59 protein-coding genes, 2 pseudogenes and 1 other annotated feature (1 of these 62 running past the window's edge) are annotated in these 57,671 nt (G+C 40.5%); of the genes and pseudogenes, 9 read left to right on the forward strand and 52 right to left on the reverse strand.

Translation table 11 applies throughout. The features are described 5' to 3' along the window. Positions 1–221 precede the first annotated feature (221 nt). The 24 genes from DS742_RS25660 to DS742_RS25775 form a co-directional block, all read right to left on the reverse strand. Entirely contained in the window at positions 222–620 is a 399-nt protein-coding gene (locus DS742_RS25660; RefSeq protein ID WP_117419777.1) for a ribosomal maturation YjgA family protein, read from the reverse strand. Beyond that, the gene (locus DS742_RS25665; RefSeq protein ID WP_117419778.1) at positions 580–930 is read right to left on the reverse strand and encodes an MmcQ/YjbR family DNA-binding protein; all 351 of its coding nucleotides are present in this window, start codon (positions 928–930) and stop codon (positions 580–582) included. Before DS742_RS25665 ends, DS742_RS25660 begins: the two co-directional genes overlap by 41 nt. 313 nt (positions 931–1,243) lie before the next feature. Next, a complete protein-coding gene (locus tag DS742_RS25670) occupies positions 1,244–1,711 on the reverse strand; it encodes a very short patch repair endonuclease (protein ID WP_117419827.1) in 468 nt (155 codons plus the stop codon). A gap of 14 nt (positions 1,712–1,725) precedes the next feature. Continuing rightward, on the reverse strand, positions 1,726–1,935 hold the full coding sequence (locus tag DS742_RS25675; RefSeq protein WP_117419779.1) for a helix-turn-helix domain-containing protein: 210 nt from the start codon (positions 1,933–1,935) through the stop codon (positions 1,726–1,728). Positions 1,936–1,937: 2 nt separating this feature from the next. Beyond that, positions 1,938–2,693 carry an HNH endonuclease gene (locus DS742_RS25680; RefSeq protein ID WP_117419780.1) on the reverse strand — a complete coding sequence of 252 codons (756 nt, stop codon included), beginning with the start codon at positions 2,691–2,693 and terminating at the stop codon, positions 1,938–1,940. Then, a complete protein-coding gene (gene dcm, locus DS742_RS25685) occupies positions 2,690–3,946 on the reverse strand; it encodes a DNA (cytosine-5-)-methyltransferase (RefSeq protein ID WP_117419781.1) in 1,257 nt (418 codons plus the stop codon). The genes DS742_RS25680 and dcm overlap by 4 nt, the downstream gene beginning before the upstream one ends. Positions 3,947–3,961: 15 nt before the next feature. Next, on the reverse strand, positions 3,962–4,861 hold the full coding sequence (locus DS742_RS25690; protein ID WP_117419782.1) for a PD-(D/E)XK motif protein: 900 nt from the start codon (positions 4,859–4,861) through the stop codon (positions 3,962–3,964). A 3-nt stretch (positions 4,862–4,864) separates the two neighbouring features. Further along, on the reverse strand, positions 4,865–6,196 hold the full coding sequence (locus DS742_RS25695) for a DNA cytosine methyltransferase (RefSeq protein WP_117419783.1): 1,332 nt from the start codon (positions 6,194–6,196) through the stop codon (positions 4,865–4,867). Then, positions 6,196–6,918, reverse strand: a complete 723-nt coding sequence (locus DS742_RS25700) for a DUF6339 family protein (RefSeq protein WP_117419784.1) — start codon at positions 6,916–6,918, stop codon at positions 6,196–6,198. The genes DS742_RS25695 and DS742_RS25700 overlap by 1 nt, the downstream gene beginning before the upstream one ends. Before the next feature lie 5 nt (positions 6,919–6,923). After that, a complete protein-coding gene (locus DS742_RS25705; protein WP_117419785.1) occupies positions 6,924–7,862 on the reverse strand; it encodes a hypothetical protein in 939 nt (312 codons plus the stop codon). Beyond that, positions 7,862–9,949, reverse strand: a complete 2,088-nt coding sequence (locus DS742_RS25710; protein WP_117419786.1) for a hypothetical protein — start codon at positions 9,947–9,949, stop codon at positions 7,862–7,864. The genes DS742_RS25705 and DS742_RS25710 overlap by 1 nt, the downstream gene beginning before the upstream one ends. Then, positions 9,939–12,761 carry a Z1 domain-containing protein gene (locus DS742_RS25715; RefSeq protein WP_117419787.1) on the reverse strand — a complete coding sequence of 941 codons (2,823 nt, stop codon included), beginning with the start codon at positions 12,759–12,761 and terminating at the stop codon, positions 9,939–9,941. The genes DS742_RS25710 and DS742_RS25715 overlap by 11 nt, the downstream gene beginning before the upstream one ends. 448 nt (positions 12,762–13,209) lie before the next feature. Then, positions 13,210–14,379, reverse strand: a complete 1,170-nt coding sequence (locus tag DS742_RS29080; RefSeq protein WP_170313595.1) for an HNH endonuclease domain-containing protein — start codon at positions 14,377–14,379, stop codon at positions 13,210–13,212. 52 nt (positions 14,380–14,431) lie between these two features. Continuing rightward, positions 14,432–14,773, reverse strand: a complete 342-nt coding sequence (locus DS742_RS25725) for a nucleotide pyrophosphohydrolase (RefSeq protein ID WP_117419788.1) — start codon at positions 14,771–14,773, stop codon at positions 14,432–14,434. A gap of 29 nt (positions 14,774–14,802) precedes the next feature. Then, positions 14,803–15,513: an MBL fold metallo-hydrolase gene (locus tag DS742_RS25730; RefSeq protein ID WP_170313596.1), complete on the reverse strand. Its 711-nt coding sequence runs from the start codon at positions 15,511–15,513 to the stop codon at positions 14,803–14,805. A gap of 10 nt (positions 15,514–15,523) precedes the next feature. Beyond that, complete coding sequence (locus tag DS742_RS25735) at positions 15,524–15,796, reverse strand: HPr family phosphocarrier protein (protein WP_117419790.1); 273 nt, start codon at positions 15,794–15,796, stop codon at positions 15,524–15,526. A 559-nt stretch (positions 15,797–16,355) separates the two neighbouring features. Beyond that, positions 16,356–16,769, reverse strand: coding sequence for a P-loop NTPase family protein (locus DS742_RS25745; protein ID WP_117419792.1), 414 nt, complete (start codon positions 16,767–16,769; stop codon positions 16,356–16,358). A 47-nt stretch (positions 16,770–16,816) separates the two neighbouring features. Continuing rightward, positions 16,817–17,752, reverse strand: a complete 936-nt coding sequence (locus DS742_RS25750; protein WP_147325882.1) for a hypothetical protein — start codon at positions 17,750–17,752, stop codon at positions 16,817–16,819. A 193-nt stretch (positions 17,753–17,945) separates the two neighbouring features. After that, entirely contained in the window at positions 17,946–18,122 is a 177-nt protein-coding gene (locus DS742_RS30075) for a DUF6462 family protein (RefSeq protein ID WP_367575511.1), read from the reverse strand. 594 nt (positions 18,123–18,716) lie between these two features. Further along, positions 18,717–19,949 (reverse strand): site-specific integrase, encoded by a 1,233-nt coding sequence (locus DS742_RS25755; RefSeq protein WP_117419794.1) that lies wholly within the window; start codon positions 19,947–19,949, stop codon positions 18,717–18,719. A 39-nt stretch (positions 19,950–19,988) separates the two neighbouring features. Further along, positions 19,989–20,153, reverse strand: a complete 165-nt coding sequence (locus DS742_RS25760) for a CopG family transcriptional regulator (RefSeq protein ID WP_242622791.1) — start codon at positions 20,151–20,153, stop codon at positions 19,989–19,991. A 99-nt stretch (positions 20,154–20,252) separates the two neighbouring features. Then, positions 20,253–20,531, reverse strand: a complete 279-nt coding sequence (locus DS742_RS25765; protein ID WP_242622789.1) for a DUF6462 family protein — start codon at positions 20,529–20,531, stop codon at positions 20,253–20,255. Positions 20,532–21,094: 563 nt separating this feature from the next. Further along, the gene (locus DS742_RS25770) at positions 21,095–21,343 is read right to left on the reverse strand and encodes a hypothetical protein (protein ID WP_092874604.1); all 249 of its coding nucleotides are present in this window, start codon (positions 21,341–21,343) and stop codon (positions 21,095–21,097) included. Further along, complete coding sequence (locus tag DS742_RS25775) at positions 21,324–21,761, reverse strand: sigma-70 family RNA polymerase sigma factor (protein ID WP_117419795.1); 438 nt, start codon at positions 21,759–21,761, stop codon at positions 21,324–21,326. Before DS742_RS25775 ends, DS742_RS25770 begins: the two co-directional genes overlap by 20 nt. A 172-nt stretch (positions 21,762–21,933) precedes the next feature. Between DS742_RS25775 and DS742_RS25780 the strand changes: the two genes are divergently transcribed. From DS742_RS25780 to DS742_RS25795, 5 genes are all read left to right on the forward strand, one after another. Beyond that, positions 21,934–22,551, forward strand: coding sequence for a type IV toxin-antitoxin system AbiEi family antitoxin domain-containing protein (locus tag DS742_RS25780; protein WP_026667068.1), 618 nt, complete (start codon positions 21,934–21,936; stop codon positions 22,549–22,551). A 14-nt stretch (positions 22,552–22,565) separates the two neighbouring features. Then, positions 22,566–22,754: a hypothetical protein gene (locus DS742_RS29660; RefSeq protein WP_242996813.1), complete on the forward strand. Its 189-nt coding sequence runs from the start codon at positions 22,566–22,568 to the stop codon at positions 22,752–22,754. Further along, complete coding sequence (locus DS742_RS25785) at positions 22,726–23,421, forward strand: nucleotidyl transferase AbiEii/AbiGii toxin family protein (RefSeq protein WP_242996816.1); 696 nt, start codon at positions 22,726–22,728, stop codon at positions 23,419–23,421. The genes DS742_RS29660 and DS742_RS25785 overlap by 29 nt, the downstream gene beginning before the upstream one ends. A 437-nt stretch (positions 23,422–23,858) precedes the next feature. Further along, positions 23,859–24,203: a plasmid mobilization protein gene (locus DS742_RS25790; protein WP_117419796.1), complete on the forward strand. Its 345-nt coding sequence runs from the start codon at positions 23,859–23,861 to the stop codon at positions 24,201–24,203. Further along, a complete protein-coding gene (locus DS742_RS25795) occupies positions 24,152–25,603 on the forward strand; it encodes a relaxase/mobilization nuclease domain-containing protein (RefSeq protein ID WP_117419797.1) in 1,452 nt (483 codons plus the stop codon). Before DS742_RS25790 ends, DS742_RS25795 begins: the two co-directional genes overlap by 52 nt. Positions 25,604–25,644: 41 nt before the next feature. On the opposite strand, the gene DS742_RS25800 is transcribed toward DS742_RS25795, so the two are convergent. The 16 genes and pseudogenes from DS742_RS25800 to DS742_RS25875 form a co-directional block, all read right to left on the reverse strand. Beyond that, positions 25,645–26,301, reverse strand: a complete 657-nt coding sequence (locus DS742_RS25800; RefSeq protein WP_117419798.1) for a hypothetical protein — start codon at positions 26,299–26,301, stop codon at positions 25,645–25,647. Between the two features lie 33 nt (positions 26,302–26,334). Continuing rightward, positions 26,335–27,558, reverse strand: a complete 1,224-nt coding sequence (locus DS742_RS29665) for a zinc-ribbon domain-containing protein (protein ID WP_242996818.1) — start codon at positions 27,556–27,558, stop codon at positions 26,335–26,337. Positions 27,559–27,577: 19 nt separating this feature from the next. Then, positions 27,578–27,907, reverse strand: a complete 330-nt coding sequence (locus DS742_RS25810; protein WP_117419799.1) for a helix-turn-helix domain-containing protein — start codon at positions 27,905–27,907, stop codon at positions 27,578–27,580. Between the two features lie 168 nt (positions 27,908–28,075). Continuing rightward, positions 28,076–28,525: a hypothetical protein gene (locus DS742_RS25815; protein ID WP_117419800.1), complete on the reverse strand. Its 450-nt coding sequence runs from the start codon at positions 28,523–28,525 to the stop codon at positions 28,076–28,078. Continuing rightward, positions 28,503–29,621 (reverse strand): protein kinase domain-containing protein, encoded by a 1,119-nt coding sequence (locus tag DS742_RS25820; protein ID WP_117419801.1) that lies wholly within the window; start codon positions 29,619–29,621, stop codon positions 28,503–28,505. Before DS742_RS25820 ends, DS742_RS25815 begins: the two co-directional genes overlap by 23 nt. Before the next feature lie 6 nt (positions 29,622–29,627). Beyond that, positions 29,628–30,236, reverse strand: a complete 609-nt coding sequence (locus tag DS742_RS25825) for a hypothetical protein (RefSeq protein ID WP_117419802.1) — start codon at positions 30,234–30,236, stop codon at positions 29,628–29,630. Positions 30,237–30,271: 35 nt separating this feature from the next. Beyond that, positions 30,272–32,638: a hypothetical protein gene (locus tag DS742_RS25830; RefSeq protein WP_117419803.1), complete on the reverse strand. Its 2,367-nt coding sequence runs from the start codon at positions 32,636–32,638 to the stop codon at positions 30,272–30,274. Between the two features lie 1,157 nt (positions 32,639–33,795). Next, a pseudogene (locus DS742_RS30080) lies at positions 33,796–34,239 on the reverse strand (NAD(P)/FAD-dependent oxidoreductase); the annotation flags it as partial. Between the two features lies 1 nt (position 34,240). Continuing rightward, positions 34,241–34,561, reverse strand: a complete 321-nt coding sequence (locus tag DS742_RS25840; protein ID WP_028086465.1) for a rhodanese-like domain-containing protein — start codon at positions 34,559–34,561, stop codon at positions 34,241–34,243. A gap of 12 nt (positions 34,562–34,573) precedes the next feature. Then, positions 34,574–34,879 (reverse strand): thioredoxin, encoded by a 306-nt coding sequence (gene trxA / locus DS742_RS25845; protein ID WP_028086464.1) that lies wholly within the window; start codon positions 34,877–34,879, stop codon positions 34,574–34,576. A 105-nt stretch (positions 34,880–34,984) separates the two neighbouring features. After that, entirely contained in the window at positions 34,985–35,545 is a 561-nt protein-coding gene (locus DS742_RS25850) for a sigma factor-like helix-turn-helix DNA-binding protein (RefSeq protein ID WP_026650124.1), read from the reverse strand. A gap of 331 nt (positions 35,546–35,876) precedes the next feature. Next, positions 35,877–36,302 (reverse strand): hypothetical protein, encoded by a 426-nt coding sequence (locus tag DS742_RS25855; RefSeq protein WP_147325884.1) that lies wholly within the window; start codon positions 36,300–36,302, stop codon positions 35,877–35,879. A 10-nt stretch (positions 36,303–36,312) separates the two neighbouring features. Beyond that, a complete protein-coding gene (locus DS742_RS25860) occupies positions 36,313–37,368 on the reverse strand; it encodes a DEAD/DEAH box helicase (RefSeq protein WP_242996823.1) in 1,056 nt (351 codons plus the stop codon). A gap of 12 nt (positions 37,369–37,380) precedes the next feature. Beyond that, positions 37,381–39,228 carry a phospholipase D family protein gene (locus DS742_RS25865; RefSeq protein ID WP_073106981.1) on the reverse strand — a complete coding sequence of 616 codons (1,848 nt, stop codon included), beginning with the start codon at positions 39,226–39,228 and terminating at the stop codon, positions 37,381–37,383. Further along, a complete protein-coding gene (locus DS742_RS25870) occupies positions 39,221–40,423 on the reverse strand; it encodes a DUF6361 family protein (RefSeq protein WP_073106984.1) in 1,203 nt (400 codons plus the stop codon). Before DS742_RS25870 ends, DS742_RS25865 begins: the two co-directional genes overlap by 8 nt. Before the next feature lie 12 nt (positions 40,424–40,435). Beyond that, complete coding sequence (locus tag DS742_RS25875) at positions 40,436–41,074, reverse strand: hypothetical protein (protein WP_117419805.1); 639 nt, start codon at positions 41,072–41,074, stop codon at positions 40,436–40,438. 83 nt (positions 41,075–41,157) lie between these two features. Between DS742_RS25875 and DS742_RS25880 the strand changes: the two genes are divergently transcribed. Continuing rightward, positions 41,158–41,676, forward strand: coding sequence for a GNAT family N-acetyltransferase (locus DS742_RS25880; RefSeq protein ID WP_117419806.1), 519 nt, complete (start codon positions 41,158–41,160; stop codon positions 41,674–41,676). Here DS742_RS25880 and DS742_RS25885 read toward each other — a convergent pair. Continuing rightward, positions 41,673–41,891: a hypothetical protein gene (locus DS742_RS25885; protein WP_330590479.1), complete on the reverse strand. Its 219-nt coding sequence runs from the start codon at positions 41,889–41,891 to the stop codon at positions 41,673–41,675. The two genes, DS742_RS25880 and DS742_RS25885, sit on opposite strands and share 4 nt — an antisense overlap. A 402-nt stretch (positions 41,892–42,293) precedes the next feature. Further along, positions 42,294–42,522 (forward strand) — a binding site (T-box leader). A 60-nt stretch (positions 42,523–42,582) separates the two neighbouring features. On the opposite strand from DS742_RS25885, the gene DS742_RS25890 reads away from it, so the two are divergent. The 3 genes from DS742_RS25890 (at position 42,583) to DS742_RS25895 (ending at position 46,199) form a co-directional block, all read left to right on the forward strand. After that, positions 42,583–43,605: a bile acid:sodium symporter family protein gene (locus DS742_RS25890; protein ID WP_117419807.1), complete on the forward strand. Its 1,023-nt coding sequence runs from the start codon at positions 42,583–42,585 to the stop codon at positions 43,603–43,605. 347 nt (positions 43,606–43,952) lie between these two features. Beyond that, complete coding sequence (locus DS742_RS29675; protein WP_242996826.1) at positions 43,953–44,096, forward strand: hypothetical protein; 144 nt, start codon at positions 43,953–43,955, stop codon at positions 44,094–44,096. A 24-nt stretch (positions 44,097–44,120) separates the two neighbouring features. Then, positions 44,121–46,199: a glycoside hydrolase family 3 protein gene (locus DS742_RS25895; protein ID WP_242996828.1), complete on the forward strand. Its 2,079-nt coding sequence runs from the start codon at positions 44,121–44,123 to the stop codon at positions 46,197–46,199. Between the two features lie 56 nt (positions 46,200–46,255). Here the strand turns inward: DS742_RS25895 and DS742_RS30085 are convergent. The 11 genes and pseudogenes from DS742_RS30085 to DS742_RS25950 form a co-directional block, all read right to left on the reverse strand. Then, positions 46,256–47,245, reverse strand: a pseudogene (locus DS742_RS30085) (RelA/SpoT-related domain-containing protein). A 52-nt stretch (positions 47,246–47,297) separates the two neighbouring features. Continuing rightward, complete coding sequence (locus tag DS742_RS25905) at positions 47,298–48,212, reverse strand: DMT family transporter (RefSeq protein ID WP_117419808.1); 915 nt, start codon at positions 48,210–48,212, stop codon at positions 47,298–47,300. A 286-nt stretch (positions 48,213–48,498) separates the two neighbouring features. Then, a complete protein-coding gene (locus DS742_RS25910) occupies positions 48,499–50,181 on the reverse strand; it encodes a GNAT family N-acetyltransferase (protein ID WP_117419809.1) in 1,683 nt (560 codons plus the stop codon). Further along, entirely contained in the window at positions 50,159–51,484 is a 1,326-nt protein-coding gene (locus DS742_RS25915) for a CapA family protein (protein ID WP_117419810.1), read from the reverse strand. The genes DS742_RS25910 and DS742_RS25915 overlap by 23 nt, the downstream gene beginning before the upstream one ends. 80 nt (positions 51,485–51,564) lie before the next feature. Beyond that, positions 51,565–52,302, reverse strand: a complete 738-nt coding sequence (locus DS742_RS25920; RefSeq protein ID WP_117419811.1) for a gamma-glutamyl-gamma-aminobutyrate hydrolase family protein — start codon at positions 52,300–52,302, stop codon at positions 51,565–51,567. A gap of 31 nt (positions 52,303–52,333) precedes the next feature. Beyond that, entirely contained in the window at positions 52,334–53,422 is a 1,089-nt protein-coding gene (locus DS742_RS25925; RefSeq protein ID WP_117419812.1) for a M42 family metallopeptidase, read from the reverse strand. A gap of 37 nt (positions 53,423–53,459) precedes the next feature. After that, on the reverse strand, positions 53,460–54,260 hold the full coding sequence (locus DS742_RS25930) for a M55 family metallopeptidase (RefSeq protein WP_117419813.1): 801 nt from the start codon (positions 54,258–54,260) through the stop codon (positions 53,460–53,462). A gap of 55 nt (positions 54,261–54,315) precedes the next feature. Further along, complete coding sequence (locus DS742_RS25935; protein ID WP_117419814.1) at positions 54,316–55,302, reverse strand: ABC transporter ATP-binding protein; 987 nt, start codon at positions 55,300–55,302, stop codon at positions 54,316–54,318. A 2-nt stretch (positions 55,303–55,304) separates the two neighbouring features. Beyond that, on the reverse strand, positions 55,305–56,321 hold the full coding sequence (locus DS742_RS25940) for an ABC transporter ATP-binding protein (RefSeq protein WP_330590476.1): 1,017 nt from the start codon (positions 56,319–56,321) through the stop codon (positions 55,305–55,307). A gap of 14 nt (positions 56,322–56,335) precedes the next feature. Beyond that, positions 56,336–57,220 (reverse strand): ABC transporter permease subunit, encoded by an 885-nt coding sequence (locus tag DS742_RS25945; protein WP_117419816.1) that lies wholly within the window; start codon positions 57,218–57,220, stop codon positions 56,336–56,338. Between the two features lie 13 nt (positions 57,221–57,233). Beyond that, positions 57,234–57,671, reverse strand: partial view of an ABC transporter permease gene (locus DS742_RS25950; RefSeq protein WP_117419817.1) — the end only. 483 nt of this gene lie beyond the right edge of the window; 438 of the gene's 921 nt are visible here — the last part of the coding sequence; its start codon lies off the right edge, out of view; its stop codon occupies positions 57,234–57,236.

Consider the following 57,671-nt stretch of genomic DNA (forward strand, 5'->3'; position numbering starts at 1 on the left):
CGAATTTAATTATACGTCATCCGAAATGCCCTTGGCGGATCAAAGCTTGCCAAGGCAATTAACTATGCAATACAAAAATCCTGTGGCTTGAATAATTGAAAAGCGGAGGTTTTCATACCTCCGCTTTTTTCTATGATTTGATTTATTATATTATTCTTTCCAGTATAGGTTTCGTATAGACAGGCGACCTTATGTTGTATCTAACCTGGTATTCAGTCGTTTTAAAGTATACTTCTACTTTTTTTCCTCTCGAATACCTCAAGCAAAATACACCCTACACCGTAACAAGCTATATCCTTTATATCAAACACCGAACCTAATACGATTCGTAAAAACCTGTTATTTTCCAACCCAAGTACATATACTAATTTGAAATATTGCAACACCTCTACTCCTGCTGCAAATAAGAATACATACAATGGTAGTAATCTGCATTTTTCTGGTACAAAGATCCTCGTAAAGCTATACACTAAAATTACTACCAACATATCTCCTACATATGGCCGTATAAAAGAATCATGTACATATAACGCAATTATCACTTCTATAAGCAGGAGCAATACAAATGCAATCCCATACTTAATTCTTAACTGATTTCTTTTTGTCTTTTGTAAGCTCATAACTCTCTCCAATCATTCTGATAATATCTTTATCTGGAATTGTCCCATCGAGAATTATGGAATTCCAATGTTCTTTATTCTGATGATATGCCGGTATTACAGAAGTAAATGTGCTCCTCCAGAAATCTCTCCACTCCGGGTCGCATTTAACGTTTATCCAGATATTGCCTTCCCTCTCATAGATCCAGGCAAATGCTTTCTTATTGGTTTTATGGCGAATTAAAGTCCAGTTACTATCGTGAAAGGGATAATCCTCATAGACTTCTTTTAATTTCATACATAAAGTTATTACTTCTGAGCGTTCTTTCAAAATTATCACCTTCTTTAAACAATTATGGAAATAGCAATCTATATAGACATACGAATTTTATCTACTAAAGTTATATCCGCAGGTAACCAGCCCACTGAATTCTTCTCATGCGTCGTCAATCATCTTGTATTCTCATGCTCTTTTAAAACCAGAATTCAAGGGTGGCTGTTTTTAAAATCGTTATTTTCGTCCATTACCTACCTCGCAAATGCTTCTTGCTATTCCATCTCAGAGTCTTTGACATTCAAGGGTATTGTTCTATTATTCCACTAACCCATTGTGTTTGATTATTAACTTGTCTCGATTCCAGTATTTAGGTCTTTATTTTATTATCTTCATAAGAACATGTTCCTTCAAGAACAATCTCTGCAATACTTTCTTCAACAGCGCGTATACACTCATCTGTGTGTTTCTTAATATCTGTACCCCAAAAACGAAGAACTGTCCAGCCAAGAATCAAAAGTGCTTTATTTACTTCGTCATCTCTCTTCATGTTACGTTCTATCTTTTTAATCCAGAAGCTACCATTATCGCTTTTGAGAAGTTTCACTCTTAGTTCATCCCAGTCTTTACCATGAAAAAATTCACCGTCGCAAAAAATTGCAATTTTATATTTAGTCAGTGCAATATCCGGTTTTCCTGGTAAGGCGGCATAATTCTTACGATAACGAATTCCTTTTTTCCATAAAGATTTACGCAAAAGTACTTCTATAACCGTATCCTTTGCTTTTATGTGCTGCATATTCTTTCTTCTCTGCTCTTTAGTAAGAACATCAGACATATCCATCACCTCAGTCAAACAATTTCACCATCATCAAAGACAAAACTTCTTTCAAATGTTACTCCTACAGCATCTGCAATACTTTCCAATTCAGATACCGTAAAACTACCTCTTTTTAGTTTTGCATTAAAATTCTGTGGTGTAGTTCCCAGACGTCTTGCTAATCCAGCAAGACTAATATTCTTCCTGACACACAGTACTTTTACCTGCTCTGATATTGTCATAATCACTTGTCCTCCTTGCCATGTGTCAAATGGAAATCCAATATCAATCCGTCTCTTTTATCATTAGAATAAACATACTCTAATTTATCATAATCAAAAACTGGATTTAATTTATGAATGAGTGTGTGATGGTTAGGACATAAAATCAATAAGTTATCTGATGAATTATCTATACATGAAGAAAAATACTTAATGTGATGAGCCTCTGCGATATATGTATCATATTCATATCCAATATTCCTACCACAAATTTGACATCTGTATGCATACAACCTCTTCAGCATTTCAATCTTACGTCTTGAATAAATACGTTGCTGAATTTCTTTCATTTTTGTATTTAAGGATGCTGAATCATCTTGAAAGTTGAGATAAGCCTCTACTTCATACTCAGTAAGATCTTCTTTAACCTTTGATAATTCAATTTTGTCCTCTTTTTCAAAAGCACCAGACAACACTGTTTTAACCAATTCGGTCATTTTCTCAAAATTCATACCATTCCATTGCCGAAACATCTCCATCACCTGAACAGTTGGCTTCCTATTTTGGTATCCTGCCCTTCCATTCTCAAAAAACACATCAAACTCATCACGCCTTCGCCTAATGTACGAATTAGGTATAACATTAAAACCAGTAATTCTCTTAGATATATCATCCATGGCTTCAGTCCATGTCCCAAAATATCCCAATTCTTTATATGCTTGTTCATTAAATTTTGAAAGATAAAACGCTATAATCGATTTTTTTTGATTAATTGTCACTCTCTCTCACCTAATATATCCCTATTAATGTCAATAATTTGTCTGAATATAGCTTCCAGTACATCTACAACAATACTATTTCCTGCCAGCTTAATCAGCTTCTCTGTAGAATACAATTTTCTATTTTTTGTTACCTGTGGATTATCATAAATTACTCTTTCATAATCACTTTCGTCAAATCCCATTAGTTTAAAACATTCTCTGGGAGTTAAGTATCTCCATTTTGCTTTATTTCTGGCATAGTTGTGGTAAGTAATCAATCCTGAATTTGGATTTCTGTCCTGTTTTGTAGTGACAGTGTTTACGTAAATTTCATTTATGGTTTTCCCATCAAAAAGCATATCATTATCTCTCAGTATTTCTTTTCTTGAATTAGTATCATTCGGCTTACTTGCATCCGCTTCCGCTTTGTATTGTGGATTCGAATAATCAAGGCACAATATATCTTTCAGCATCAACTTTCTCTGTCTTAACCTATCCACCTCATCACCTTCAAGATTATGTTCAGTAAAATACTGGTGAACTGCTGCTTCTATATACTCATCGCCTCCACATAATACACTGATCATATATGCTCTTTCACGTTTTTGAGGAATACCAAAATTTTTAGAATTCAACCGATAAATCTTATTGTAATAACCAAGATTCTGTAGGGTTTCTTTCCATTCTCCAAAATCCTTTTCATGTGGTTTAGAAAGAATATTTGTAACATTCTCCATCACTAAAAACCTTGGCAGTCCTCTCCCATGTTCACTCATTTCAATCAAAATTCTTTCAACTTCCCACAGCATTCCGGAACGGTTATCGGCATCTCTTGCTATTCCACTCTTATTTCCATGCCAGCATCCGCATAATGACAAATCTTGGCACGGAAAAGAATATGTAAATAAATCAATATTTTCAGGTATGTCTTTACCTTTCACATCTGTTATGCTCACCAGATTATTTGTTTCTTTAATTGCTACATATATCCTTCTCTTTAAATCCATTGGTAATCGTTTAAATGTTTTTTCATTAATTGGTTTTTTACCATCTGCACTTAAGGTCAAATTTTTTAATGTATCAATAATATCAGTATCACTTATCATCGAATATTTATCTATGTCAATCTTTCCTTTATGTATCATACAATAAGCCAAAATTGCATTTATATCCCAATCGGCAGTATTAATAATATTATACTCCGCGCCAATTCTTTCTAATGCCTTTGCTTGGCTTCCTATACCGCTAAAGGTTTCTATTACTCTAAACATTCATGTCTCCTTGGATTACCATACAGTATATTCCAAGCCATCTAAATCAATTGTGTATGTAATTTGAATTACTGACTCTGGTATATGGTCATTCTTAAATGAGGATTTAGTTATCTTTGGAAACTTATCATCAACCTCATATTTTCTCTTTTCTAAAACTTTGTATTTTTCTTCTCTTACACTTGAACCATACTCATAACCCAACTGATATAATTGCTGTTCAATTTTTTCTTTATCGTATCCATCTGATACTAGTTTGTCTTTCATATCATTTATGGACACACCAATCTTTGATTGTTCCAGTCTACAAAAGTATAGCTGTAATCGTTTCAAGCTTTGTAACTGATGTTGTCCTGCAATTGTTATTGTAGCTCCATATCTCTTAATAGTTGATTTTACTTCATAGCTATCCTGATTGCCTTCAATGTCATGACTACCCGCGTGTACCGCTGACCATTCTATTGTATTATCATGAATATATAGTTCATCAAGTACAATCATTTCTGCAATAACACTATATGGTTTTCGTTGAAAAATAGCGTTTCCCAATAATTCGCGCCACTGTTTCCACCATGCTAAGGGATCAGCCAATAAATTTTTTCTATCTATCCCATTTATTCCTGGTTCGATAAACTGAGCACATACAGTTGCAAATTCATACCGCAGACTATCCAGCGCACATCTTAAAATCAAATACTTCTTTTCTTTTCCACCAATTGCAAGTTTTTGTGTATATAGGTTACTATTTGCAAATTTCTCTGATATATCTCTTTCATCATCAAATACAATTGCAACACCATATCCTTCATTGCTCCTTATTACCATAGCCGGATATTCCGATGTAAGTGACTTAATATCCCTGGCACCGTTTTGTGTTGAAGCAAAACATTCTCTGATTTCTTCAAGTATCCCCATTTTTTAGTCCTCCCTGAATGCGCTGAAAACAGTCTTCGCTACTCCCAGAGAAAGTAACGGTGGAACTGCATTTCCTATTTGTTTATAGGCATCTCCCATGGAGCAGTTAAAAAAGAAATCATCAGGAAAAGACTGAATTCTTGCTGCCTCTCTTACAGTAATTCCTCTCGGTTCCCATGGATGAATATGGCTGTATGTATCTTTTGCCAGATGAGCCACTAATGTATGCGAAAGTTTTGTTTCATCTAAACGTCTCCACTTGTTTTCAAATTTTTCTCTGTCATACTGTGGAACCATTTTATTATATAACTTTAAATATTCTTCACTATTTTTTTCATATCCAAAAACTTTTGCCTCTTTAGAAAATAACTCATTCGCAATTTTTGAGGCTGCAATATAATTATCGCCTTGTTTCATTCTTGAAAATATAGGAAAATCACGAGTATTCTTTCTAAATGCATTCGCTGTGACACCATAATTTTCTTTGCCATACCATGTTCTCATAATTTTCTGAAACTCATTATTTGCTTTTGATTTATATGGATATTCAATATTTAATGATACGAGCTTATATTTCGAATCAGCTGTAGGAAAAATTACTGGCAAATCTGAAAATGCTTCAACTATTGTTGTCCATGGCAAACCTGCTTTATTTCCATCAACCGGTGATTTAAAATATGTAAACTGCTTATATCCTTCAAATCTCTTTTGATGTTGAGTCAGTTCATCCCCATTATTCTTATTTGTAGGTATAGGAAGAGATACTTCTTTTTTTTCATTCTCTTTAATTGCTATCACGAACACTCTTTCTCTGACTTGTGGGACCCCAAAATCTGCAGAATTTAATATTGTCCAAAAAGCATTATATCCCTTCTCTGAAAGTTCTTTACACACAATTTCAGGTATATTCAAACCACCAAAATTAGTAGATTCTGGTACATTTTCCATGACTACAGCTCTTGCATCCATCGCAAATACGAATCTCAGAAAGTCCTGATACAAAAATCCTCTTAAATCCTTTGTATTAATCCGGTCTTCTCCAAGTGATCTCAACTTTCCCCTGCCGGCCATTGAATATGCCTGGCAGGGAGGGCCTCCAATAATAATACAACCTTCATCTCCAATTTTCTCTTTGAAAATATCTCCTTCTATCTCGGTTATATCTCCACAGATATGTGTCTCTTCTTTTCCATATCTCCAAGCTAAATTATAGGATATTGTTTTGCATGCTTCTGGCATCAGTTCTATACCTGCGACAATATCAAAACCCGCTTTTTCAAAACCCAGAGCCAATCCACCACAGCCTGAAAACAAATCTATAACTTTCGGCAACATCAGACACGTACCCCCGCATCCATAAACAATGCACGAACATATTCTTTTTCGCCACCTAAATATAACGCTGGATCAACTACCATTACCTTTGCGGTATTTAGTCTCATAACTACACGAAACAAATCATCCTGCTGACTTTTTGTTTTCTTATTAAAATCCTCCAATACAGGTTGTGGAATATGACTAAAATAATACATGATATATCTGTAAACACTTATAAAAGTCCCCTTACGTCCTGTTCGCTCTTCCAGATTTAATATACTGTCAGTTGAAAAACAAGGTGCTTCCAAGACCTTTGCCGTTGTTATCATGTCTCCCTGCCAAGACAGATGCACATACCACCATATTGTTCTAAGCCAGATACGGGCAGGCTTACTCCAGTAGTGACTTTCATTATCTTTACCCCATCTTTCTGCCACTACATCTGGCACAACTTTAACAGAAAGATATCTCCAAAAATCATCATTTGCCGCAGCTCGCAGATTAAATCCAGGCTGATGCCACAAATAATCGTATAATAATATTCCAATATGTACGTCAATATAATAATCCTTTTTTGAAAGCTCCTGTGGGCATTCTGCTCGCACTAGGCTATTAAATGACTGTATATCGTCACGTATTCTTAAATATTCTCCTTCAATCACTGGCATTGATGGATAATTCACAATCCATTCCTTCATTGCATTTTGTGACTCAGAGCGATTTAGTGTTTTTATAATCATTTTATCTACGTCCTTTGGTCAAAAAATTTTCTAATTGACAGCGACATTCCTTCTGGACTTGACACATCCCATTCGAGAGAATTAATAAAATAATAAATTGCCTCAGAAACACTTCCTCGTTGCAGTTCTTCACCAATTGTAGTTGCATCCCAGTAATTATTCTGTTCTTTCAATTTTGTAATAATTAAAATTAATGCACTCGACATAATTTCTTTTAGAAGATGGTCATTGTATGTTCTTTTAGTTTTATCCAGATATTTATAATTTTTATGCGCTGTGTTTATATTAATTGAAACACTTTCGGAGAACTGGTCATAAGTTGGATCATCCCACTCACATTTAACATACCATAACGGCTGTCCAGGTTCATTTATTTCATACATTGGAAATACCGAACCATCTCCATCCAGCTTAATAATAAATTTATCCAACTCTCCAAGAAGGCAACCATAGTCATTTGCAAGATGTCCCTCATCCCATAATGGCGTTCCTGCACTCTTCAGATAAATAACGGTTGAAAACTCAACTGCACCTCTTAACTGTGCCTTTGCAAACTCTCTGTTAAGTAAAAACTCCAGATCTCTGGAGGAATTTTCTATATCGCCAATTGGAATTACACCTCTTTGCTTAGAGTCTGATGATGTCCACACAAGAGCAAGTCCAAGTATTGCATTTTTACAAGCTATGCCTTTCTCTCCAAACAGACACTGATATGTCCTGATAGAATATCTTCGCCTTAAGCACAGACTATAATCATCTGGCGACCAAATACCTTCATCATCAATAACTTTATGTACTGTAACACTGCTTTCAATTTCTTCTGCACGTAAAATATATTCCTGATCATTCCTTATGTAATATAATTCATATGGAGAAGTCTGATATCTCAATTTCCCAAGCAACTCATCGTTAATTACTGGAAATAATGAAAAATTAGCTGCCATTATCGCTCTCCTTCATTCTTTTCCACAATAAATAGTGGCCTTAAATCTTTTCTGTTTAATTTCAGTTCCACAGATATTTCAATTTCTATTGAATGTTCGTTCTCCATTTCAATATGTAGTCCACAGATGGTACTGCTTTCTGTTTTCTCCAGTTCACAATTTATATCATTGAATTTATACTCGTTTAATTCACAATTAAGATGGTACTCTATATGCGTATCCTCACCATCTAATTTACCAATACTCACATCACAGCTTTTAATTTCAAATGGCATATGTAATCCCATTCTGTTTTCCCAGTCTTTGGCACTAATTGCTCCGGTTTCAGAGTCTATAGCCAGTCTGATTCCGGTTTCAGTTATTTTCCCTCTGGATTTTATCTGCAACTTAACCACCATACCTGATGAAGTATACATTGTTTTAGTAGCATCATATCCAAACATAACATTTCTATGCTTTTCAAACTGTTGTCCACCACCGGTTGTTTTACCTGCTCCAACACTTGGTTTTTTACCAAAATTTTCAGGAGGTAACAATAAATCCCCAAACATTTTTCCTAATCCAGAATTTAACTTGCTTGTATTATCTTCTTCCTCTACTGAAAATTCTTTAGAAATTTTGTTATTTACCTGTCCTTGGACTTTAGAAATGATTCTTGGGTTGAAATTTCCCATAGTGAAATCTCCCCATGAAGTATGGTCAGCCATTTCACTTTTTCTAACGTATTCTTCTAAACTGTAATATGTGTCTATTTTAGATAGTCTATTATCGGAGTTCAATACAAAGATTGCCAGTATAAATTCATCCTTATTGGTTGGACAGATACCCTCCACCCATCCGCCTACATCTTCATACGAAACGATCATTCCTGGTTTACGTGTAAAAAATACAACGGGTTTATTTTTCTCTTTGTCTCTGATTTCACAATTAAAATACATATAGGGTTCTGGCTTATTGTCTGGAAAGCCTGTCTTTAATAATGTCCTCGGAATTTTTGTATAAGCAATAGTCCCTGCTTTTGTAGTATCAAGAACATTTCTCAGGCTGATATCTTCTACATTATATACAACTGATGAATCTAACAGAATATCGCCTGTTGTTTCAACACCAATTGCTTTGTTATATAATGCATGAACTACTTGAAATGCAGGCTCCATTTCATCAGTTGAAATTCCGTGATCATTGACTTTTGCTGTTAAAAACTTTCCATAAGGATAATTAAGATTGTTCAGCCTTGGAGCGTACCATCGCTGTACCGCCACCTTTAGATAATCCTCAATATTACTTCTCCAAAAAGGTTGAATTATATTGTCTTCACCGTCTCTGTATTCAATCTGATTATTTTCTAGTAAAATCTCTTCATTAATATATGGAATAATAATAGTAGTTCCTGTAAGATTATCTGTATAGGGTTCAATACCAAATATGTTCAGAACTTTTGCAATATAGTCATCATCAGTAATTGGTCTGGTTTTATTTTCACCAATTTCTTCTCCCCACCATGCAATCCCTCTCTTTGATTTTTCACTCAGCACAGGTATCAGCGAATCCATTTCTAATTCATTTTCAACCAATGATGCTGCAAGTCTTGATTCATAATCACCCTGTTCATTTATTATCCTGCTATAATAAATGACCAAACCTATACCCACTCGAAAATAAACAGTTTTCCCAAGCCCCCATGATCCACCTGCCCCTTCCGCTTCCTGTGGTTTGCTTATTTCATATATTAGTTTAAGTAAGTTTCCATATTGATTGTCCGTAACATCTTCGTAATGAAGTTTACCCGTTAATCCCACTGTATTGGAATCTTTTATTGCAACATATTTATATGAATCCTTCCAGAACTTTTTGTTTAACGCATCTGTAATTCCGTCAAGCTCTGCATTTAATAAAGCTTTTCCAAATTCACCTGTCAGAAACTCTACCATAACGTTTGGATCCGACTCATTTTTTGCATCCAAGCTGTTTTGTATTGATTCTCTGACCAATAGATCTAATATTGGCATATTGTTATTCTGAATTAATTTAAGCAAAGAGCTACCAGATTGTGTCATTCTGCCAGGTTCAGCAATTTCAATCTTCATGTGTATCCTCCAAATCACCCTCATCATTAAAAATATCATTATTCATGTGTATAGACACAGTTGCAGTATAATCAGTTCCTCTTCTGCCGCCTGGTATATTAAGACATATACCTACAATATCTTCAACCGCTCTTAAATCTTCTCTCGTTTTAGAAGTACCTTGTACTTTTGAATCTTTATCAATCATATACATGATCAATTGGGGCGTTGCATCCAAGCCCGCAAGGCTTCGGATTTCTCTTGCATAAAGAGATTTGAATTTTTTCACCTTACTAATTACTTCTTCTGACTGATTTTCCAAATCTACATCTGCTATAACATCCTTGGGATCGCTTAATACTCCAATATTTAGTACATTATCGGATTCATTCATGGAATGTTTTTTTGTACGACTTACCTTGTTTATAGCTCCTCCTGGAGAATTCCATACAGAATTCTTATCACTTACTTTTCCAGCCAGAACAATATTCCAATTTTCGAGCTTCCCATCCTGAGTTATTTTCTCTATCCAGTTAATTAAGCTGTTTATATCGTCAAAGACACTTAGTCTTTGATGGAATCTATAATCTGTTAGCAATTTTTTTACTTTAGAAAAATCAACATTTCGCCAGATAATTGTATTCCCTGCATGGTCATTACAAGGCTTTATTGATTCCGAATTCCCCAATTCCGAAATAAACTCATTTGCAACATTAATATTATGTAAAAGAATTTCCCGATCATTATCAAATTTATGTGTTTGGTTAAATGAACCACTAAAATCCATGTCTGTTGACTGCGCTGTCTGCATTCTATTTTTGGCAGTTATTCTTATAAAACTAAGTTTCGGCGAATTCTTAACTTTCGGTCCATAAACAGCAGGGCTTTTTCCCAAGGTATCCATTTCATGAATTTCATCTCTTAACTCCTGATCCAATGTCGCAAGAAATTTAAACTGATCATTTGTTTTAGATGTAATCCATAATCTTGGCAATAACTCATATCCCTTTCTATAGCCAAACCATCTACCCATCTGCATCAGAGTATCTGCCTGACTAACAGACCGCAGGAAAAATGTACTTATCAGACCTTCTATTGTAAGACCTCTTGATAAAGTAGCACCTCCCACAATAATAAATGCTGGTGCTGGAGATGGCATATTTGCTGATGATGGATATGCCAGCCTTACATGCATGCCTTCATCATTCACACCATTATTTTTACAGTTATCTACACATAAATGCAAACCTTCATGATAGTTAAGTTCATTTTCTTCATCAAGCGGAATATTTGATATATCTTTACTCAACAAAATAGCTAGTTGTTCTTTGATCTCTGAAAAATCCGGATATTTTTTTATTTCATCATCTTTTCTATCATATTGTGGATACTGTTCTCTGAACTTATTAAATGTAAACACTTTGGTCTCATACTCCCAAATTTCTTTACATTTTTCAACTAAAAAAATTGGGTCTTTACTGGTAATCCAGTCTTTTACAGCTTCTGAAATATTTTGATGATGATCTGTTTTCTGGCTTGTATGAATAAGCATACTAATTGGTTTCTTATATCCCCATATTCTCATGCATGAAACTCCACATAAAAACCAGCAGATAGAATGTTGTAGTGCTAATGGAACATATGGAGAGCCTTCTTCATGGATAAACTTAATTGCCTGCAAATCCTCATCACTTATAATCCGTACAATATCTAATCCTTCAAATGTAGTCTCTCCACCTTCAAGTCCAAAAATTTGTTGTGGTCCAAAGTATTCTTTTGATACACTAAGCGTCGAAATGAAACTTCTTGGATAAAGAGAATCTGTCCCCGCTTCATTTAAAATATTGGCGTATGGTGTAGCAGTGTATCCAATATAATTCATAGCCTTATACTTATTTGAGATTTCCTGTGACTTTTCGTTTCTTCCATTCACAAGATCTCTTATTAACCGATTTATTGTTCTGATTGTGGCACTATTAACATCCGCAGTGTTTATTCCCGCCTGATCTGCTTCATCATCTATTACAAGAATTTTCATCTGTTTTTGTTTATTTGCGTCTGACTGCAACCATTGGATAAGCTTTTTCAACCTTCCTGGATTTTTCAGACAAACTGTAAAATAACGCTGCTTTGAACTCTCTTCAAAATGAAGACTTTGAACTCTTTGGCTAATGTCAGTTTGCTTTGAAAGATGTTCCAAGGGTCTCCAATGCAAATTACTACCGCCTTGGTTTAAATCCTGAAAAAGTCTTGTTTGGGTCTGCTGTCTTAAATTTTCAATTGTCCCGGACAAAACTATAAACATATTCCAGCCCCAGTCAGCAGCCATTGCCATTAGTGCAGCCATATTTGCTGTTTTTCCAGACTGAACATTACCAATAACAAGGCCTTTGACAGGAAGCATGGTTGTTGTATCGTTACTCAGTCGTTTAAGAATTTTCAATGTAGCTCTTTCCATTTCTCCTACAACTTCATCTTTGAACCCATTTTGTATTAGACTCTTTCTATATAGTTGCCACGCTGATTGTGTATCTCCAGGTATCGAAACATCATTATCTTCCCCTTCTTCCATAATCATGGCTTGACCACTTAAATAATCAATTTCTTTTGTTTGCTCTTCGGCATCTTTCTGAAGTTGTACAAGTGCTTTCCAGTCAACGCAATCAATTTCTTTCCAAAAATTCAGCTTAGTCTGCTGCATCAGGAAATCTTTAAGGCCTACATCATCTCCTCTTGCAGCAAACATTATTAAGTCCCAGCTCATATTTCGAGTTCTGGCATTCATTATCCAGCCTCTATGTTGATCATACTCTGGCAATCCGTAATTAGACATTTTCCCCTCCACCAATACATTTAAAATTCAGTTCGACTTTTGTGTCATTTTTTGTCACAAATATAAAATTATTATAAAACCACAATTTTATATCGTCAACTTTTATTTATACGTATTTGCAATATACTTTTTTAAAATAATGTGTATTTCACATTTTGGGGACTAAGCTTTGCTTTCTCTTTGATAAGGAAGTTTAAGTTAGCCTTCTATCATTGTAAAATTAAATACATCTTATTACTTTGCAAAAAGAGCATCCAAGTTCTTGGCTTGAATGCTCTATGTAACATAAAATAATTTAAAAATCATAAACTTACAAAAGATATCATTCCATCCTCAGAAATAACTACATCGAAACTTTTACCATGGGTATTTATATAATTAATCTAGGATTATATCACCCATTCCTAATTTCAGCCAATTTTTCTTTTGTCATGTGCCCATTCCCCTTTTACCAAATTTGGTACCCTTGTCTTCTTGCCGAATCATAGACCGGCTGCATGTTTTTCTCAAGAATATGATAAAATTCCTCTTTTGAATTTCCCTTTCTATATAGCTCCTGATTAGCCCATATGGAATGCAAATTATCCCGAAAGCAAGACTCGTACTTTTTTCTAATAACTGGCTTTCTTTCATCATGAATTATACCATACAAAATATACTGGTTACTTGCAAATCGTGCAAAAAACGGATCCCACTTTGGAAGCTTATTACTTTTCGATGAATTTAAAGCGGAATCTATAGGCATTAAATTCCATAATTCATCGTTCATTACGAAGGACCAAGGAATAAAATGATCCACATCGTAACTTCCCTTTACTATTGGTGAATTCTTAAAGACATCCACGATAGGTTTCTCATCCAAAACTGCTTGCCAAAGTTTCCTTACGCTATTAAGTCTGCGCATTTTTTCATCCATTGGTGCCAACTTGTATATAAGTCCTGGGACTTCAGGATTATTATTCTGAAGCCACTTTACCTTTTCATACTGAATCCAGCCAAGAATCGATACGGTATTGTCCTGAATCATCTTGATCCATGATTCATTAAAATAGACTTCTTTCTTAAGTTTACTTCCTGTTCCAAGTGTATAGGGCAGTAATGATATTTGATTGACACGTTCGATATAAGAAACCATTCTTTGAGTGCTACCCCAATCTGCTCTTTCATTACATTTATCAAAAAATCCTGAAAGCGCTCGATACGGAACCATATGAGTTAACTGATCTTTATAAAGTGCTAATTCTTTATCATGCTGTTTTATTTTATTCTTAATTTCTATCTTGGAAGCATTTCCTGGAAGCTGGCTTAAATCCTGAAGCGTAAGAACAGCTCTTTCCAACCCATCTTTTATCCGGCCTTCAATCACACCGCTTAGATGTATATGAAATTCTAAAACCGTATACCACGCATTTGCAATCATCTCATCAATAATATCGTTGAAACTGGTCTCTTTTAAACCTTCTGAAATTAAATGAACGATTGCCTCAAGCCAATAGAACTTATAGCAGTATGACGGGTTTTTCATCATAAGAGAGAATGCTTCTATATCAAGACTGTTATAATACTTACCATCAATATTTAAATGATATCCGATTTTTTCATAATCAAATTGAGGCATTTATCCTCATCCCCCTTGTCTTACGTAAACAGGTGCAAATCGTTTTTCTGAATCATCTCTGTTTCAGCTGATCATATTTTTCCTTACTGCCCTTCGCTAATTCTACTGGATACTTTTCATTGTTTCTTTTAATCTTCGCCTGTACAATCTCATCTATATCTAGACCGCACGCATCTGCCATAAGCACGCAGTAATTTATTACATCAGCTAATTCTTCTCTTATCTTGTCCATCTTCTCTGTGCAATTCACATCCTCAGCACTCCACTGAAAAACTTCCAATAGTTCAGCCGCTTCCAGAGAAATTGATATGGCTAAATCTTTCGGATTATGAAATTGTCTCCAGTTACGATCATCACGAAATTGCAATATCTTATTTATTGTTTCTTGTGTCATTCATATTCCCTCTTACTTTATCCTGTTTTTTAAAAGAACCGGTGCAAAAAGTTCAAAATGTTTTCTTTCCTAACCGGCTCACTATGACCCACCACTGCTAACTCAAAGTCAATCATACATAATTCCTCATATAATTGTTTTGTTTTTTCCAAATCTCTGTAATGATTTTGATAAAAGTCATCATTATAAATATCTCCTAAAAAAATCACTCTTTCCTCTGGAATGAAAACAGCTACGGAATCATCACTATGAGCAGAGGGAAGGTGCATGCATTCGCATGTAATGCTACCGCAGTCCAATACCATTTTTTGCTCAAAGGTTATCAGTGCTGGAACTACCTTTATTTCTTTTAATTTTGGATACTCTGCCCGGATGTGCTCATCAGCAAACGAAATTTCTTCGCCGGATATCAACCGCTCCTTCATTTTGGAATCAGTAAATTCCCAGGAAGACATTCTGAGCAATTCCTGGTTGGTCTTTGTATGTGCAATTGTTTCCGCATCAACGGCATGCATCCCATATGTATGATCCCAATGCCAGTGTGTTATAATACAATATTTCGGCTTTTTTAAGCCTTGCTGCGTTAGAAAAAAATTATAATCTTTCACATGATTCGCCGAATTCCCTGCATCAACCATTACTGAACACCGATCCCCATTGATATAACCTAAAACAGGGCGATCGCTGTTGGAATCGCATTCCGTATAATATATATTTTTTGTTAACTGATTCAATCTCATAAAATGTCTCCTATTCTCCAAAGCCGCTGTCCGCAAAATTTGCGATGGACAAAATTGCTTCTTTTTCATCCTCGCCCTGGGCTTCAAATGTCAGTTTGTCCCCCATGATTGCGTTCATATCCATTACTGAGAGTACATTCTTTGCATTATATTTCCTGGTGAGGTCTTCATTTTTATAGACTGTAATTTCACTTATAAATCCCATAACGAGCTTTGACAGCAAACTAGCCGGACTTGCATGTAATCCATATGGGTTTGGTACGGTCACGATAACGATTTCCATGGTATTCCTCCCCTTCTAATACAATAATAGCGGCATTTAGATAATCATCAATCTCTTTAAGGAAAGTATAGTTTGTAATGTTGGTTCTGTAAAGTAAAAAGCGGGCGAATATGATCATTATCTTTAGATGACAGCTTTTAGAACACAGATTTTCATTAAATAGAGCCATGCATCTGGCACGGCCCTGTTCAAATAATATTTATATCTGCATGATCTTATGCACCATACTGCATCTTTTCTTGTCATGGGCTAAACCAATGTACAGAACTTCTCCTGATAATCCTGCATAATATTGATTATCCATTATCTGTTGTAATTTCTCTTCACTAAGCCGCTCCAAATCTTCTCCCTGTTTAAACTCAATAATTACATGACTATGAACAGGCATCAATACCTGATATTTCGGCGATTAATACTTGAATTTATGACATCACTTCATCATTAGGAATTTTTACCACCGCCGTATTGGAATCAATCCGTTTCAGGGCAGTCAGATAGCCCGAGTTCACCAGTAGTCCCCACTAACTATAATTACTATCTCGTTCTATTTACGAAGTTTCTAACGTAAGCCATACAGATATTTCTTTTCGTGAAGCAATTGATCAAAGTCTTCCCAAAATCGCTTATCTGCTGTCCGTAGTGCTTGTTTCACTAATAAGTTAGAGGATGTATTAATCCAATAGTTATCCAATGAACCTATATCAGCATAATTTAAAACAGACCATGGATTGTATATTTCAACTCCTCCAAACCGGTAACCAACATACTTCATACGTACATTTTCGTCCAAAATCAAGCCATAATCAGTTAAAAGTTTTTCTGTCTCCCCAACAGTAAGGCCAAAATAAGATGCATATTGTTTGTGCATCACCGTATACACTCTGGCATTGTTAAATTGAGAGAATATACTTTCCTTAGCAACTCTCTGTACTCCCGTAATAAGAGCCTGACCAAGTGATGAATTTCCCTTCATTACACTCCCATAAAGATTGGCAAAAAATGGGCCCAGCTTACGTTCTATTAAGAATTTTCACAGTCCTTGATAAACCTATTGTTTCTATACTTAATTACCTTTTGTAAATTGATGATGTAATTTTTCATTTCATTTTCACTTAACTCAGAAAATAAGTACTCACGTTCTATATATCTGCTCTCTTGAGAATACATACACTGTATGTTAGTTTTAAAAATATCTGCATCATCATAATTCAGTTCTTTTGTTATACCATCAAACTCTATACAGAAAAAATCCCGTGAAAACATACACTCTAAATGCTCACTTTTAATCCACTCTACCAATTTTTCATTGTTATCTTGAAAATATATAGAAAGTTTTCCACCTTTAAAGCACTGCCATAATGTTAAATCAAGTTTATCTTCCGTTAAACGAAATCTATCATTATTCATCAATCTCTTACCATATGAATTTGTTTTATCTGGTAACAGAAAAAGATTTCCCCGAGTCCAATATTCTTTAGCTTGGTAATCAAACATTTCCATTGTTCTTTTTATTATTTCTTTATCTTTTATGTTTAGTAAATTACTTATAACCTTAAAATTTTTAGAATATCTTCCCTCCTTATTCTTACGTACACCGTCAAGCTTTACATCTTTGATTCTAATCATCGTACTAAACAGTATCCAAAAAGAAAAAGTAACATCTGCACACTTAGCATACATAATATTCTTATTCTCTAAAGTTTTCTTTTCAATTTCAAAAAACAAAGCATCTCCGTCGCTTTTTTCTCTTGGCAAACTACTATTAATAACATCAAAAATACAATAATAATTAAGTAACTTTTCCACTGGTGTCATTTCATTTGATAGTAATTGCTTTTTTTGAAATTCTATACCATTAATATTATCTAATTCCTCTGATAAATTCTTATAGATTTCATCTAGTGCTTGATCTAATTTCATATTATCTCCAAAATCAGTATTTAAAAATCCTGCCAAAAATTATTACTTCTTCGATAAAAATAGCGCTCCAATTAAAGCCAGAGCGCATTATAATGAGCGTGTTGAGAATTGAACCCTTTACTGCTGTTAAAAGTGCTCCTATTATAATGCTCATATATACAAGTTTATGATACTACAAAGTCTAAAAATTCACAATATGAAATAACACCCTAACCCTCCAGATTCAATCCTAATCCTCCCTAAATGCATCTATATATATATCAATAATCTTCGTATCAAACAGTAAAATTCTTCTTATATAAATCACCGCATGTGCTTCCTCTGCCATGTTACGGAAAGTATTAACTCCAACATAATATCTTTTGTCTCCTATTGCAATAAGCACAGATCTTTTATATCTAATCATTTCTGGTTAATGCTATCTGGTAACACTTCTTTTTTCTTCATCTGTTCTATCCCTTCTGATGCTTTGAATTGTATGTTGATAGGTCCAAGAGGTAATGCTTTCGTGTGAACATATTAAACAATCATTCGCAGACACTTTAAGTCTTGCCCTGTGCTCATAGTAATACAAAAAGGACACTTCTCTACCCATTATCTGGGCTTTGAAATGTCCTAATATTTTTACCACACACTATTTCTCGCATGTTTGTGATTTTATATGATTGTTGCTGTATTCATAGAATTTTATGTCAGTTTTCATATCCTTTATATAGATCCATTATGCTCCATTGAAGCTTAGTTGTAAACAAGAATACTAATCGCGTACATTGTACTAATTTGTATCGAATTTCTTCTTATCTATCAAGCGATTTCATCGTAGGGACGACTGCTCACTATACTGTCGTTACCCTGCATCATCCTGCAGTCCCAACATGTTATCAAGCTTCTCACTTGCCGTTACACTGCACCATACTGCACCTTACATTGGAATATCTGTGGCACAGATGTGGCACTCGGCAAATTTTTGTGGTACTTGGGAGTCCATCAAGGACTCTTCCTAAATGACATCATGATCATTTAACTGATCAAATATATCCTTCTTTTTGCTCTCCGATACTTCGGCGTAGATGTCCAGAGTTGTCTGAATATCCTTATGCCCCATAACGGATTGTATTACCTTAACATTGGTTTCATTCTCACAAAGCCTCGTACAGAACGTATGCCTTGTGATGTGGCAGCTGAAATCCGGTATGATCACCGGCTCTCTGCCTTCTTTCTTTGCATCCACTATTTCCTTTGCGTTATGATCCGATACTATGCGCTTAATTACCTTATTCACGCCAGCCGGATTGAGCAGCCCGCCAAAACGATTACAAAAGATGAAGTTCTTCATTCCTCCAAGCTCTACAACGCAATGATAGCCGTACTTTTCCTGGTTCTCTTTTTCAAGCTCCAGAGCTTCCTTGACCTTCTTGAGCATCGGAATAGTTCTGATACCCGCCTCTGTCTTTGGAAGTGCAAGCTCATATTCACACTTGTAGTTCTTGTCAGATCTCGGATAATAGGTAATATCGTGGTCAATGGTTATAATCCCATTATCCATATCGGCATCATCCCAACGCAGACCGATAACCTCTCCTATACGGCATCCAGTACCGAACATCACGGTAAACAGTGGCTTCCATTTCAGATTCTTCTGAAGATTAAGACAATCAAGGAATGCCCTTTCTTCCTCTATTGTGAGTGCATGTCTTACCCCGGTCTCGCCGTCCCACTTCTTATTTACCTCAGCCATTGCTCCATCCGCAGGATTATTACGAATGACATTATCCCTGACTGCGAGCTGGAAGGTGGGACGTAGCACCGTATGAACAGAATCCACCGTGCTTACGGATAATCCCTTGCCAAGCAAAGCATTGTAAAACAGCACCACATCAGAATACCTGACACTTGAAAGTTTCTTCTTTCCGAATCCCTTTCTTACGTAGCGGTCATAGGTATACAGGTAATTGGTTCGTGTCGAACTACGAAGTTCAGTCTTAGTAGCTATGTAGCGGTCAAATGCGAAGTTCACATCTGCTTTGCCCTGGACATACATATCAAGTCCATCAAGCTGATCCCGCTGAAGCTGCTTTTCCTTCTCCCTAAGTTCCCCTAAGTCCTTGGAGTAGATACATCTCCTTTTTCCAAGGGGATCCGTATAGGAGTATCGGTAAAGCTTCTTCTCCTTCTTGTAGTCCTCGCCCTTGTGTAGTACCTTGCCCTTAGTGTCTTTCCGTATTTTTGCCATAGTTCATCCCTTTCTATTCAGGAAAGAGATTTTGCAAAATTACTTGTGCTTGGTTTCAAACAGTAGCCTGACACCTTCACGTATGGTTTCTGTTATGGTCTGGTCGTTTTGGTCTGCACGCTGCTTTAACTGCTCAAATTCTTCATCGGTAAAGCGGATGGATATTTTACTTGACTTAGGCTTTTCTGCCTTCGGTCTTCCCATCTTTGCCAAATCAGCGTACCTCCCTTCAACCATCCTCATTATACTTTTTGTCCTACAACATGTCAAGGTTTTTGTCCTGCAAAATCTCCTAACCGAATCTTATGAATTGTTGAGTTTTATGTACTCTTCAACCTTTTCAAGATCCACAAGCGCTATCTTATCAACATGTACAACCGCATCGGAATTGTTTGCCAGATCAGTAAACTTCCTCTCGCTCATGCTATACAGTTCTGCGCCTTCTTTATACCTAACATATTTCTTTGTTGAGTATCTTTGCGTCCGCAGGAGAACAATAGAAAAGACATCACTCGGCACATAAAAGACCATATCGTTATAGATGCACTTAACGAGGCTCTCTTCATCTTTCTCTTTCGCCATAGGCTTATGCTCCTCTCGCTATAATAATTCATGGCTAATCAGCCAATAAAGGCGCACTTATCCCCTAAACCATATTTCTTAACCGCAAATGCGCTTTTATTGACCGATAAACCTTTTTCTTAAAAAAATACTTTGCAGTGATCCTGGGTACAGATCACATTGGAATTCCACCAGCTTCATCAGCCCCCACTCTCCGGGGAAGTAACTTTAACTAAGGAACGTATCATCGCCATAGGATCCCCAATCCTATTCTCAGCAACATATACGACGCTCCGCAGCTCATAGAGAAATTCGCTTTTCTTCCTAAATATAAGAGTCGCATCATGGCGTACTTGCTGTTTGGCTTAACGCTCCGGTTGTTCTGCAAAGTACAAACAATATTCAGTTTTCAAAGTTCAGTGCCACCGTTACGGTGGTAATTCCTAACGCCGGACTTGTCAGCCCGAAAGGTACATAAGCGACACCTGCAGCTGCTACACCGCTTTTAGGCATATGCACCTTATGAGAATGACAAATAATAAATAATGAAGGCGATAGGAATCAGGAGTTATCGTTATAGTTGATTATTCCTTAAAGTTCATTACTGCGTTATCGAGGATAACGCCAACATCCCCGAGGAGATTGTCAAAGTCAAACATATCGGGGCTGAAACCTATAGCCTCTGACAAGGCCATTATCTCCTTGTTCAACTTATAACGCATAAGCCTGTCATAGTGCGCTCTCACATCAAACAGCGCAACAATATTGCCGGTAATAGCTGGCCTGATAAGATCAGCCTCCGGCGGAGTATATTTACGCCTCTTCACTTTCACTTGCCGCTCCTTTCCTCAATTCTTTAATCGCCTTCGATTTTGTAGATTTTACTGTCTCGTACTCAATGCCCAGCTCGTTAGCGATTTCCTCAAGCGTCATATCCAGCAGGTAATACATAAGTAAAATCTCACGCTTTCGTTTCTGTAATTTGGGGAGCAATTTTGCAAGGCGCTCATCTCCAATGAAGACATCCTTGCCCCGTACCGTCATTTTTACTGCGTACAGGTTGTCATGCTCATCTTCTTGCATCATCATCGACGGATCTATCTCACCGCCGCCAAAATGAAGGATCAGGTACTGTGCCTGTTTGAATACCAGGTTGTGTGCTGCTCTACCGATCACCTCCTTGCAGTAACAGTCAAACCTGTCCCTTAGACTCCCATCTTTATCTTTTGGATCGAATTCATAGCCGCTCATAGTTATCCTTTCTACGAATGGCTCCTGATTCCGTCCTTCATTACAGAGAAGTATTTTCGAGGTCCAAATGTGGGTATAAATTTTGAAAAAAATTATTTTTCCTTCAAAACTTTACATTTAGACTTTACTATTATATAATTAAAGTGCGTTAGTTTCGAGGAGGTGATATAAAATGTCAAAACTTCGAGAACAAAGAATTGAAATGCTAAAAGAAATGGCCGAAAAGACCGGCGGCATGATCACAACATCCCAGATAGAAAAAGCAGGTATCAGCCGTGTACTGATACCCACCTTTATAGATGAAGGCATTCTTGTAAAAGAAGCTCGTGGAATATATTATTATGCAGATGAGTTCCCAGATGATCTCCAGATCATACAGGCGAACAACCCAAGAGTAGTTTATTCCTATGGCACTGCCCTTTACCTTTGGGATATGTCCGACCGTACTCCCCATGTATGGGATGTCTCCGTGCCACAGGGATTTAATGCAACCCGGTTAAAAAAGGACAATAAGAATATCAGATTACATTATATAAATGCCGATAAATGGAGTGTTGGCATTACAGAGACCTTGACACCGGACGGAAACAAAGTCCGTCTGTATGATAAGGAAAGATGTATAATTGACCTGATCAAGAAAAAAGACAAGATAGATAAGCAGTTATATCTGCAGGCTCTGCACGAATACTTTAATGACCGAACTAACGACCATGCGCAGCTTATCAGATATGCTAAGATCTTCCATATAGAAAGACCTGTCAGAGACTACATGGATATACTGACAGGCTGAAAGGAGCACCACAGATGAAAACACCGGAGCAGCTTAAAGGCGCAATCCGCAATATAGCCAAAGAAAAAGATCTTCACGCTCAGGAAGTATTACAGATTTTTATGTTCGAGCGTATTCTGGAAAGATTATCCCTCTCTCCATATAAAAAGAACTTTGTCCTTGAAGGGCGGTCTGTTGATTTCTTCCATGATCGGCATTTCTGAAAGAACCACCATGGACATGGATACAACCGTCCGTGGAATAGATATGGACGAAGAAAACATTGAAAAAATCGTAAAAGAGATCTTCGACATTGATACCGGAGACGGAATCATCTTCCGTTTTGAGAAGATCGAGCCTATCCGTGAAGATGATGATTACAACAATTTCCGAGTTCACTTTGTTGCAGAGTACGGCAAGATAAAGAACAAAATGAAGATTGACATCACCACCGGGGATGAGATCACACCTGCAGCTATCGAGTATTCTTTTCACACCATGTTCGATGAAAAGGACATTGATGTATATGCCTATACTTTGGAAACGATCCTTGCAGAAAAATATGAAACAGTTATCCGCAGAGGCATCGGGAATACCAGATCAAGGGACTTCTATGATCTGTATGTTCTCTTCCATCTTTACAGGGATTCCATCAATCCGGCACATTTCAGATTGGCTGTAGAGCATACTGCCAAGAAAAGAGGATCCTTTGATCTTTTGAAAAAATATGAGTCCATCTGCGCTGATGTAAAAGCAGAAGAATCTCTGGCAAATGACTGGAGCAATTACATCGCTGATGAGACATATGCAGCCAGGCTCTCATTTGATGAAGTGGTCGATAATGCTGTTGTAGTCGGAAAATATCTTGAGAACATTCCGGAAAATAATTGACGTCAAGCTCCTGCTCTGCTAACATGACCTCAGTTCAAATTTTATAAGACACCTAAACTGCTACTATTACCGGTGCACCCGTGCGCCCGTACTGTGGCAGTTTTTTATTTTCCATTTATTCCCCCACAGTACAAAAGCATAAAAGCAATCGCCGGATACGGCGTTATGGGTTCAAAGCCGCCTGCCCTATGGCAGTCTGAACCCGCAAATCGGAACCGATTTGCAAGAAAAATACCAAGCATTGGATGTGTCATGACACATCCACATTTGCTGAACATTTTTCCGGCTGGAAAAATGACGCAAATGAGCTTGCAAGGGGATACTCCCCCTGACCCCCGTTAATGCAGAACTGCATCCTTTTCCCTCTCCGAAAAAGAGCATTTCTGCCACAAAAACAAATACGCCGGATACGGCAATTTTGAAAGGAAGTGTCCTATATGAGCAAGGAACGTGATAGAAAGATACCCATCCAGGTGTATCTGAACGAGAATGAAAAATATGTCCTTGATGAGAAAATCAAACAATCCAAAATGCGGAATATATCTGAGTATATTCGTCACCTGATCCTATACGGTTATGTCTATGACATCGACTATAACGGGCTGAAGGAATACAGCTACCAAATAGCCGCCCTCGGCAGAAACATAAACATGATTAGAGAGCGAATTATGAAAACAGGGAACGCTTACGAAGAAGATCTAAATGAGATAAAGGAGCTGATGGATAAGATATGGCATACACACGAATCCATGCTATCAAAAGTACCGTTACAAAAGCTGTAGCTTATATTTGCAACCCGGATAAGACCGAGCAGCAACTGCTCGTTGATTCATTTGGCTGTAGTCCCGAAACAGCCAGGCATGACTTTGACTATGCTCTTTCCCGAACAAAGCAATCCGACAAAAATCAGGCTTATCATCTGATCCAGTCTTTTGCAAAAGGCGAGGTTTCTCATGAAGAAGCACATCGTATCGGAATTGAACTTGCAGACAAACTGCTCGGTGGCAAATACTCCTATGTTGTCGCAACCCATACCGATAAAGGCCACCCACATAATCACATTATATTCTGCGCCGCCGATAACATAGATCACAAAAAATACAATGCCTGCAAGAAAAGCTATTATCACATCAGGCAACTTAGCGATGAATTATGCAAAGAACACAACCTTTCCATCATTGAGCCAAGTGGCAGAAAAGGTAAAAAATATAATCAGTGGAAAGCTGAGCAGGAAGGCACATCATGGAAAAAACGGCTTCAGGAAGATATCGACGAATGCATTAGAATCGCCAAATCCTACGAGGGCTTTTTGCGCCTAATCAAAGAAAAAGGCTATACAGTTATCGGTGAAAAAATCGGTGATCCTCACTCAAAATACATAAAGTTCACTGCCCCAGGACAGGAGCGACCTGTGCGTGGCAGCTTCCGCAATTTTGGAGCAGGTTATACAAAAGAAGAAATCAAAGACAGGATTGAAAATCCCGAGAAATGGCAGAATAAAGAACAAACTGTACAGGAGCCAAACACCGCAGAAGCTCCAAAGCAGAAATCACGGATCAAGATACCAAAGAAGGATATCGTCACCAGAACCGGTGCAAGCAGAACGCTCATAGATACCTCCGGAGAAAAATTTCAAAACAGCCCCGGTCTCCAGCACTGGGCATCGGTCAAGAACCTCAAGACCGCCGCTGCCAGCTATGCCGCCGCAGATAATCTTTCTCAGCTTCAGAAGCAGATTGACAAAAAGACAGCCGAGGCAAAATCTGCCCGTACTGAGCTTGTAGAGCTGGAGCATCAAATGAAAAAAATCTCCGAACTACTCCTCTATGCGGAACAGTACAGAGACAATAAACCTTTTCAAGAAAAATATAAGAAGTCCAAGGATCCAGACAGATACCTTCGTATGCATGAAACTCAGCTCATCTTATATGATGGTGCTGAGCGTTTGCTTCGCAAAATGGGACTTGACCCGAAATCCGTCAATGCTGCTGAAATACGTGCAGACTATGAGACAATGCAGGCTCGCAAGGCTACTCTTGAGAAAACATATAAATCAGCAGAGAAAGAAGCTAAAGCCCTTCAACAGAAACTGGCAAATGTTGAGCAGTATGTCGGAAAGGATAATTCTCTTGACCATGCGCAACAGCAGGTCAATACAGAACGTAATAAAGGCAGAACATAACCATGAGGGAGCGGCTATCCACTCCCTCTCTCATACCTCATCTACTTACTATGGTAGGTAATCAAAACATTTGAGTTCTTAGGATAAATGTCTCCTTCCTCTAACTCATCATTTCCATTGATCGTAACCGCCTCGACTTGTCCGTTCTTCTTCATATTGAAAACATTCAGGTCGTTGAGTGGTACTGCGGTTACATTTGTAAAGCCCGCACCTCTGAACAAGAGCACTACACTGTTAAAATTCTTATCCTCGCAATTGACCATAGCATCCGAAATAGATACATCGTTCGGACTCACATACTTCCGGGGCTTCTTTTTCTTATCGTCACTCTTGATAAAGGTGAAAAGACCGATATAAGCACCTATGATGATGCCCCACATTCCACCGAGTGGTGATGCAATGCATATTAGCGCTCCGACGACCACAAAAGCCAATGCTATACCATAAGCGATGAACTGTGATTTACGGCCATGAGAGTTTTCTTTCTCCTCCAGTTCCAGTTCGCGCATCCTGATCATACGCTCAGTTTCTGCCTGCTTGATCCCAGCTTCGTCTATTGTTCTGTAAATGTGCTCATTGTCATTAGTGATCATCACTTTTGCCCCACAGTATGAGCAAAATGCGAACTCTCTTCCATCTTCTATTGACAAATCTGCTCCACATTCCGGGCATTTAACAGAAATAAATTGAACTGCCATATTCTCCCTCGCTCCTTTTCATTTGTCGAACGATCAGTCAAGCGATGTCATCGCCGCTACGATCGCATTTGTAAGAGTTTCCTGTTGTGATGCTTTCAGATCATCAGAGGTACGCACCACCATAGTTCCAAGAACCATATGTGATCCCGATGAAAACATCCCTGCACCATCAAATGATGCCAAATAGCTGTTGCGTTTCTCCGCTTCCTCTACTGTCCTATATGTCTCTATAGCTCCGCCAGCATCAGTACCTTCATCTATTAAAGGATTACCGGTAAGATTCTGCGTGCCAAGGAGTGCTGTACCAAAATACACGGTAGATGTATATCCCCCTGCTTTGTTCAGATTGCCGTTAGGGTCATTTTCCTCTGTTACAGGAGCCATATTAGCGACATCCGATACTCTTCCGAGCCTTGTTAGTACCCATTCCTCAGTAGGTGCCGTAATCTGTCTCTGTATTGCGTAACTGTCTTCCAAATCCTTGCTTTGAACAGTAAGTGTATTGATAAAAGCAGAATAATCCGGCACACTCAGAGCATCCTTCTCAGAATTGATCTTGGGTACATCATTGTTGTACCCGGTAATCTGAGCATCCAGCGATGATGTTGCTGTATCAATATCAGACTTGCTTGCCTTTTCCATATTCGGATCTGCCTGTATAGCAGGAGCTACCTCTTTCAGTTCAGGTGTCGAAACCTTGTTGTTTCTTGCATCCTTTATACTGTTGCTGAGAGTTGTTATCTTTGCTCCTTCATATGGCGTATCTCCGCAGTCAACAAGAGCCTGTGCTGTACCGATGACCTCATCAAACGCATCATTCGCCGCAATCACATCCTTTGCCATGTTGTTGTATTGGTTTACCGCCTCATTATATTTGATGATCCCATCATTGCAGGCTTGAACTTCAGCAAGATATGCCTGATAAGCGTTTTCACGAGGTACTTTAATTCCGAAATACCACCCGCATATGGCTATAGCGACAACAAGTATACCTGCAATCGCCGCAATAATTACACGCTTTGTCTTCATTTGTGGAGTGACCGCCTTTCGTGCCTCTTCTTGCCGTTGCCTTTTTGCCTCTGCGGCCACCTCTCTTGCTTTTCTTTCCTCTTCCTTTGCTTTTAGCTTTTCCTCACGTTCCGACTCTATCTCTCCGAGTTTTGCCTTAATTTCTTCTATCGGGCATCCGCAATTCGGACAAACTGTCGCCTTATCGCTCATTTCCTTTCCGCATTCTGTACATTTGATCATTGCCATGTTGATTCACCTCCTTTTATCAATCCTTTGCAAGTCCTTTTTCATCCGGTCTGATTACCCTATATCCATATGATTCAAGGGTTGCAATCACATCCGGTGTGATGTTTAACTCTAAATCCATATCCTTCACATCTGCCCTTTCAATTATCCTGTGCAGATCATCTATGGAAACATTTATTACATCTGACAGTTTTCGGAGATTATCTCGATCCGGGAGTCCGCCGTCCGTTTCCCATTTGGCTATTGCTGATTTCGAGACTCCAATGCGTTTTGCTAACTCCTCCTGCGTCAGTCTCATGATCTTTCTTCTCTTAGCAATAAACTTTCCTAAACTGATCCTTTCTTCCATCGCCTCATCTCCTTCCCCTCCTATCGTAAAGACCGGAATTCCAGTATCAAATTACTTTTTTCTTACGCAGCGTAACCGTCGAATTCGTTCATATTGATATCTTATCAGTTTTTAAATACAAAAATCCCCACCAAAATGGTGGGGAAATTCACTCTGCGTAAACATTTTCTATTCTGTCGTATGCTTTTCCAACCCGTGCTCAAGAAGCATCTCGTCTATATCATAAAGGTTGTATATCCGATTATTTATCGCCACTATCAGCACGGCATCCCGTGGATCCTTTGCATACAGCTCATTCAGTCCATATAACTTCAGTGCTCTGTTGGTCTCATCCCAGTTAAAATGACCTGCGATACAAAACCGTATGATTAGGTCTCTATCCTTGGTATGCTTCTCCATGGTAAAGATCTTGCTTCCATAAGATTCCGTAACTCCGGCAAAAGAATATACATCCTTCAGCTTAATGTTCTTCTCATCAAGCACATCCTTCATATAGTAATAAAAAGCCTTCTTCTCGTCAGCCATGTACTTTTCATTATCCTTAAAGTAAGCCTCAAGCTGATCCGGTTTCATATTTTCAAGAAGATCATTCAATTCATCCGTAGGTTTCTTCTGCATGAATCGTACCTCTTAATTCTTCAAGCGTTGCTTTCAGTTCGGTGACATTATATCTATTATCTGCATCCAGGCTGATACATCGCTCTATTATATTCCAAAGTTCTCCCTCGGCTCTTTTTTCTTTAGGAAATCTTCGTGTTGTCATGACATTAAGCAAGACTCCGAGAGCATATACATCCGATTTTGCCGATGATGCCGATAGTCCATATCCGACCTGCTCCGGCGCAGCGTAAAATCTTGTTCCCATATATCTGGTATCGTCGGTTTTATCGGGATCATACCATTTCGCCACATTCATATCCAGAAGATATATTTCATTCTCTGGAGTAATAACTATATTTGATGGTTTAATATCTCTGTGGATTATAGGTGTCGGCAGGCTATGGATTACATTCAGTATTGTACATAAATCAATACCGATACCGATTGCCTGATCTCCTGACATAGCCTTTTCTTCAAGGATATCCGCTATCGTTTTGCCCTCAATGTATTCCTCTATTACAATCAGACAGTTATCGCCCTCATATATCTCATGAATAACCGGCATGTGATCAACAGGGTTTTCCTTAAGATAGTCATAAACGCTCCTGTTATATGTCGTGAGTAGCTTTTTTATATACTTCTGCCCGGTTTCACGATGCATAACAAGTATAATATCCGGTCGATTATCAATATGCTCTATGTCCCGGTACACCGACAAAGCCAAGACATCCTTGTCTGAAAGACCTTTGTACGGACTGCGCTGCTCTGCCTGGAACTCGTCCTCAGAGGCATAAAGCTCGCTCTCATCAATCTTGTTGACATACCCACATTCCGTACAAGTCCACTCCCCGTTATTATCAGAGAATCCGTCCTGTATATTCAGCATGGAGCCGCACTGATCACATATCCATGCGATATCATCATCGGCATCAACCTCCGGATTGATAAGCATTTCACCGCATCCCTTACAGATCCAATATGGAAGATCATTACGGTATCCTTTTTGAAGCGTAAGATTAGCTTCGCACCGAGGGCAATACTCATACATATCTCCCTCCGTTATTTCCTGTGCCTTATTCTGTTTATATCCTCTCAGTTTATCTAATAGACCCATCTACTCTCACATCACTAATGTTCTAACAAATTCCCGACACATTGAAAGCGGAAATCCTGGGAACTTCTCGTCAAATTGCTTCTGTTCCGAAATATTCATCAAAGCACCTGTCTTCACATTTGCATCATAAGGATCCTGCGTCCATCCGGAAAACGGATCATCCTCAGTGCCAACAATATTCTGCCTGCGGCACATCTCATAAACGACATTATCCCTTATCCCGGTCATCCCAGTTTCTTCAAAGAACGCCTGTATATTAAGGATAAATTCAGGATAAAACTTCTGATACGTCAGCACATACTGGACTCCGCTGGGTTGCTTAAGCGTTTTCACAATGCTGAACACGTAGTCGGTTTCCGCAATAGCTTCTATCAGTCCCTGGTTTTCGCCAAGGAACTGACGTATTCCTGCAATCAACTCATCCTGTGTACGTGGCAAAGATTGCGACTCATCAACAGGGAATATCAACGCAAAGCAGGCTGCATTTTCAGTTTGAACCATATAGGGCAGGGATCCCTCCGGATCGTCCGGCATGGAATCTACTCTCTGATAGTATTTCGGAATTGAAACACTCTTACCATTAACATGAAGTTCTTGTATATCCATATTTTTCATTATTATTCCTTAATCCTTATTGAAATGATCATGGTTTACGCTCCCATTCCGACCTCAAATGCGCTCTTGAATCTGTTCATACTCTTCATTGCAATCTTCATAGCATGAGCTGATTCCTCCATATTCTTGATTTCAAGCTTTAATTTCTTTTTCTCCTCTTTGCTTGCGACACTCTCTTTAAGCTTCAGATCAACAGTCTTTTTCTCAATTTCGGCAATATTGTTAACATATTGCTCGTAAACATAATTGGAATATTCCAGATCATGCTCGTCGTTTAGGAATATTTCTCTTACAGAAACCATCAGTTTTGCTGACTGTAGAATTGTCGATTCTTTCCCAGCAATTCCAGCTGCCGTTACCGCTGCTCCCGCGCCTGCTCCAACGCCAACACCAAGGATTGCACTGCCACCAACTATTGCCATTGTTCCACCAGCCATCCCAAGACCACCCATTGCGACCGCTCCTCCGCCTAAATATGCAAGACATGCGCTTGTTAAGGCAGCTCCGCTAAGGCCGGCAAAATTAGATCCAACAAGTGCTACCGCAATCGCAGGCGCAAACATCCCCGCTGTCAGGATAGCTACTACCGTTATTGCTGCCGTTACCGCAAGTCCGGTGATTGCTGACTTCAAAACCTCATTTAATTCCTTGAGCACCTTATTATATGTTTTTCTGAGTCTAGCAACATATCCATCAGATGCATACTGAAACAAATACCGCTCATCAAGAAAATCATCTCCAACACCCTTCTTATACCCACCTATCGGATTATGAAGAGATTGATACTTTTTGCTGGGAATATCATTTCCCTTTTTGTCCTTCTCAAGACTCAATGGATAATACGGTTCAAACACCATAGCCTCCAAAAGTACAAGCCTATACCAAACTTTTTCGGCTTCGTTCTCGCTAATACGCTCTTTCAGTTCCTCTGGATCGTACCAATGCAATTCTGCATTTTCATTCTGAATGAATCCGGCAAAACCAATTTCCATATAGTGCTTCCATTCCTCGACCCAAGCCTGCTTTAATTCCTTGATACCATCCCCACCAATTGGAACTGAGGTACGTTCAATATCATTAAGAGTTTTCTGTAACTCGATATTATAGAGAATTTCCGTCTGCTCAACCGTTAAGCCAAATTTTTCCACATTCATCGTGTCGTTCAATCTCCCATAGATATTATCATCCGTCTTAGAATAAGTATTCCTCTGAATCTTCTCATACATATCCTTAATTTGCTTAACATCTCTTAGCTTCAGATAGTTGATAGTTTCAGTACCTAAAGCGACCGTAAATCTGCCGATGCCAACATAATTTACAGAAACAAAATACTTCTCAGTTACAATAGCTTCTGTAACATCTATAGTCGTAAACACACCTGTTGCCACTAATAGCATCCTGGAAATAGTTGGATTATTAAATGGTGCAATTACCTTCCAATCAAGATCCTTGAAATCTTTAATGGAATGAATTTCATTTTCCTTCAGTGTAATCGCCAAACGCCTAATAAAATAGAAAGTCCTAACTATACAATCATTTGCAATTACTGGTATGGCTTGCCTTCCCATTTCAGCCAAAGCACCAAGTTCCCCACGAAAATCCAGTTTTATCTCTGTGCCTTTGATTATCTTTCCGGCTTCATCATGCTTTGCAAATAGTGTCCCGTTGAAAAGCTTTGATATAAATAATGATAATGATTCCTCATTAACACAAACATCCTTCATAAATGGTAAAACAGATATTTCCTTAACCATCGAAAGAATCGGTCCTGGGATTCCCGTACCACCACTTAATCCAGCCGTGCTACTCGATCCGGCAATATCACTGATGAGATGAAAAAGCCATATAACAGTCCCCCGGAAAATTTTATCCGGAACACTTTCTCCAATAAATGTCTTACTCTTCTCCGGAACAGGAACAATTATAAACATTCCGGATGTATCCGTTCCGTACGACATACCCGTAAACTGCGTTAAAAGCGAAAATATAAGTCCTACTATCGTAGGATGATGAGCAAAGTCTCTTAAATGGTGCTGTAATCCACCTCCAAAATCAGGAGTGTTTCCGTCTGCAGGGATTTTGAACTTTTCTTCAAGAAAAGCAACTGCTCCCTTTATATCATCATCCTTGCATCCAAGCAATTTGGCTGTCTTTTTTACAAAACCTTCAATTTCTTCATTCGCATAACCTCTGCCTCGTCCCAGATCAAACTCACCGACCCATAGGATATCCATCATTCCGCAGATAACACCGGATGCAGCTGCAACAAAATAATCTATTTTATCAGCATGGCTTGAGAGCAGATCAATCTGTTTATCCAGTTCAAATAGCGTTCTTTCTATATCCGTATTTGCTATTTGCGTTTCATTTAAAACGCTCACAGATATTTTGTTTTCGCTCATTTAGATTATCCTTTCCCGGTTTTGAATGTATGATATCTTACAACAATTTTCGCATCTATTCTTATCAAGTCAGATTTACGGAAATCAGTTTTTCCGTCAATTTCAACACTTTCAACAGAATCTTCTTTTACAAGCCATCCCTTACTTAAATCAGGAATTGCAATTCTTTCGATATTTACAAAACCCGCATTAGAAAACTCCCATGATATATCATCGACGTCTTTCCTTTTAGCTCCTCTTGATGTGATCGGAGGTTTCTGCCTTTTCATCATGTGATAGACAACTTCTATACTGGCTGAATAAGGGAATTGAGTATCCTTATCAAATACCTCAACTCCATTAAAGGAAACTTTATCCACGATCCCTTCTCGTGCCTTTTCATCCGCAGAAAGATCTTCTACAATTCGAGTCGCTATATTATGAAACTCCTGTGCTTCAAGTATGCGAACAACATCGGAATAATTCATACTTCGGCAGGCATCCGCAGCAATGCCTGCAGTCTGCTTTTTGCCCGTCAGTGTTCTCCAAAGCTTCTTACGGCTCTCTCTTCTTTTCTCCGCCTTTATTCTTTGTTCTTCTTCCCTTTTCTGTTGCTCTTCCTGCCGTCTACGGGCTTCTTCAGCTCTTTGCCTCGCCAATTCCTCCTGCCGTCTTCGTGCTTCTTCGGCTCTCTGCTTGGCAGCTTCTCTCATTCTTTCCTGATATTCTTCTGAATCATAATATGATTCTTCCTCTTCATCGCTGTCGGAATCATAAGATGAAAAACCGCTGTAATCTATTTCATCTTCTTCGTCTTCATCTTCGTCAACCACATCAAATTCTGCACCGCTATAATCACGGTGAAGTTCAGCATCACATTCCGTACATGTCCAATCATAGGAATACTCATTGTATCCAGATTGCTTAAAAAGACTGACGCCGCAGTTTGGGCATTTGTGTTCATCATCAACAACAGTGAACGGATCACTGCTATATTCCCTATGCAGTTCAGCATTACATTCAGTACATGTCCAGTTTTCCTCGTAATCACTAAATCCCCATTGGTTTTTTAGATATGCTCCACAGTTTGGGCATTTTTCATCATCATCGACCTCGGTGAACTCATCACTTGAATAATCTCTGTGAAGCAAAGCGCTGCACTCTGAACACGTATAATCATTCATATTTATATATTCCTTTATCCGAAAAGTGTCTTCTACAGTACGAAGTGTAAAAAGTTTATCCATACCTACTCCGGGAAGTCTCGGCTGTGTTGGCTTTGCACCTGGAGAGAGGATCAGCTTATCATAGTTTTCTTCAAATATCTCACCATTCTCTAAATTTTTCACTGAAACCGTTTTTCGTTCCGGATGTATGGAGATAACTTCATGATGAATTTTCATGTTAATACGGAATCGTTTAAAAAAACTCTCTGGTGTCTGTAGTGTAAGTTCTTCCGGGTCTGTGATCACGTCTCCGATATAATATGGAAGCCCACAATTCGCATAGGATATGTATCCGGATCTTTCAAACACAGTAATTTCTGCATGTTCATCCAATCTTCGTATTCTTGCTGCAGCTGTAGCTCCTCCGGCTACACCGCCTACGATTATTACCTTCATCTTATTTTTCCACCTTTCCTGAATAAGCAGCAATGCCACCAATATTATTTACTTTAGAATATCCCATTCGTTGCAACATCCCAGTTGCTTGACGACTTCGGGCTCCGGAATAACAGTATACAAACAGCGGTATTTCTGTATTCTTCACTACCGAAACAACATTGTTAAGTTGTTGCAATGGCACATTTTTACTTTCTGGTATATGCCCTTCCTGATATTCCTGCGGCGTACGAACATCCAGCAGAACTGCACCAGCAGTCTTTTTATATTCCTCTATCCCTTGATTAATATTCGCCTGTTTTAAAAAATCAAAAAATCCCATTAACGCACCTCCTTAAAGCATCTCTAAGATTGCCTTCTTAGGTCTTGCCCCTGAAACTTTTGTTACAATCTTCCCATTCTTCATAACCACCAAAGTTGGAATACTCATAATACCAAATTTACTTGCCAGTTCTGGCTGCTCATCCACATTGATCTTTCCAACTTTGATATCAGGGCGTTCACTTGCTATCTCCTCTATGATAGGAGCCACCATACGACAAGGAGCACACCAAGGAGCCCAAAAGTCTAAAAGAACGGTTTTCTCGGAATCCATTATTTCATTCTGAAAATTATTTTTATTGATATTAATAGCAGACATTTTACAGTCCTCCTTGTTTTTTCTTTTGTGGCTTTATTATAATCTGAAATTCATTTGTTTTCTGTGATATCATCACATTATTATCATGATTAATTTTTAACTAATTTATTTTTTCATCTTATGATCTGATGGCAGTCTCACTTCTCCGGTCCTTTTCTTCATAATCGAGTTCTGTGTCTCCATCTGTGTTGGAATATAATCGCTTTCCTGCAGAAATGCACCTGCCGCCTCAGCATATGATTCATATCCAGCTGCTTTCATCCTCTTCAACATTTTTGCCAAAGCACTGTTCTTGTCTCTACTCACCTGACGTGTGCTGATGCCCAGTTCCTCTGCTGTTTCTTTAACCTGTTTTCCCATGATAAAATAATCGCTCACGATTTTCTTTTCTTTCTCTGTCAGATCGCTGAAGAGTTCTTTAAAGAAGATCTCAGTTGTAATATCCGATGCAATGTCACGTCCACTATCTGCGATAAAGTCTGTCGCACAACCGTTTTCTGATTCTAATCCACAAAATAATACTGTATTATTTCTCTGATGCTGCTGATCAAACATATAATGTTCCTTATTATAAAAAATATTAAGAACTTCCAGCTCTTCTGCTGTAATATTAGCGTATTTCACCTTCTGATATCTGTCGTAAAATGTGTATTTTCTTTCTTCCATGATTGTTTCTCCGATTTGTCGTTTTTGTTGATTTGATTTGTGACAAATCGAAAATCATGGATATCTGGCATAATGCCTGCCTCTTCCCTGCATCTTGATATGCTCTTCCTTTCCGGCATCTACCTGTTAAAAAGGAAGCTTTTTCAAATCTGCAACCTGTTTTTGGGTATAAAAAAAGGCCATGCCCTTCCGGGCACAGCCTGACGCCTTAAAATTTGAGAAAAGAAAAACCTCCGCAAACATTACGTCTGCGAAGGTCTATTTCTCTCAGCATATCAATTCTAACATGCACGTATTTTCATTGTAATACCATTCACATGCCAGTTTACTGTCAGTTCACTGCCACTTTACTTCCACTTTTCTTCCAGTTTATTTCCTCCATCTTATTCTGTATCTTTTCCGGACGTGTAAATGCCCAGAGCATTGTTGCATACAAACGGATTGCTTTCTTACGGTTTCGATAATAAGTAGTGCTTGGCATATCATCCAGCATCAGCATCACATCTTCATTGGTATTTCCTGCTTCAAAATATCTATATTTCAAAAGCCGATAATACAGCTGTCCATTTTTTGGATAATCCCTCAAAGCTATCAGGGAATCTCTCATGATTTCCAGCAAACAGAGATTCATATCATTATTCAGAAGCTTTTCCTGGATTCTGCGTTTCTCTGCAGTCGCATCGAAATCTACCAGATCATATAACATTTCCTTCAGATGCTTCCCTTCCTCTGCATACATTTCATAATCTATATCCACAAGGTTCTTCTCAATACGGAACATTACTTTTGTCTTTGACTTCATCATCAAAAAGAAAGTTCATAACCTGAAAAAACTCTGCATAATGCTCATCAAGCTGATTTTCATCTATCTCTTCAAGGGTAGAATACAATTTATATGGTGTAGCCGACAACAGAAGTACCCTTGTATCATGTCCACTAAGGAAACTGTGTGCAAGAATACCAAGCTCACTGTCATCGGATGACAAAAGAAACTTAAATCTCTGAAACTCATCCATGATTACCAGATCCGGCTCAAGCATAGATACACTGATTCTCGCAAACATCACACGAAGCTTATTCATCACATAGTAATTGGAATATGTAAGCTGTTTATTGTATCTTCTTTCATGCAAATGATTAAGCAGCATGTCCCTTATACTTTCATACTCCTGATAATTAAGGATTTTTTCTATCACATTTTGTGGATAGACACCCTTCGTCATCTTTTCGCATTCTGCCACACGATTTTCAAAGTTCCATTTTGCCCATCCATCCCATGCTTTTACAGCATCCATTATCATAAATTTTTCAAGAGAAGTTACATGTCCTTTAAAGTCCGGCATTCTCCTTAAAATGGCATACATAAGTGCTCTTTCCTGCACACTTCCACCTCCGGTGGTCATGCGGAAAGATGTTTCCGGTGTAAGTGGGATAAGCTGTATAAAACCTTCCTTTATCTGCGGATCATTTTCCTGCTCAGTAATCTTTAAATGCTGCATAGACAGTCTGGTATCTGATACTGAGCCGATGGCATTCTTTCCTGTTACATCAAGTTTTCTGATATTCTGATTTGCTATGTTCTGATTAGAGCAGATATAAATTACCTTAAACAGATCATCTTTCTCTTCGATTCTAAGTCTTGCTGTCTTTACAATTGCTCCTCTGGCAATAAGAGTTTTTCCCATACCCACTTCATCTGCTACAAGCACACGATTCTGATTATGCCGGAACAGATAATCCACTCTCTCCACAGTCGCTCTTTGAAAATCCTTCAGACCGGAAAGGGTACGCTTTTCAATTTCATCTATATTAAATTGTAACATGACATCACCTCGTTATCTTCTGATTTTCAAAGTATTACAAAAAGTCTCATACAGTTCACGGAATTCATCCGGTATAATATCCTTATCTGTAACCATCTTAAGCACATATCCAATGTCTTTTATTCTTTCCGGCCCTTCTACAGATGTCTTTAACATCTTTTCATAGAGTGCCGGCATTGCATCACTCGAATTGGCAAAAAAGCCGGATTCTCCCATCTGCTTTCCTTCAAGCATAGATGCTACATAATCATCACCAAGTACAAACGCTATGTACTCAACAAATGATGCCCTATCTTTTACCACACTGTTTACTGCAGCACTTTCTCTGTCATCCGGGAAACCACTTGTAGGGATCATAATAATTCTGCGAATTGTATCATCACCTGATCTTGCAGTAATCTCATAGAACTCTGATAACTGCAAGATCTCAAGCTCTGAAAACTCTATATGTTCTGACAATGTCTGCTCCTGCTTTGAATTAAATGGTGATACTGTAACCTCACTATCAGATTCAATACCACTGAACTCAACCTCTATCTTGTACTTTCCAGCATTCTCATTATCTTCTGAAATTACAGCCTGCCTTTTCACTCGGCACAAGTCCTTAATTTTCTGCTCCAGCAGATTTCTATTGTCACTTTCTGTTTCCAAAACAGCATCCGCTACTGTAACCTGCTCAAATGGATTCTTTGCATCTCCTACCGGTCCACAGAATATATCCTCTAAGAATTTATCCCCATTCAGATACATATTCTTTGTACCAAGCCACAGCATCATTTCAACATTTTTATTAATTGCAGAATAGGAAGCATTCATGGAACCAAGATACAGGTCAACATCTGAATATTTCCTTCTCAGATAGATTTTTGCATGAATATCCTGTTTCTTTTTATCTGCGAGTTCATCTGAAATTTCTTCCTCACCATCTATAATCTCATCCTTTAATGCATAGATGGTAAAATTATCTACATCTGATGCTTTGAGTTTTCCAAGCTCAGAACGTCTCGTAACAAGTGTTCTCTTACAGTCCGACAATGCCCTGTCTGTCAGGTTAAAATCTGCAATCACACTTTCTGATAAAAACGGAGACATCACTACAAGCTCATTAAATGTCGAATTGGCATTTCCTCTTTCCTTGCAGAATAGGATATCCTCCTGCATCCGGTAAGCATTTTTTCCAATACCAAGTGGAAGCACTTCAAAATCCTCTCCAAATATTTTACTATCAAGTGAAAAGGATACATCCTTAATGTCTGCACATAATCCACGAATCAGGTTTCTTTTCTTTCCGGCATTATTGCTGGTATTATGCACATTCATTACAAGATAATCCAGAAAATCACAGATAGGCTGAGTCTTTTTCTTCTGTCTGACATTTTTACTGCTATCCATTGCAAAGCTGATATCCCAGCTCCTGTCAAAAGTCAGATTTCTGCTCATTACCACAAAACGATATTTTTTATCTCCATCAGCGTTTACATATGCTAATACCCATGTTTTCGGATGAAATGACGGATATCGACCAAGCTGTCTATCTTTTGGCAGTGCGACCTCTACTACCATTTTCTCTAATAAAATAGATAGTGCAGTCGGTTTTGTTGGCACTTTAATCTGTCCTGCTTCACAAAACAGCACGATTTTATCTGATACCTTCTGCAATGCATTCAGCATACCAATTGGATTTTGCATAAGCTTACTATCTGTTTCTTCAGATAATCCAAGACATATCGCCACAGCTGTGAGTGCTTCCAGGTCAAGTGAATATGTAGTGCCTACTGCTCTGTCCAATCTATATCCGTCCGGAGGCATCAAAATACCGCTGTAATCCGTTCTATCTCGGTTTGAATCCGGTCTAAACATCAGCACTCACCTCCCCGGCATAGATGTCATTCACAATTCTTCTGGCATTCGAGAATCTGTAATCGAGCATTCCACCGCCTACCCATTTTGAATGATCAAATTCCTTTGTTCTGCTTAACTTCGCTCTGGCTGCTCCTTTCAGGCTCCGTTCCCTCTTGCGAATCAGTTCATCAGCCATATCAATATCTAATGTAATAAATGCTGCTTGTATCCCACATAGAAAGCTCTTTGCCCTTGGATTGATCAACTGGAATTCTCCAAACACTGCATCCAGATCTACTGTCGCATTATGCCTTATATCCGGAAGCAACCTGCTCCATTCATCATTTGCGTATGTATTCTCGTCTTCTGAAAGCATGACATTGTATCTTACTCTCGCCATATACACCAGATTATTAAAATCGCAGGCAAGCTTCATCATATATGCCAGCTTTTCACCTACTTTTTCCGATAGTTCAGCCGTTAAAGAAGCAAAATCATCATATTCATTCAAATCAATACGATTTTTCAATACATATTCCAAAAGAGACCCTTTCGTTGACTTCTGAATCTGCTTATCCAGATAGAATGCTTCCTCCTGCGTCAGCTCTATTGTAAGGTTGTCTCTCCAATCATCATGATAAATCGGAAGATTCCAGAATCTAATATTGCCGATGTCTCCTGCATCCGAATCATCCTTATCATTTTCCTCTGCATCATCATTCCTGTTTCCCAACCGGCTGACAGACTTCTGTTCTTTTAGCTTTACCGCCAATGAAACATACTCCGGTATAGACAGACCATAATCACAGAATATTCCAAAGGTACGAATTCCATTCCAGTAGATATCTGATGGTTTTCTTGCCACCCAGCCCTTTGGCAATACACGACTTCCAATAACACCTTCTGCCTTGGGATCTGCTTCTAACAATCTGATGCCACAATCTTTTTCAGCAGAATCTATAGCTCTTAAAACTCTATTTGCATCCTTTCCATACCTGCCATCAACAGCCTCCCTTAACATATATGGAACAATAAGGAAGTACTTTGCTCTAGTCTGGATGGTAGATGTCCCCGGAAAGAAATAATTGGCAAAAGCATCACGAATAACGCCGATTCCAAGTTCATCGACTGCTCCCTGTTCACTCAGAAGGTTAATCACATCGAATGCCTTCTGCCGGTCTTCTTTTGAAAAATCTATCCATCCTAACTGCATGTTTTCACTTCCTTATTTCTTCGTCAAATATGTATCTTCCACATAAGTCTCCGGTGTCGCCTCTTCAATTACTCCCGACTTTGGATCAAAGATATATTTCTTCTTCAATCTCTCATACAATACAGAACCTACAGTCTCCATTACCTGCCTCATCATATCAGGATCATCAAACAGTTTTCTGAAAAACTGGTCATTCTGCTCATATCTGTCTGCTGCCATATTCGGAAAATCCTTTTCAAATAACAGCATAAATGTTGCCCTGTCATTGTTCTTTGCGTAGCTCTGCCATTTCTCCTGATTGGCATAATCATTTTCCATCTGAACAAGAACTTTATCCATCTCTGTAAAATGAGTGCCATACTTTTCGTTTATCTTATCAATGATTACTGTCAACGGGTCTTTCTTAGGCTCTCTATGACCGGAATCACCGGAGATAGGTGTATATCCGCCTTCTGTGCTTTCAAGCTCTATCGGACCTTCAAAGTCTTTTTCCAGCTTATAGTATTCAAGAAGAACTTTGTCATCAATATTTATCTTCTCTCCACCATGTCCCTTAGGAAGCATTGTGTATAAGAATTTTGAATAAATACTGAATCTATGAATATCCTTGTCAAATCTGAGATTCCATCCGGAAAATCGCTTTCTTACCATACTCAGCCCCAAAAGCGGGATACTCTCTGTAAAGAAATAAATCCGAATGACAGAATCACTGACTGAAGAAAGGAGGTCATTCTATGAGATTACGTCCATACATTCCTGACACAGACTACAACTACCTGAAGCAATGGATCAACACAGAAAGAATTCATGCATTCTGGTGCGCAAACCGTTTGTCTTATCCTGTTACAAAAAAAGCTTTCCACTCTTTTCTGAAAATCAACGCAAGAACCAGGACAGAAAACGCATTTACTGCAACAGAAGATGACGGAAAACCTGTCGGCTTTTTCTGTTATTCCATCGACACAGAAAACAATACCGGTTTTCTTAAGTATATTATTATCGACAATGCCAGACGCGGAAATGGTTACGGATCACAAATGCTGGCACTGGCACTGCAGTATGCCTTTCAGATCACAGGAGCCATATCTGTACAGTTAAACGTATTTGATGAGAATATATCCGCAAAACACTGCTATGAAAAAGCCGGATTTTCTGAAAGATCCACTGATTGCCATCCATTCATATTCAAAAACGAATTATGGAACAAATGTAATATGATCATTTACCGGAATGATCGCAGCCGTACTGTTTAATATTCCTTCGATATCGAAGTAATTCCATATTCTTTCATAAATTTCTCCTGTTCCGTTTCGTTTCTGATCAGACAGACCTCCTGGAATTTTCCCGTCCGGAGATCCCGGAATTCTCCTACCTGCTCTCCTGTGCAGATACTGCATCTGAGAACCGGAATCTGTGTTTCTCTGTCATACGTTTTCGTTTCGTTTTTTTCGGAAAAACATGGTATCACCCGCCTTTTTCTCGTATTTCTGTACCTCTATTATATCAGAAGCGAAGTATTTTGTATCCCGTTCCAGATTGTGTTTTTCATGGCAACCTGTATGTTTTTCTTTCCTGTGAAACTTTTTCTGCTGCAAACGATTTAGCTGTTATCCTTTCGATTAATAATCTGGCTGCCATAATCGGTGAACCCATTTCGCAAAAATCATCGGATGATCTTTGGAATATAAGAGACCGTTCCACTAAAAGTCCATTACTTATCCAATGTCTTCTCTTAATTCACAGGACTTGAAAATTGAAAAAAATTCATCTTTCTGTCCTCCCGGCAAAAAAATTTCCCGTTTTTTATAAATTATGCTTGACATATTTCTTTCCTTTAATTATACTTTAAATCGTTAAACCGACAATAAAGAAAAAATCCCAGAAGAGAACAACGCTGTTCCTGTTACATATTTCAGAGAGTCTGCGGATGGTGAGAGCAGATATAGAGACAGTTACAGATATCATCTCAAAGATGCAGGCTGAACCGCCAGTAAGCTGAGCCGGCTTCCACCGTTATCAGGAAAGCGCATGACTGTGCGTTTTAAGTGCTGTTATATAACAGAAATCGGGTGGTACCGCGGAAAAATTTCGTCCCCTTTCAGATAGACTGATTCTGAAAGGGGATTTTTTATTGTCAAATATCATAAGGAGGCATTCTCATGAAAACGTTACAAAAAGTCAGCCATTTTCTGTCCAATTACACTTCTCTGGTTGTAATTGCGATCGCCGTAGTCACCTTTCTCTGTCCTGTCATCATGCAGTGGGTCAACTTCACTTTGTTTGTTGATCCTGTTTCCAACAAATTTACATGGCAGTCTATTATCATCGGAATTATTATGTTCAGTATGGGACTGACTCTGACAAAAGAAGATTTTCACATTCTTGCGCAGAGACCGTTTGATATCTGCATTGGCGCCATTGCACAATATCTGATCATGCCTTTTCTTGCCTTTGCCATTTCCAGAGTGCTGCAGCTGCCGGATGCCATTGCTCTCGGACTGATTCTTGTAGGATGCTGCCCGGGCGGGGTGTCTTCCAACATTATGTCCTACCTTTGCGGAGGAGATGTGGCTTTCTCCGTAGGCATGACCACGGTGTCTACCCTGCTTTCCCCGGTAGCCACTCCTCTGCTTGTTTCTTTTCTTGCAAGCGGAACACAGATCACAATCAACGGAATTCCCATGTTTATTTCCATCATTGAAACTGTGATTCTGCCTGTAGCTCTTGGATTTATCCTGAACTACTTTTTAGGAAAAAAAGCTTTATTTATGGAATTTCAGAAAATCATGCCGGGAATCGCAGTACTCGGACTGGCCTGTGTTGTCGGCGGCGTAATTTCTTCCCAGGGATCCAATTTCTTCCGCTCCGGAGTGATCATCTTCCTGGCGGTTCTCCTGCACAATGGTCTTGGATATCTGCTTGGATATCTGGCGGGTTCTGTGACCGGAATGAATTATTCCAAGAGAAAGACAATTTCCATCGAAGTAGGTATGCAGAATGCAGGACTTGCCACAAACCTGGCAACCACTACCGCTCAGTTCGCTTCTGCACCTCAGGCGGCAATTATCTGCGCCGTATCCTGTGTATGGCATTCCATTTCCGGAACTCTGCTGGCCGGTCTCTTCGCCTGGAGAGATAAACACAAAGAAAAGAAAGTTTCCACAAACCCTGTGAAAGCTTAAGTACCAAAGAGGATTCCCCACAGATCGTCAAGTTCTGTGGAGGAATCCTCTTTTTCTGTCATTCGTGATAAAACAGCTTCCCGTTCTTCCGCTCTGATTTCATTTCATCCGATCACTGAATCGCAATAAACGGTCTCACAGCTTTTCTCCCACAAAAAGTCCGTGTGAACTGCATCAGCCTCAGGCATTATAATACAACAGAAATATTGACTGGAAGCTCCGGAATCTGATAGGATATCCCATATAGAGGCCTGTGTATGAAAACCGGGCAGATATATGATATTCAGATTATTTTTATCTTCCAGAAAAACAAAATTTTTATTTTAATGACCGAAAAGGAGTACAGAATGAAAAAGGAAAAAATATATACTGTATACATCAACGAAAACGGCCCCGATATCGGTACGGTATCCGCCCCTGTGATTGAAGAAGACGGCTGTTTTTTCAAAGATTCTGCCCGGACCGGAAAGCTGCTTCCCTACGAAGACTGACGTCTGGATGCAAAAACCAGGGCTATGGATCTGGCCTCCAGGCTGTCAGTTACTGAGATCGCCGGTCTGATGATGTATTCCCCTCATCAGATGGTACCCTCACTGCCCGGCGAGCCATTTTCTTCCACTTACGGCGGCAAATCGTTTCCGGAAAGCACGGCAGAACCATGGGAATTGACGGATCAGCAGAAAGTTCTCCTCAAAGAGGACCATATCCGCCATATTCTGGTTATGAAGCTGGAAAATGCCGAGACTGCCGCAAACTGGAGCAACGCCATGCAGCAGGCGGCAGAGGAACTTCCCTTTGGAATCCCTGTCAATATTTCCAGCGATCCCCGCCATGGAGCCTCCAACGCGGGAGCCGAATTCAAGAGCGGCGGCAGCGACGTCTCCAAATGGCCTGAAGGACTTGGGATTGCCGCATCATTTTCTCCTGAAATATGCCGCAGTTTTGCCCGGACTATTGCCAGAGAATATCGGGCGCTGGGAATTACCACGGCACTTTCCCCTCAGATAGATCTGGCCACGGAACCCCGTTGGATGCGCTTTGAAGATACCTTCGGCACTCATCCGGAGCAGGTAACTGAACTTGGAAGAATCTACTGCGAAGGCCTTCAGACAACAGAAAACAGTTCTGACGGATGGGGGAGAGACAGCGTCTGCGCCATGGCAAAGCACTGGCCGGGCGGAGGATCATGTGAAGCAGGAAGAGATGCCCACTATCCTTTTGGAAAATTTGCCGTATATCCCGGAAATAATTTAAAAGACCACTTAAAGCCCTTCGTAAACGGTGTTTTCCGGCTCGGAGGAAAGACCGGATGTGTCTCCGCCGTTATGCCTTATTACACTGTTTCCTGGAATCAGGACAGAAAAAACGGACAGAATGTCGGAAATTCCTACAGCGAATATCTTATTCACGATCTGCTGCGCGAAAAATACGGATATGACGGGGTTGTATGCACAGACTGGGGAATCACACAGGATCCATCACCGCAGATTGACTCTTTCGGCAGCCGCTGCTATGGAACAGAATCCCTGACGGAGGCAGAAAGACATCTTCTTGCCATAGAGAACGGTGTAGATCAGTTCGGCGGCAACAGTGATATCAGGCCTCTTCTCGAGGCGTATCAGCTGGGCTGCAAAAAACACGGAGAAACCCGCATGCGAAAACGGATGGAAGAATCTGCCGTACGTCTTCTGACAAACATGTTCCGATGCGGTCTTTTTGAAAATCCCTACCTGGATCCGGAGGAGAGCAGACAGATCGTCGGCTGTGAGGAATTTTCCAAAACAGGCTATCAGGCTCAGCTCCGATCGGTAGTCATGCTGAAAAACCAGCATGCAATGCCAGTGCGCACCGGAAAAAAAGTCTACATTCCCGCCAGAACTATTAAGGCAAGAAAAACTTTCTTCCGCACCTGGGAAGAAGGAAAAACAATCTTACCCGTGGATCAGAATCTCACAGAAAATTATTTTTCATGGACTGATACGCCGCAGAACGCGGATTTTGCAATTGTATTTATAGAAAGTCCTCTGTCTGACGGATATTCAGAGGAAGATGCGTCGGGCGGCGGAAACGGATACGTTCCCATTTCTCTTCAGTACAGACCTTACACTGCGGAAAAAGCAAGGGAACACAGTATTGCGGGAGGTGATTTCCGGGAGGATTTTATCGACAGGAATTATAAAGGCAAAACCGGAACTGCTGCCAATGAAGCGGACCTTGATCTGGTCATCAATACAAAGAAAGCAATGGGAGACAAACCTGTGATTGTCTGTCTGCGAATGCATAATCCAGCGGTATTATCTGAACTGGAACCTTATGCAGACGGAATCCTGATTGATTTCGGTGTACAGAAACAGGCCCTCTTTGATCTGATCTGCGGAAATGCAGAACCTTCCGGTCTTCTTCCGATAGAATTCCCATCAGATATGAAATCCGTGGAGATGCACTGTGAAGACCTTCCTTTTGACATCCCGCCCTATACGGACAGTACGGGAAATACCTACCGCTATGGATTCGGACTGAACTGGAATGGCGTCATCCGGGACGGCCGTGCGGAGCGATATCGAAACTCCCCTTCTTCAGAGTCGGAACTGTAACAAAAATCACTGTACTGGAAAACATCCTGCCGCTGACAATTCAACGGCAGGATGTTTCAGTCAATCAGATCGTTCTGAAATCTGGACAGATGTTCATACGGAAGAATCAGCCGACCGCGGTACAACCCGCATCCGTCATTGATGAGACTGTTATTCACTGCAGAAAACATATTCACATCTACCTTCGCCAGTTCCAGCTGCTGCAGTTTTCTGACCCGCTCATATGCTTCGTCGAAATAAACACATTCCCCTTCTGGTATTGCGTCCCTTCTGGCCCGCTCACTTTCCTGTTTCTTTTCATATCCGAGGTGGTTCGCTGAGCCGATCTCCGCAATATCATCCATATCTTTGGTACGGAGCTGCATTTCCATATAACACTTTGCGCTTTCATCAAAAAACGTGATATGCAGGGAACGGTATCCGTGCTGTTTTTCATTGGAAATATAATCCCTGTAAAACGGTCTGACTTCTTCGCTCAGCAGAGGAGAAGTACTTATTTTTACTCCGAAAGCCGGTTCTGCCCGGAACCCTCTTTTTTCTAGAAACCCTTTCAGAACGTTTGCAATCTCATACAGATAGCGGATCTCTTCCTCCTCACGCTGTACGTCATCTCTGATATGACATTTGGGCATGGAAATGACAATACGGTATGCAATCAGGTCACGAAATCCGTTCAGCTTCTTTTTCAGTTCTTCCAGAGGCGGTCAGGAACCATTCTCTGTATAGTAATCGTAGATATACTCCACAATATAACCGTTAAATTTTGTTTCCGCCCGGATCAGGGACTTGATCCTGCCTTTAAACGTAAAGGAAAGATACGGGTATTCTTTTGCCATATACTTGTAGAATTCCCTGATCTTCTGGGACTGTGCCGTCAGAAAGTCATTGTGCTCCAGCAGATCCGAAGTACGATTCAAAAATTCACAGTGTATTCTGTCCACCTCATTATTATCTCTGACTGCCGAGATTTTCAGATCTCTGCTGTATTTTTTCAGAATTTTCAGTACCGTATCTCCTGAATATAAATAGTCGTTTAACGATATCATTATCCACACCTCAATTTCTCTTGTTAAACCGATACATCTCCTGAATTTATCCTCAGTTTTTCAGTGACTTCTTTTTATCCGGAAGCTGGGCAAGAATTACAGCCGAAAATACAAGAATACATCCAAACAGTTCCCTTCCGGAAAGATATTCTTTCAGAACCAGCCATCCGGTAAGCGCTGAAAATACAGATTCCAGACTGAGAACGAGAGAGGCTACGGCAGGATCCGTATTTTTCTGAGCAACGATCTGAAGCGTGTACGCTACGCCGCAGGAAAAAACTCCGGCGTAGACCAGCGGCAGCCATGCTGCAAATATATCACCCATCTGCGGCTTTTCATATAAAAACATCGGAACAGAACACAGGATTCCGCTTACAAAAAACTGAATGCATGAAAGACTCACTCCATCCACTTTCGGAGCAAAATAATCAATGATAAGAATATGTATCGAAAATACAACAGCACATAAAAACACAAGAAGATCTCCCGTCCCGATCGTAAACCCTTCGTTAATGCAGAGAAAATACATTCCCACAACAGCCAGACCTACACCTGTCCAGATTTTTGCTCCTGCTTTTTTTCCAAAAAATAATCTGATCATCGGAACGATCAGAATATAGAGCGCCGTGATAAATCCCGCTTTTCCTGCAGTTGTATATACGATACCGGCCTGCTGGAGCGAACTTGCGACGGCAAGAGCCAATCCACAGCAGATTCCGCCGGCAAAAAGCGTCTTTCTGTTTTTTCCCTTATTCACACTTTCTTTCTTTGTATCATTTCTCTTCCCGTTCTGACAATGTAATACAAAAATAACAGGCAAAAGAACGATGCCGCCCATCACACACCGGATCGAATTAAATGTAAACGGTCCCAGGTAATCCATGCCGACGCTCTGCGCGACAAAAGCGCTTCCCCATATGAATGCCGTAAGTGCCAGTAAAATATTATTGAATGATTTATGTTTCATTGTCTCCCCCTGATGAATGTTGCCGGAATAACGTTCCTGAAAACGAAACCCAGAATCAGTATATCACACTTTTCCCTCTTTAGCACTTTAAATTATCAAATAAGCGTAAAATAAAAAATCCGGCAAAATAAATGAGTCACTGTATTCTGCCGGATCTGATATCTGATGATTCTGTTATTCTTTTTTATTGTTTCCCTGCTCAGCTGTATTGCCTGTCAGGAAATATGATATCCGCGGCTGCGGAATATCGTTGCTGATTCTCACCGCCTGATTTCAGACGTTTTTTTCATTCCTTTACATAATAAACAGTGTCGATCCCCTCTCCCCTGTCGTCCTTCAATCTTTTTACCGTATGATATCCCATTTTTTCCAGGATATGCTTCTGTGCCTGATTGGAAGACCATGTACGGAGCGTAATGGGAGCCCCCGGATATCCGGCTCTTATCTCTTTTTCCGCCAGTATATACAGACTCTCTGATATCCCCTGACCGCGCCATTCCGGATCAATACAGAGCGTTGTCATATAACAGGAATCCGGATAGCTGATAAGGTGGCCGCACTGAAAATGATCTTTCCAGGTAATAAATGCACGGACCTTCCCTCTTTCTTTCCAGAGAAGAACATGCTGCCGGCAGATGTCTTCCAGATATGCCCTGATGCCATCCTGTTCTTTCTCTGCCCCGGACCAGTCACTCTGGGATGTACTGTTCCTCGCGGACAGCGGAGGAACAAAATCTTTGTCACAGACTCTGAGCAATTCGTAAATCTGTTCTTTTTCTTCGGCTGAAGATATTGTATCGCGCAAAACAGTCTCACTGCTCTCACAGAAAAAAGGAATTCGGCATACAAGCGCCAGAGCGGCCGCAAGTCCGCTTTCCAGCGTTGAAATATCCAGCCACTCTTCCCTGGTGTGAGCTCCTCCTCCGCGGCAGAACCCGACACAGACAGAGGAAATATTCTGTGACAGAGGAATGTTGCAGTCGGTCGACGCTTCTGAAGCAGCCGGTTCGACTCCCGTTGCCGCCTGCAGTGTTCTGACACAGCAGTTTGTCAGCCGCTCCATCTGAATCGCGTCTGTCTCTCCCGCACAGGGACGTCTGCCGACCTGCTCGCAGCGATATGATACATCACAGCACTTCCGGCTTTCGATTTTTTGCCGCAGATATTCTTCACAGTTTTCCAGAGCTTCTGCCGAATCCGAGCGGAATTCAAACAGTGCAGAAGCCTCCTGGGCAATTGTATTGACCGAAGTACCGCCTTCCATGACTCCCACATTATAAGTTGTGCGTGAATGCTCCGGTATTTTCATCTGATACAGTTCTGTCACCAATCCGGCCAGTTCGGCAACTGCATTTTTCTTTCCAAAGTCAAGAAACGAATGACCGCCCTCCGTCCTGACCTCAATCCGGTAGCGCGAAGAACCGATACACCGGGGATAAACTTTATCTCTGTACAGATCAAATGCAATTACCGCACTGAGCTGTTTCTGAAAAGCACTTGTCAGTGCGCGGATTCCTTTCAGATTTCCCAGCCCCTCTTCTCCCGTATCTGCAGACAGAATCAGACCGCAGGGAAGTTCCGGAGATATTTCATTCAGATATTTCGCCGCCATCAGAAGCATCACGACGTTCACCGTATTATCTCCGATCCCCGGACAGCACCATCTGTCCTGATTTTCCACAAGCTCAAGAACTTCGTCCATGGAAAAAACCGTATCCAGATGTGCGGTAAACAAAATCTTTCTCTCGCATTCCGGCTGATATTCCCAGATAACATTGCCTGCTGCATCACAGTAAGCACCTGAGATGCCCTGCATTTTCATCCATTGCAGACAATACTCCGCTCTCTGTTCTTCATGACCGGTGGCCGCCGGAATCAATACCAGCTCTTTCAGCGTCCGCTTTGCGAGAGGCAGATTCTTTCTGCTGAATTCTGAAAAATCCTCTTCAATTTCCCATCTTCTCCTCATCCGGCACTATCCTTCCTTTCTGATATTTCCATGCTGTTCCGTAACGCCTGCTCACACGTGTGAGATATCCGGCAATTTCTGCCGCCGTCTCGTCCTCCGCTTTATAAGGAATGTTCTTTTCCGGACGATTACGATGCATGCCGAGTTCTACCGGAAGCAGCTCAATATGTTCACATTTTCCGTCCCTAATTTCAAAATACGGCAGAACACTTCTGTAGACTTCCGGGATTTCGTAAAGAGAATGGCTGGACTGCTCCTGACGTTTTGCGATCCCCACAGAAGCTGCCGTATGGATATTCAGTCCATATTTTTCCATATAATCAGAAGGCAGAAGACGAACATACTGATTTTCAAACACAAAATTTCCAAGGCAGTAAAAAACAGGTCTGCCGCGATAAAATTCAATACCTTTGAGCTGATGAGTTCCCCCGCCGATCACCGCACAGGCTCCGGCATCTATACATGCATGGGCAAATTCCTCCAGAAAGTAATCTGCTTCTTCATCATTGTCACTGCGGATCTCATGTGAATGTACCATCACAATGACCGCTTCGCACGTCATCAGAGCTTCTCTGATCATATCCGTCGTCCGCTTCAGATCCCCTGCATCTGCTCTGGAATGTCTGCCCTCTTTTCCGTCTTCACAGACTTCAAAACGTCTGCCTCCGAATTCCATTACACCTTCAGGCAGCGGAGCCACAAATCCCTCCTGCCGGTGAAGATCGCGAAGCCCGTTGATCATTGTCGCCCCTGCAATCTCTTTCAGAACTTTCATATGTTCTTCTGTGACATAATACGTCTCATGAAAGCGCAGAGGATTCAGCCCCGGCCGCCCCGGCTGCCGTTCTGTCTGGCTTCCTGCCCGCGCCGCATCCTCAAACGTCGAACAGATATCAATAACCGCCACCTGTCCGGCAGTCGTATCAACAATCGCCGGTCTGGATGCCTCATACAGATTCTTCCCTGCTCCCGCATATGCAATTTTCCTTTTTTTCAGATGAAACAGTGTCGACTGCAGACCTTCATAGGAATAATCCATTGTGTGATTGTTTGACACACCCAGGACATTAAATCCGTACTGAAGAATATCGTCCAGACATTCTTCCTCTGCCGTAAGCCAGGTACCTCCTGAATAAGCAGAAGCATAACATGTCCCGTCGGAAATCGTTGTCTCAAGATTTGCGGCGCGCACTTCTCCCTGCATCAGAAATTTTCGGATCGGTGATATTCCCTCATAGCCCGGTATCAGACGTTTCATAATGAGAATATCTCCTGCCGCTGTTATTTTAATTGTATCATTCATATTTTTCTGCCTCAAACCAGTCAATTCCGGACAACGGTTTCTTATGCCGTATATCCGGAATTTTCCCTGCTTTCTTTTCCTTACCGATTGTGATATGCTTCGCTTCTCCGTACCAGATCCGCAAATAACTTATTCATCTCAGGAGCGGTATGAATCAGCCCTTCCGGATGCCACTGAACCGCGACAATCTGTCCGTCACTGCTCTCAATGGCTTCCACTGTTCCGTCAGGAGCTACTGCTGAGACTGTCAGATTTCTGCCAAGTTCACGAACCGCCTGATGATGCATGGAATTAACCGCATGTTTTCCTTCACCGAGAATCCCGGCCAGATATGTGTCTTTTCTGATATCCACGTGATGAAACAGGTAACTGCGTTCCAGAGACTGCATATGCAGGATAGAACCCTCCCTCTGAAGATAGAGATCCTGATACAGGGTTCCGCCGCACAGTACATTCAGAAACTGAATTCCTTTACAGATGCCAAGCATTGGGATTTTTTTCTCCAGCGCGTATCTTCCTGCCGCCATCCATGCCTCATCAATCTCAGGACGAATTGTCTGAATCCCCGGAGAGGGTTCCTCTCCGTAATACCATGGACTGACATCTTCTCCTCCCGGCACCAGAATACCGTCACAGAAGGATAAGGCCGATTCCGGATCGTCCAGCATGCTGACGGAGGGAACAGCAATCGGCATTCCGCCGTTATTCAGCACAGCCTCCACATAATCACTGTTTACATATTCACGCTTTGAACTGGAAAATTTAGCCGGCGTTGTTTTATATGTATTTCCAAGAATACCAATGATAGGCTTTATCATAAATCAGATTACCTCGTTTCCTTAATTTTGATCAAAAAAGATCCTGATGACAGATATGGCGGATACGTTCCGCATCCAGACCACGGATTACGGAAGCCGCAAGGCTGCTGGCAGCCTCCATATCCTCCAGTGCACAGAAATTATAATGGCTGTGCACATAACGGGACGGAACACCGAGAACGAGACACGGTACCGCCTTTCCCGTCAGACTGATCTTTCCCGCATTGGTACTTCCGCCTCTTCTCACCGCTTCCTGGTATTTGATTCCGTATTTTCCGGCCAGTTCCTCGGCGTACTCAATAAACTGAGCGTTTGAAATATAACTCTTGTCAACGATACGGATCTGAACACCGTGTTTCATCTGCCCCTGCGCCTGTCCGGCACTGATAAAGAAGTCATCGGAGGGTGAACCTTCAAAAACAATCGCAAGGTCCGGTTTTACAATCTGTGCCGTCACCGCTGCTCCCCGGGTTCCGACTTCCTCCTGTGCAGCCATTGCGCCGACAACATTTACCGGAAGACTGTCTCTTTCCCCGTACAGCTGTTTCATAGTATCCACAATGCAGGCACAGCCGGCACGATTGTCAAAAGCCTTGCCAAAACAGATTCCGTTTTCTTTGTCATAGGAAAATGTCACGTCCGGTACTATCGGATCACCGATATGAATTCCGAAAACTTCCTCTGCCTCCTGACGGCTTGTGGCTCCCACATCCAGATACATCTTTTCAATTTCAAGATTCTGTCCGCTGCGTTCGGAATCCGTCATAAAATGAACCGGCTTCGCACAGATAATTCCGCGCACCATCTTTCCCGACCTTGTTCTTATCTTCACAGAATGTGCCGGGAGACTGGTTAAATGAAAGCCTCCAAGCAGAAGCATCTGGAGTGCACCGTTATCCAGAATGCTCTGCACCATCATTCCGCATTCATCCAGATGCGCATCCAGCTGAACCACAGGTTTTTCTGACTGTACACCCGGCATTCTGACATAAAAATTGTTCATCGCATCATTTGAAATATCAAACTCTCCGCAGTATTCTGCCAGAGTACGCACAACGTCCTCTTCAAAACCGCTTGGTCCGAAAGCGTTGGAAAGCTTTTCTATCATCTGTATATCCATTTTTCTGATCTCCTTCTCACTATTTACAATACCATCATCAGTACACCACAAAACAATGTGCTGTAACAACATCCATCCAACGATCCGTTTCCAGTCTGTTGGTAAATGTATCGATTTTCTGCATTCCCGGATAGAACGACATCGTATAAGCCTTTTTCCAGTCTTTGTACGTCACCTCGTAAGTGAAATGTTCCGGCACCGGAAGACAGCGGATTTCCCCGATACGCCTGACAGCATCTGCAACACCGGAACGGATTCTCTCCTGTACCTTCTCCGGTGAGACGCACCAGGTCGCTGCTCCTTCCCCACGTTTTGTTGCCACCGTTTCAATTCCCGGGAGAAATTCTCCGGCCTGCCGGCAGATTTCTTCATCGCCTGAAAGGAAAAGAACCGGAACACCGTGGGAAGCGGCTGTGTAACTGTTCAGCATACATTCACTCATAAATTTTCCGTTCAGGCGGATATACAGGCTGTTTCCCGTTGACGTATGGCTGATGGAAAAACAGGGATTCCCCGCAGGCGCATGGTAGCCGAGAAATAAAACTCCGTCGAATGTATCATCAATACCGTACATCATATTATACGGGTGTCCGCTCTTTCCGCGAATCAGCGTCACATATTCCGGCATTTTCAGAGGGTCAATGTTGGAAGCATCTCCATGCCCGTCCTTTACAACGATTTCGTCCGCTCCCGCCTCATGAGCAGCCTCACAGGCAGCTACAACTTCTTTTGTCATCTCTTCTGCATAGCTGCGATATACACTTTCCGTCTTATGCGTTTCCGCCGGCATTGCCAGACCCGCGCAACCCTCAATATCAGCACTGAGAAACAATTTCATCTGTAAACCTCCGATAAACTTCCTTTTTCATCCGTATGTTTCTATACAGTCATATTCAGACTGTTTTATTTCTGTCATCATACAAATGACAGTACACATAATGTCCCTCATCCACCTCATAACGTTCCGGCGGAATACTTTTGCAGCATTCCATACATTTCGGACAACGCGTATGGAATTTACATCCTGCCGGCGGTTTATGGGCGGACGGAATGCTTCCGGAGAGAAGAATACGTTCTCTTGGCGCTTCCGGGTCCGGTATCGGCACTGCCGAAAGAAGCGCCTGGGTATACGGATGCATCGGGTTACTGTAAATTTTATCTTTATCTCCGACCTCCACAAAATTTCCCAGGTACATAACACCCACCCGGTCACTGATATACTCCACAACACTGAGGTCGTGCGCTACAAAAATATAGGTAAGATTCAGATCTTTTTTCAGCTCATTGAGCAGATTCAGCACCTGTGCCTGAATGGAAACATCCAGTGCGGATACCGGCTCGTCTGCAATAATCAACTGAGGTTCCACGGCAAGAGCCCTTGCAATTCCGATCCTCTGTCTTTGTCCGCCTGAGAATTCATGAGGATAACGGTTGGCATGATACGTGTCAAGGCCGACCCGGTGCAGCAGATCAATTACCTTTTTTTCCAGATCCGCCTGATCCTTGTACAGTTTATGCACCTTCAAAGGTTCTGCAACAATTGAAAAGACTGACATTCTGGGATTCAGAGATGCATAAGGATCCTGAAATACCATCTGCACTTTTTTGCGAACAGAACGCATCTTTTTGTTATTATAGCCGGTGATTTCTTCCCCATCGAGAAAAATCTTTCCCGCCGTGGGCTGCTCCAGCTTGCAGATTGCTCTTCCCAGTGTGGATTTTCCGCACCCGGACTCTCCTACGATTCCGAAAACCTCACCCTTCCTGACTTCAAAACTGACACCGTCTACTGCTTTTACATAGTCTTTTTTCCCGATAGATGCTCCTGATACCGGATAATAAACCTTCAGGTCATCCACCTTCAGCAAAACGTCTTTCAAGTTCAGACACCACCTTTCTGGCCGTCATTTTCCGATGCAGTACTGTTCTCGCACATCCAGCATCTGCTGATATGTCCTTCTTCCGGCATTCTGAAAAATCCCGGCTCCTCTTTCCGGCATTTTTCTTTTGCATAAGGACATCTGGGAGCAAACTTACAGCCTTCCGGCATATATTTGGGATTTGGAACATTTCCCGGAATTGACTGCAATTCTTTTCCCGCATCTCCGACTCTTGGAATTGACGCCAGCAGTCCCCGGGTGTACGGATGGGAAGGGTTGTAAAAAATTGACTTTACATCTCCTTTTTCCACCACGCGGCCGCAGTACATAACCGCCACATCGTCGCAGATTTCTGCCACCACACCGAGATCATGTGTGATAAACAGTATCGAAGTTCCCGTTTCTTTTTTCAGCTGATTCATCAGATCAAGGATCTGCGCCTGGATTGTTACGTCCAGTGCCGTCGTCGGCTCATCTGCAATCAGAATTTCCGGTTTGCACACCAGTGCCATTGCAATCATGACCCTCTGGCGCTGTCCTCCGGAAAGCTGAAACGGATATTCTTTCATCATATGGTGTACTCGCGGCACACCGGTCATTGTCAGCATTTTTTCCGCTTTTTCATATGCTTCTTTTTTGGAAATTTTTTCATGCTGGAGAACACATTCCACAATCTGATCTCCGATTTTCATGACCGGATTCAGACTCGTCATCGGTTCCTGAAAAATCATGGAAATTTTATTTCCCCTGATTTTTCTCCGCTCCTCCTTGCTCAGGCTTACAATATCTTTACCGTCCAGCAGGATTTCTCCCTCTGCAATTTTGCCTTTCGTTCCTGTGAGAAGTCCCATAACAGAAAGCGAGGTAACACTTTTTCCACTGCCCGATTCTCCCACAATCCCGAGCGTGGAACCGCGTTTCAGTTCCACATCCACACCATCAACAGCCTTTACCACGCCGTCGTCGGTGTAGAAGTAAGTATGTAAATTTTTGATTTCAAGTACGTTATCTGTTGCCACTTCTGATCCTCCTATCATTCAGAGAGTTTTGGATCCAGAGCATCACGAAGCCCATCGCCCAGAAGGTTAAAGCTCAGGACAGTAAGGAAAATCGCAAGTCCCGGAAAAATCGTCACATACATTGCGCTTGTCATGTAGTTTCTTCCGTTGGAAAGCAGGAGTCCCCACTCCGGTGTCGGCGGCTGAGCACCCATTCCAAGGAAAGACAGACTGGAAGCCGTCAGAATAGAAGAACCAAATGACATGGAATACTGTACAATGATATCGGGAATTGCTCCCGGCAGAATATGGCGGAAAAGAATTCCCGCATCCGAAACGCCTATATTTTTTGCCGCCATGACAAACACGGAATTCTTCAGCGTAAGTGTCCTGCTTCGCACAAGACGGGCAAAGGTCGGAGTGGAAAACACAGCCACTGCAATCACAACATTCGTCATACCGCTTCCGAGGATCGCCACAATGGCAATCGCCAGAATAATTCCTGGAAATGCAAATAAAACATCACAGATTCTCATAATAATGGAATCAATGATTCCGCCGTAATATCCCGCCAGAAGTCCGAGAATAGTACCGCACACAGCACCTACCGTAACAGCACCGAAACCAACCGCAAGGGAAATTTTTGTTCCTGAAAGTATTCTTGAAAACAGATCCCTTCCAAATTCATCTGTTCCAAAAAAATGTCTGAGGGAAGGACCCTGAAGAATGGCAGAATAATCATATTCATTGATTTTGTAAGGAGCTATTATATCCCCGAAAAATGCAAGAAAAATGAGAAAGATAATAAAGCAGAGAGCAATCACTGCGTTTTTCTGTTTTTTGAATTTACGAACTGCCTCTGAAAAAGGAGTCCTAATCCTGTCCTGATTTTGAGTCTGTATTTTTTTGTTTTTTTTCATTTTCACTCATCTCCTATTGCAGTTTGATTTCCGGATTCAGTACTGCGTACAGAACATCCACCAACAGATTGATTACAATAAATTGCAGAGAAAAGATCAAAATCAGTGACTGAATCGCCGGATAATCTCTGTAATTAACCGACTCAATCAGAAGAGAACCAAGCCCCGGATACGCGAAGACCGTTTCTGTGACAACAGATCCGCCCAGCAGAAATCCGAACTGAAGTCCTACAACTGTAACAACAGAAATCATGGAATTGCGGAACACATGTTTCCACACAACCACCTTTTCTCTGATTCCTTTTGCTCTTGCTGTCCGGATATAATCTTCTTTAAGAATTTCCACGATAGAAGATCTGGTAAAACGCGCTATGATTGCAGCAATTCCAAGTCCAAGCGTAATGGAAGGCATAATCAGACCTTTCCAGTCAGAACTGCTGGTGGTAGGCAG

This window comes from Lacrimispora amygdalina (genome assembly GCF_003432035.1).
GTDB classification, from domain to species: Bacteria; Bacillota; Clostridia; order Lachnospirales; family Lachnospiraceae; genus Lacrimispora; species Lacrimispora amygdalina.

Excerpts from the sequence above, each read along its gene's own strand:
- DS742_RS25850 (WP_026650124.1), bottom strand. The coding sequence starts at position 35,545 with ATGGAAGAAAGAAAATACACATTTTACGACAGATATCAGAAGGTGAAA.
- DS742_RS25875 (WP_117419805.1), bottom strand. The coding sequence starts at position 41,074 with ATGGTAAGAAAGCGATTTTCCGGATGGAATCTCAGATTTGACAAGGAT.
- DS742_RS25670 (WP_117419827.1), bottom strand. The coding sequence starts at position 1,711 with ATGTCTGATGTTCTTACTAAAGAGCAGAGAAGAAAGAATATGCAGCAC.
- DS742_RS25775 (WP_117419795.1), bottom strand. The coding sequence starts at position 21,761 with ATGAGCGGCTATGAATTCGATCCAAAAGATAAAGATGGGAGTCTAAGG.
- DS742_RS25705 (WP_117419785.1), bottom strand. The coding sequence starts at position 7,862 with ATGGCAGCTAATTTTTCATTATTTCCAGTAATTAACGATGAGTTGCTT.
- DS742_RS25945 (WP_117419816.1), bottom strand. The coding sequence starts at position 57,220 with ATGAAAAAAAACAAAAAAATACAGACTCAAAATCAGGACAGGATTAGG.
- DS742_RS25925 (WP_117419812.1), bottom strand. The coding sequence starts at position 53,422 with ATGGATATACAGATGATAGAAAAGCTTTCCAACGCTTTCGGACCAAGC.
- trxA (WP_028086464.1), bottom strand. The coding sequence starts at position 34,879 with ATGTCTGCTATTAATATCAATAAAAATAATTTTCAGAATGAAATAATG.
- DS742_RS25815 (WP_117419800.1), bottom strand. The coding sequence starts at position 28,525 with ATGCAGAAGAAACCTACGGATGAATTGAATGATCTTCTTGAAAATATG.
- DS742_RS25930 (WP_117419813.1), bottom strand. The coding sequence starts at position 54,260 with ATGAAATTGTTTCTCAGTGCTGATATTGAGGGTTGCGCGGGTCTGGCA.
- DS742_RS29080 (WP_170313595.1), bottom strand. The coding sequence starts at position 14,379 with ATGCCTCAATTTGATTATGAAAAAATCGGATATCATTTAAATATTGAT.
- DS742_RS25755 (WP_117419794.1), bottom strand. The coding sequence starts at position 19,949 with ATGGCAAAAATACGGAAAGACACTAAGGGCAAGGTACTACACAAGGGC.
- DS742_RS25700 (WP_117419784.1), bottom strand. The coding sequence starts at position 6,918 with ATGATTATAAAAACACTAAATCGCTCTGAGTCACAAAATGCAATGAAG.
- DS742_RS25920 (WP_117419811.1), bottom strand. The coding sequence starts at position 52,302 with ATGATAAAGCCTATCATTGGTATTCTTGGAAATACATATAAAACAACG.
- DS742_RS25765 (WP_242622789.1), bottom strand. The coding sequence starts at position 20,531 with ATGGCGAAAGAGAAAGATGAAGAGAGCCTCGTTAAGTGCATCTATAAC.
- DS742_RS25905 (WP_117419808.1), bottom strand. The coding sequence starts at position 48,212 with ATGAAACATAAATCATTCAATAATATTTTACTGGCACTTACGGCATTC.
- DS742_RS25745 (WP_117419792.1), bottom strand. The coding sequence starts at position 16,769 with ATGAAGGGAAATTCATCACTTGGTCAGGCTCTTATTACGGGAGTACAG.
- DS742_RS25895 (WP_242996828.1), top strand. The coding sequence starts at position 44,121 with ATGGATCTGGCCTCCAGGCTGTCAGTTACTGAGATCGCCGGTCTGATG.
- DS742_RS25675 (WP_117419779.1), bottom strand. The coding sequence starts at position 1,935 with ATGACAATATCAGAGCAGGTAAAAGTACTGTGTGTCAGGAAGAATATT.
- DS742_RS30075 (WP_367575511.1), bottom strand. The coding sequence starts at position 18,122 with ATGATTAGATATAAAAGATCTGTGCTTATTGCAATAGGAGACAAAAGA.
- DS742_RS25910 (WP_117419809.1), bottom strand. The coding sequence starts at position 50,181 with ATGAGGAGAAGATGGGAAATTGAAGAGGATTTTTCAGAATTCAGCAGA.
- DS742_RS25890 (WP_117419807.1), top strand. The coding sequence starts at position 42,583 with ATGAAAACGTTACAAAAAGTCAGCCATTTTCTGTCCAATTACACTTCT.
- DS742_RS25810 (WP_117419799.1), bottom strand. The coding sequence starts at position 27,907 with ATGGAAGAAAGGATCAGTTTAGGAAAGTTTATTGCTAAGAGAAGAAAG.
- DS742_RS25690 (WP_117419782.1), bottom strand. The coding sequence starts at position 4,861 with ATGGGGATACTTGAAGAAATCAGAGAATGTTTTGCTTCAACACAAAAC.
- DS742_RS25880 (WP_117419806.1), top strand. The coding sequence starts at position 41,158 with ATGAGATTACGTCCATACATTCCTGACACAGACTACAACTACCTGAAG.
- DS742_RS29675 (WP_242996826.1), top strand. The coding sequence starts at position 43,953 with ATGAAAAAGGAAAAAATATATACTGTATACATCAACGAAAACGGCCCC.
- DS742_RS25790 (WP_117419796.1), top strand. The coding sequence starts at position 23,859 with ATGAGCAAGGAACGTGATAGAAAGATACCCATCCAGGTGTATCTGAAC.
- DS742_RS25915 (WP_117419810.1), bottom strand. The coding sequence starts at position 51,484 with ATGAATGATACAATTAAAATAACAGCGGCAGGAGATATTCTCATTATG.
- DS742_RS25660 (WP_117419777.1), bottom strand. The coding sequence starts at position 620 with ATGAGCTTACAAAAGACAAAAAGAAATCAGTTAAGAATTAAGTATGGG.
- DS742_RS25795 (WP_117419797.1), top strand. The coding sequence starts at position 24,152 with ATGGCATACACACGAATCCATGCTATCAAAAGTACCGTTACAAAAGCT.
- dcm (WP_117419781.1), bottom strand. The coding sequence starts at position 3,946 with ATGTTTAGAGTAATAGAAACCTTTAGCGGTATAGGAAGCCAAGCAAAG.
- DS742_RS25735 (WP_117419790.1), bottom strand. The coding sequence starts at position 15,796 with ATGGAAATCGTTATCGTGACCGTACCAAACCCATATGGATTACATGCA.
- DS742_RS25825 (WP_117419802.1), bottom strand. The coding sequence starts at position 30,236 with ATGAAAAATATGGATATACAAGAACTTCATGTTAATGGTAAGAGTGTT.
- DS742_RS25725 (WP_117419788.1), bottom strand. The coding sequence starts at position 14,773 with ATGACACAAGAAACAATAAATAAGATATTGCAATTTCGTGATGATCGT.
- DS742_RS25840 (WP_028086465.1), bottom strand. The coding sequence starts at position 34,561 with ATGGGATTTTTTGATTTTTTAAAACAGGCGAATATTAATCAAGGGATA.
- DS742_RS25865 (WP_073106981.1), bottom strand. The coding sequence starts at position 39,228 with ATGTTTAGACCGGATTCAAACCGAGATAGAACGGATTACAGCGGTATT.
- DS742_RS25780 (WP_026667068.1), top strand. The coding sequence starts at position 21,934 with ATGTCAAAACTTCGAGAACAAAGAATTGAAATGCTAAAAGAAATGGCC.
- DS742_RS25860 (WP_242996823.1), bottom strand. The coding sequence starts at position 37,368 with ATGTTACAATTTAATATAGATGAAATTGAAAAGCGTACCCTTTCCGGT.
- DS742_RS29665 (WP_242996818.1), bottom strand. The coding sequence starts at position 27,558 with ATGGCAATGATCAAATGTACAGAATGCGGAAAGGAAATGAGCGATAAG.
- DS742_RS25715 (WP_117419787.1), bottom strand. The coding sequence starts at position 12,761 with ATGTCTAATTACGGATTGCCAGAGTATGATCAACATAGAGGCTGGATA.
- DS742_RS25760 (WP_242622791.1), bottom strand. The coding sequence starts at position 20,153 with ATGGGAAGACCGAAGGCAGAAAAGCCTAAGTCAAGTAAAATATCCATC.
- DS742_RS25870 (WP_073106984.1), bottom strand. The coding sequence starts at position 40,423 with ATGCAGTTAGGATGGATAGATTTTTCAAAAGAAGACCGGCAGAAGGCA.
- DS742_RS25695 (WP_117419783.1), bottom strand. The coding sequence starts at position 6,196 with ATGTTGCCGAAAGTTATAGATTTGTTTTCAGGCTGTGGTGGATTGGCT.
- DS742_RS25710 (WP_117419786.1), bottom strand. The coding sequence starts at position 9,949 with ATGAAGATTGAAATTGCTGAACCTGGCAGAATGACACAATCTGGTAGC.
- DS742_RS29660 (WP_242996813.1), top strand. The coding sequence starts at position 22,566 with ATGAAAACACCGGAGCAGCTTAAAGGCGCAATCCGCAATATAGCCAAA.
- DS742_RS25830 (WP_117419803.1), bottom strand. The coding sequence starts at position 32,638 with ATGAGCGAAAACAAAATATCTGTGAGCGTTTTAAATGAAACGCAAATA.
- DS742_RS25730 (WP_170313596.1), bottom strand. The coding sequence starts at position 15,513 with ATGAGATTGAATCAGTTAACAAAAAATATATATTATACGGAATGCGAT.
- DS742_RS25800 (WP_117419798.1), bottom strand. The coding sequence starts at position 26,301 with ATGGCAGTTCAATTTATTTCTGTTAAATGCCCGGAATGTGGAGCAGAT.
- DS742_RS25820 (WP_117419801.1), bottom strand. The coding sequence starts at position 29,621 with ATGGGTCTATTAGATAAACTGAGAGGATATAAACAGAATAAGGCACAG.